We start from the raw sequence: 57,671 nt of genomic DNA, 5'->3' as shown, positions 1-57,671 counted from the left end.
CAGCAGAAAACTAGTCTTCCTTTTTTTCGTCATCTGCCACATTGTAGTCAGCATCAAAAACTTCACCATCGCCAGCATCAGAAGAACCTGCACCAGCTTCCGCATTTTTGGCGGCTTCTTCATACATTTTGGTGGTAAATTTGAAAATTACCTCGGTCAAAGACTCGGTTTTCTTTTTTATATCCTCGATATCGCCGCCCTCCAGAGCCGTTTTTAGCTCATCGCGAGCCTCTTCAATCTCTTTTTTAGATTCCTCATCTATTTTTTCGCTGTATTCTTTAACAGTCTTTTCCGCCTGGTATATCATACTATCCGCCGCATTGCGGGCTTCGATTTCCTCCAGGCGTTTCTCATCTTCCTCGGCAAACTTTTCGGCATCTTTTACCATGCGGTCGATTTCCTCATCGTTCAGGCCGCTGGAAGAGGTTATGGTGATTCTCTGTTCCTTGCCGGTGGCGGTATCTTTGGCAGTCACATTTACTATGCCATTAACATCTATATCAAATTTTACTTCAATCTGCGGTATTCCGCGAGGGGCTGAAGGTATCCCGCTTAACTGAAATCTCCCCAGGGTAACATTGTTGCCAGCCATCTTTCTTTCTCCTTGCAGTACATGAATATCCACTGAGGTCTGGTTATCCGCTGCAGTAGTAAATATCTGGCTCTTGGCCGTGGGAATAGTAGTATTGCGGTCAATTATTCGGGTAAATACCCCCCCCAGAGTCTCGATTCCCAGGGAGAGAGGGGTTACATCAAGCAATACCACATCGGTGACTTCGCCGGTTAAAACTCCGGCCTGAATAGCGGCCCCAACCGCCACAACTTCATCCGGGTTTATTCCTTTAAAGGGTTCCCGTCCGGTAATGTTCTTTATTGCTTCCTGTACTGCGGGTATTCTGGTGGAGCCCCCCACCAGTATCACTTTATCCAACTCGTTGGTCTTTAGGCCGGCATCTTTCATAGCCTGGCGAGCAGGCCCCATGGTTTTTTCCACCAGGTCGGCGGTCATTTCTTCGAACCGGGCCCGGGTCAAGGATATTTCCAGATGCAGCGGACCTTCCTGGGTGGCCGTTATATAAGGAATGTTGATATCGGTGCTCATCACCCCGGAAAGCTCGTGCTTGGCTTTTTCCGCCGCTTCCTTGAGGCGATGCATGGCCATCTTGTCATTTCTAAGGTCTACTCCCTGTTCTTTTTTAAATTCCTCTACCAGCCAGTTAATAATCCTCTCGTCAAAATCATCGCCCCCCAAGCGATTATTGCCGCTGGTAGCCTTGACCTCAAAAACCCCATCGCCGATTTCCAGTATGGACACGTCGAAAGTACCTCCACCCAGGTCAAATACCAGGATGGTCTGGTTCTCGTCCTTATCCAGCCCATAAGCCAGAGCTGCAGCGGTAGGTTCATTGATAATCCTCAGAACTTCCAGCCCGGCTATTTTCCCCGCATCTTTGGTTGCCTGCCGCTGGGAATCGGTAAAATAGGCGGGAACGGTAATTACCGCCTGGGTAATCTTTTCACCCAGATAAGCTTCCGCATCAGTTTTTAGCTTCTGCAAAACCATAGCGGATATTTCCTGGGGAGTATATTTTTTATTATCTATTTCAACTTTATAATCGGTACCCATTTTTCTTTTAATAGATAGTACCGTTCGGTCCGGATTGGTTATGGCCTGGCGTTTAGCTATCCTCCCCACCAGTCTTTCATTGCTTTTGGAAAATCCCACCACCGAGGGGGTAATTCTTTCCCCTTCGGCATTACTTATTACTTTGGCTTCATTTCCTTCCATTACGGCTATTACTGAGTTAGTTGTACCAAGGTCTATTCCTACAACCTTGCCCATTTGCCACACCTCCAATAATAATCTAAGCTAGTAACTCCCATAAAGGAGAGATTTGGATATCAAAGGCCTCTTTGCATATTTATGCCATCATTCCCCCTTTCTCCCGTTTTCTTCAGGGGGAACTAGCTGTTGCTAACTTTAACCAGGCTGGGGCGAATAACCCGGCCATGCATTATGTAGCCCTTCTGAAACTCCTCAATTACCATGTTCTCCTGCTCTTCACTGCTGCCTTCCACCATCAGCGGCTGGTGATACATGGGATCGAAGGGTTTACCCACGGCTTCAATCGCCTCTACGCCTTCGTTTTTGATTAATTCATGCAATTTCCGGGCTATCATTTCCACCCCTTTATTCAAGGCTTCCAAGTCCTGATTGGCATGGGAAACATCCAGAGCCCGATCCAGGTCATCTATAACCGGCAGTAATCTTTTAATCAAGGGCAGGGCAGCAAATTTTATATATTCCTCTCGTTCCCGGCCGGCCCGCTTTTTAATGTTCTCTTGCTCGGCCAAAGCCCGCAAATACAGATCATAGTTCTCTTGTTTTTCTTCCTGTAGCCTGGCTAATTCTTCCTTAAGAGCCTGGATTTCTCCGCCCTCCACAATTGTGGATGCTTCAACGCTTTCGATTATTTCTTGTTCTTGTTCCTTTTCCAGTTCAAGTTCTTCCTTAGTCATAATTTATCACCTCTAATCCCAGTTCTCTGTGCTTTCCGGCTGTTCCGGATCATTTTTCATTTTAATAATGGTATTTATCCTCAGGATAGCTACTGCCACCTCACCTGCTGCTTTGATAGCATGAATCTTTACCGGGGTGGGATCAACTATACCCTGGCGCATCATATCCATCAATTTGCCCTTTTCACAATCAATCCCGATGGAATCACTGCCGTTCTTTCTCTGGGCCACCACCACATCCCCCAGCTTTTCCAGCGGGTTGAAACCGGCATTGCTTATCAAACAGGAAAACGGCTTGAGCAAGGCTTCTTTTACACAGTTCACGCCAAAGGAGGCCATGCCTTCAAGCTCCCGGGACACTTCTTCCATATGCGCTGCCAGCCAAACCTCTGTGGCCCCTCCTCCGGGAACCACCCCTCCCTGCACTGCGGCCTGGACGGCGGCGGCGGCATCTTTGGCCATGCGTTCACGCTCTTCGACTACTTCTTCCGTAGCCGCACCGATGAGAACGGTGGTCCAACTTTCTCCCCCACCGTCATATACATATATATGCTGCAGCTTTTCATCTACTTTAACCATCCGAGCTTTGCCTAAATATCCCTTAAGGCTATCCAAATCCCGGTTGAGACCGTTTCTTTTTATTTTCCGGGCAGCGGTATGCTGGCAGAGCTTTTCGATTTCCCGGGAAGATACCCGCTGTACCGCCATTATTCCTGCATCAGTCAGGAACTCTTCCGCCATATCATCAATACCGCGGTCGGCCACTATCATTTTTACACCCAGTTCGGGAATTTTACGCAGGTTTTCTTCGTAGTTGGCCCGGGCCTGCAGATAATACTGGAAACCACTCTCGCTCTTCATAGCTTCCCGTTCGATTTCTTCGGGCCCCAGGGCATCGTCTATGACCAGTATCAGAGGATTTTCCAAAACTGCGGGCATATCCTTGTTCACGGGTTCCTTGTTAAGCAAAACTCCACGAAAAACTTGGCTGGGTGCCAATTCTCGGGCTACTACCGCATCGGCAAACTTGTAGTCCCGGTCCAAAAGCTTCTTTTTCCCTACCAGCTGCGCTCCCTTGATAACCAGGCGGGCGAGATCACGTTTGCCCCTTCCGGCTACCTCGGCAATATTAAACAATACTTTATCGTCCAGGGACTCCACTGCCCGGCTTTGCTTTTTCACCAGGTTCAGAGCAGCAGCTATCCCCTGTTCTATACCTTCAATCACCCGGGTAACCGGTACCCCTTTCAGTACCTGTTCCATACCCTCAGATACCAAAGCAGCGGCAATAATGGTAGCCGTGGTGGTCCCGTCCCCTACCTCTGACTGCTGGGCCCGGGCGGTGTTTATTATCATGCGGGCCGCAGGGTGATTGACTTCTATCAGCTTTAATATGGTTACCCCATCGTTGCTGATAACTACATCACCAAATCTATCCACCATCATAATATCCAGGCCCTTGGGACCAATGGTGCCTTCCACCGCCTGTGAGATGGCCCGGGAAGCATTAGCGTTGCTTAAAAGAGCCTGGAATCGGTCATCTGATTTCTCTTGTCTGGCCAGCTTGTTTTCCGACATATTTCCCTCCTTTGTTTGCAGGGGATAATAGATCCCCCTAGCCTAAGCCCTTTAGATAGTCTTCTATAATATCCCGCACCGTTTCCACCGTACCTACGGCTTTCCAATATTCCATGCGCACCGGGCCTATCACTCCTATCTTACCCAGCTCGCCAAAAGACTTATACCCTGCCACCACCAGACTCATTTCCTTGATTTCTTCCAACGGGTTCTCCCGGCCAATCTTTATGTCTACCGCTTCTCCCAGTTCCCCCGGAATAATCTGCCGTAGTGAATCGTCTTCTTCTAAAACATTCAGTATCCTTTTCAGTTTTTCCATATCTTTAAACTCAGGTTCATTAAGTATATTGAGGGCTCCGCTGACCATTACTTTTTCATCGCGGGAGTTTTGCAACAGGTTATCTATAGCTTCCAGGGCATTATCAATTATCTTACGGCGCTGGCTGAGGCTCTCTCTTATGAGTTGCAAATCGCTTCTTTTTACTTCCTCCAGCCGCTTGCCTCTGAAGGCCTGGTTAAACATGCCGGTAATAGCCTGCAAATCCTGGGATGATATTAATTCAGGGATACTAATAATACGATGCATTATTACCCCCATATCGCATACCAGCAAGAGCAAGGCTTTGCCTTTATCCAGAGGAAACAACTGCAAGCTGCGAAATTCAGTGAATTTTATTGCTGGAACAATAACAAAGGAAGCATAGCGGGTCATCTGGGATAGAAAATGAGCAATCCCTAAAATCACCTGCTCCCAATCTTCTATATTCTGTTCAAATAATTGCTGCAATAAAGCGTATTCCCTCTCTCCGGGGGGCTCTTTTTCCATCATGCAATCCACATAATAACGAAAGCCGCTTTCGGAAGGAATGCGACCTGCGGAGGTGTGCGGCTGCTCCAGGTAGCCCATGTCTTCAAGATCCGCCATTTCATTTCTTACTGTCGCTGCGCTTATTTTTAAATCATGCTTTTTTACCATAGCCCGGGAACCTACCGGTTCCGCCGTTTCCACATAGTCACGGATAATGGATTCCAGTATTCTCTTTTTTCTTTCATCCAGGGTCATAAATACCACCGCCTGTTAGCACTCTCCTCTATTGAGTGCTAATCGCTATTTAATATGAAAATATCACCTGCAAAATCCTTTGTCAAGTCTGGGGAGCATCATATAAAACGGCAAAAAACCTGATTGGAGAGGAAATACCCCCTTCTGGTTAAACAAAGCCGATTATTCCCCAGTTTTAACAGGCCTTTTTGCTCAGCGTCTTCAATTTCAACTGCAAATCGTCTTCTCAAATCCAGCTGATATCTAGCGGCAAACTGCGCTAAATCTATTCCATCGCAGAGTCTTAAAGCCAGTATTATTTCCTCCCGCATTTTCTCCTCAACGCTCATTTGCTCCAGTATTTCTACCGGTGCCACCCGCCCTGCCTCCATGCTTATCAGGTACTTTTCTAAAAACGGTCGATTCCGATATCTTTGCCGGCCGATGCAGGATACCGCTCCCGCTCCTATACCAATGTAATCCCCGCCGCACCAATAGTTCAGGTTATGGCGGCACTCAAAACCAGCCTGGCAGAAGTTAGAAAGTTCGTAATGCTTGTATCCCTTTTCGGGCAGATAATCCAAAGCCAGGTGGTACATGGCGTTTTCACTTTCTTCACCCGGCAGTTCCATCTCACCGCTTTCTATAGCACGGGCCATTGCGGTGCTCTCGTCCAACTGCAGAAGATAGGCGGAAATGTGTTGCGCTCCACAGGAAACCGCCAGTTCCAGGTTCCTTTGCCAGGATTCCAGGCTTTGTCCCGGTATACCATAAATCAAATCCAGGTTAAAATTTTGGCATCCTTCTTTATGCAAAGCCTCTATGCTTTGCATTATCTCGCAGTAACCGTGAACACGGCCCAATGCCCGCAACTCCTCCGGGGAAAAACTCTGTACTCCCAGGGAAATCCGGTTTACTCCGGCTGCCAGAATTCCTCTTAGAAAGCCTTCGCTCCTTGTGGCTGGATTCATTTCCAGGCTTATTTCGGCATTACTGCTAACATTAAAATTATGAACAACCGCCTCCACTATGCTCTGCAGTTGCTCCAGGCCAAGCAGGCTGGGGGTGCCTCCTCCCAGGTAAATGCTTAAGATGATGCTATCCGGGAACAAGATCGCACGCTTTTCTATTTCCAGCCGTATAGCAGCGGTGTAGCGCTGAAGCTGGGCCGGGGATTGGAGCGGCAGGGAATAAAAATCGCAATAGCCGCATTTTTTCAGGCAGAAGGGTATATGAATGTATAGCCCGGCAGGCTTTTTCTTCATAATATAGCTCTCACTATTCACCTTATCTTTTCGTTTTCATTACTCATTTTCAATGTCCAGCACCGTCATAAAGGCATCTTTGGGTACTTCGACCCGGCCAATCTGCTTCATCCGTTTTTTCCCCTCTTTTTGTTTCTCTAATAGCTTCTTTTTACGGGTTATATCGCCACCGTAACATTTAGCCAGAACATCCTTGCGCATGGCCTTGATGTTTTCCCGGGCTAGAATCCGGTTGCCGATTGCTGCTTGAATGGCTACTTCATACATTTGGCGAGGTATTATCTTTCTTAATTTGTTTACTATAGCCCGCGCCCGGTAATAGGCCTTGTCCTCATGAACAATAAAACTCAAGGCATCTACTACTTCCCCATTAAGCATGATATCCAGTTTGATCAGATCTGAAGTGTCAAAACCATGAAATTCGTAGTCCAATGAAGCATAACCGCGGGTTCGCGATTTCAAGGCATCAAAAAAATCATAGAGAATCTCAGCCAGGGGCAATCTATAATTAATAACTACCCGGCTGGAGGTCAAGTATTCCATAGTAATAAAACTGCCTCTCTTTTCCTGGCAGAGTTCCATTATCGTCCCTACATAATCGTTGGGAACCATTATAGAAGCTTTGACATAGGGTTCCATCACCCGGTCAATTTTCTGCGGGGGAGGCCAGTGGGTGGGGTTTTGCACCATAACTTCACTGCCATCAGTCAGCAGTACCCGGTATATTACACTGGGAGCCGTAGCCAGCAGGCTTAAGTCATATTCTCTTTCCAGTCTCTCCTTGACGATCTCCAGGTGCAAAAGGCCCAAAAAGCCGCAGCGGAAGCCAAAGCCTAAAGCATCAGAGTTATCTGGTTCATAAAAAAGGGAAGCGTCGTTTAGTTTTAAGCGGTCCAGCGCATCGCGCAGACGCTCAAATTCGCTATTCTCCAGGGGATAAAGCCCGCAATAAACCATAGGCTTTGCCTCTTGATATCCTGATAATGCCTCCGGGGCTGCCCGCCTGGCCCCAGTGATGGTATCGCCAACCCGGGTATCATTTACATTTTTCATTCCCGCCGCCACATAGCCTACTTCACCTGAGCTCAAAACTTCAACCTCGGTCATATAAGGAGATAAGACTCCTATTTCGTCTACCTCATATTCCTTGCCGCTGGACATCATACGAATCATGTCACCCTGGCGCAGTTCACCCTCTACTACCCTGATGTAGGATATGGCCCCCTTGTATGGGTCAAAATACGAGTCGAATATCAAGGCCTTTAAAGCTGCTTCCTTATCGCCGGAAGGAGGGGGAATCCTCTCCACTATCGCTTCCAGGACATCTTCCACTCCGGTACCCAGTTTGGCCGAAATAGGCAAAACCTCATCCTGGTCCAGCCCCAGTACATTTTCCATCTCCTGTTTCACAACTTCCGGTTCCGCTCCGGGCAGGTCGATTTTATTGACTACCCCTATTATTTCCAAATCCAGGTCCATAGCCATATAGACATTGGCCAGGGTCTGCGCTTCAATCCCCTGAGAGGCGTCAACCACCAGCAAGGCCCCTTCACAGGCGGCCAGGCTGCGCGAAACCTCGTAAGAAAAATCAACATGACCCGGGGTATCAATCAGATTAAGAATGTATTCCTGCCCATCCCGGGCCCGATAATTGAGTCTTACCGGTTTAAGCTTGATGGTAATGCCCTTTTCCCTTTCCAGTTCCATCTTGTCTAAAAACTGTTCTTTCATTTCCCTATCACTGAGAGCCCCGGTCAAATGAAGCAAGCGGTCCGCCAGGGTGGACTTACCGTGATCTATATGAGCTATAATACTGAAATTCCTAATATTCTTCTGCAAATTTTAACCTCCAGGTGTTTTATGAAATTAAAATACGATTTTACTACAAAAAGTTATTAATACTCATTGGCTTGTATAAATATACCGCTCAACCTTAAAAGCTACCGAAGGGAGCATCAGTTGTGCCCGACAGGGCGCTACGCATGGGCAACACCTGCGGCTTGTCTGGCGACCTTTCCGTCTTCCGTCTTCCTATTTCAGAGCTTATCAAATTATAACTGATTAAGCACGGCGGTTCAATTGATGGGGTTTCAGGAGTTTTTCGACAGGCGCTGCCGGAGCATATTAAGCAGTAATTGGGACTCTTCCAGTTTAAAGAAATAAATAATAAGACCATAAACAATAGCACCGAAAAAAACTCCTCCGCCTACCAGCATCAGAAGCTGCAGCTTGCCCATCAACGGCCAAAACACCAGCATTCTCCCGGTAAACAAGCGCAGCAGAAACCACATCACCAGGGAGGCCCCCAGGGAAATGAGGAAACTGCCGACAATCCTGCCTCCTCCCAGTTGGCCCAGTTTTTTTCGTAAAGCCAGCATTAAAAAGATGAAACCGGCCAAACCTGAAAGCGAATAGGCCAGGGCCAGACCTTTATGCCCCATAGTAACCACCAGGTTTAAAGAAAGCAGGATATTGGCGGCGATAGTGATAAAGGCAGCGGCAACCGGGGTAAAAGAATCATGCAAAGCATAAAAACTGCGGTTTAGAACCTGCAAGGAAGAGTAGGCAAAAAGACCAAAACAATAAAAGGAAAGAGCCTCATTGGTTATGGCCACCGCGGTGGCAGAAAATCGCCCCTGCTCAAAAAGCAGTCTAATTATTGGCTCGCCCAGGGCCATTAAACCAAGAGAAGCCGGGATGGTAAGCAAAAAAACAGCTCTCAGAGCGAGGGAACTGCTACGTTTAAACTGGGCTATTTCTCCTCGGGCCGCCAGGTGGGTCAACGTAGGGAAAATCGCTACTGCCAAAGATACCGCAAAAATTCCCAGAGGAAGATTTACTATCCGCTGCGCCAGGCTGAGTGCGCTTACTGTTCCTGCAGCCAGGCTCGAAGCCAGGTTCTGGGTCACGAAAAGGCTTACTTGTACTGCTCCCAGCCCGGCCAAAACCGGCACCATGAGCCGGATAATATCCTGAAAGCCCTGGTCTTTATAATCAAATGAAAAATAGTATTTCATCCCCAGGCGGCGCAGGGTGGGAATCTGCACCACAAAGTTGGCAACAGCACCCAGAACCACTCCCAGGGAAAAAGCAGCAATGCCCAATTGTTCCACCAGACCAACACCCACCACAATAATCATCAGATTGTAGAGCAGGCTTCCCCAGGCTGGAGCCCAGAAATGATGAAATGAATTTAATATCCCCATGGCCATCCCGTTAAGGGCCATAAAAAAGGTTTGAATGAACATGATGCGGGTAAGATATACCGCCAGGTCGCTGTACTGGGCAGGCAAGCCGGGAACCAGTATCTTCATTAATAGCGGGGTATACAGATAGGCCAGGGCCATAATAAAGAGCATCAGCAAAAGCACATAGTTTAATACAATGCTGGCGGAACGCCAAGCATCCTCTTCCTGATCGCGAGCCACAAAAGTAGAGATAACCGGGATAAAAGCCGAGCTCAAAGCCCCGCCCACCAGCAGCATGTAAATAAAATCCGGTATGGAGAAGGCGGCCCGGTAGGCATCAGTAATATAATCCTGTCCAAATAGAGTATAAAGAGCTACTTCCCGGCCATAGCCCAAGATCCTTGACAGTATTACCGTGATCATGAGCAGAACCGCGGCCCGAGCTACATTTCTTCCCCTTTCGCTCAAATACTATCAACTCCAATTAACACAAGGGGACAGTTCTTTTGTGTTGTCCCCCTGTGCCTCACCTTCCCATAACACAAGAGAACTCCCTTGTGTCGTGTTTTCCCACATAAAAGAACCATCCCCTTGTGTCCCCTACTCTTGCTAACCAAGCAGGAGCGATTTATAGAAATACCGCCTTAAATATTAGCCATGATTTATTCAAATATTGTACTGCCTGCTGACCATGATTTTTTGCGCTTTGCCGTAAAAGCTGCCACTCGCAATTCAGCAACTCCGGAGAAACTTTATAATCCCGGGATAATAACTGCAAATTTAAGCTGCCCTGCTCGTAATTACAGGCAAATACAGGGCCGCGATTGTCCAGAGTAAGGTGGTTTATTCCCTGATTGCTAATATTAAGCCCACTAATAAATAGTACTAGCAAAATAAAGATCAAAAAGAACCGCTTTAACTTTAGCATCCGAATTATAAATCCTCCTTTAACACTTCGATTAAGATATCAGAAAAAAGCATTCCTGCATAGTGGGCCTCAGCCAAAGAGTTTAAATCACCACCGAACTCCAGCAGCAAGGCCCGGGGAAAAAATTCCTGGTTATAAGTCCCAGCCTTGGTTCTGATCCCTTTTATCAGACCAGGATATTTCTTTTCCCCCTGACGATAGATTTCCTGGGCAAATTCCAAGTTCTTCCGCCATTCCGGATGGCTTTTGCGCTCATCGGTTCCGACAATTATTAGAATACGAGCGCTTTTCTTTCCGTCTATTTCTACGGTCTCGGCTTTTTCCAGACCGGGTATGCTGTCGCGATGAATATCAAACAAGGCCAGCAATTTATTATTGGACTGGAGTATTTTTTGTACCGTTTCCCGGGAGTTGGTATAACTCTTATTGTAATCGGGAAAATCATGAACCCGGTCTTCGAATTCAGCCGGCAATCCCCGTTTGCTTAATGATTCACTAATACTCCTGGCCACCTCATTGACCAACCCCCTTTGCCCGTCGCAACGGGCCCTTCCGCTATCAGGAATGTATGATTCGGCACTATGGGTACAATAAAACACTACCTTGCAGCCTTTAAAAAAGCTGCTATAATCAATATCCCGGCTCTCCTCCAGCGGCTCCGGCTCAACTTCGGGCAATTGAACTTCGAATTCCCCCTCGTTCTCCCGGAGATCTTCTTCGCTGCGGCCATAGGCCAGGGCCTGGATACTGGATATCATCAAATCTTCCGGCATCTTCTCCTTAAAATAATACCTTGTCATAGGAAAAGAAGTCTTTTCCCCGGCAAAAACCACATTTACTTCCCGGAAGAGACTGGCTGCCTGCTTTTTATTCAGCTCGATTCCTTTAAAAGGCAGCAAGATATTCTGTATATTGAAAGCCGGCATCTTCTCCAGATAGGGGCTGCTAATTTCAGCACTAACCCCGGTTATCAAAACCAATAAAAATAATTGCATAAGGAAGATGCTTTTTATAAAAGTCCCAAAATAGTTCTTGTGCACCCTGTCCACCCCACTAGCAAATATCTTATTAAATTTATGGTGGACAAGAGATAATTAGAACCCGGTTCTTTTTAATATAGTCTTTCCTTTATTAAGGGCTCTAATATAATGAGACGAAATATGTCCCTCGCTTCATTAAGCAGCCAGGTTCCTATTAATATGTTAGGCGACAGGTTCTAACACCCCGCCTCGTTGCAGCGCTGTGTTAAAACTGCTACGCAGTTTCTTCCGATGCTTAAACGAGGTAAAATATAACTTAACAACTTAAGTGCCTGGCACCATAGTTTTTTTTCTTGCAATTTAATTGGGGGAGTGCTATAGTATTCCTGTTAGTCTTCAACTTACAAGGAGGTGAAAGTGTGGCCAAAAGTAAAACCCCCGCTAAAAGAGCTCGTAGGGCAGAAGCCAACCGGCTCAGAAATAAAGCTTATAAAAGTAAGCTGAAAACAACCATTAAACAATATGAAAATGCAATAATTGCGGAGGATTTGGATACAGCCAGCAACAAACTGTTGCAGGTAACCTCCCTTTTAGATAGGAGCATCACCAAAGGAATACTTCATAAGAATAATGTAGCCAGAAAAAAATCAGCTTTGAGTAAAAAGCTGAATAGTATTAGCCAGTAAGCAAGAACCTGTCTCCGGGCAGGTTCTTATTTTTTTACCTCTTGCTGCAGATTTCCACTATCAGGGCTTCCATAAGCATTTTATCATCCAGGCTGCTGCTCTTAAATTTAACATCCGTTTGCAGAAATATTTGAAATAACTGCCGCAGCTCATCCCAGCTAAAATTGCGAGCATTATCCAACATTTTCTTTACCATGAATTCATGCAAACCTGTTTGTGCCACTATTTCCCTGCTGCCATATGATTCTTCACTATAGTATTTGACTCTGGCCAGGGCCATGAACTGGCGCACAATAATATAAAGAAATAAAATCGGGTGTTCTCCCTGTACCAGTAATTGATTATAGGCCTGGAAAGAAGCCTTCAGGTTGCGCTTCAATAAAGCATCACTCAACTTGAATACCTTGATTTCAGCTTTTGTCTCCAGTTCTCCTTCAATATCGGCAATTTTTACCGGCCGCCCCTTTACCAGCAAGGCGGTTTTATCAATGAGATTTTGCAGGTAATACATATCCTGTCCACTTTTCGCCATCAGGTTGGCGGCGGACTTTTCTACCTTCAAACCATAGGAAGCGAACTCCTTATTTATCCATTCCGACAGTTGCTGGGGGCCGGGGGATTTGCAAGCGATTACGGTGGCCTCACGATCCAATATCTTTACCAGGGGATTAGTAGCACTATGTTCATTGGCGGTCAGCACCAGTACCTGCCCCTCCATGTCATGCTGCAGGTAATCCAAGAATATTTTCTCTATTTCGGCGGTTTTACCCCCCCGTCTTTTGGCTTTTCCCAACCACCAGGGCCGCTTTATTATCACCAGCCTCTGCGAAGAGAATAAGGGACTGAATTCCAGGGCTTCCAGCAATTCATAGGCATTCAGCTCATCTGCATCCAGAAAAGCAGTTTCTACTTCTTCGCCACTTTCCCGGCTCATAAGCGCCGCAATCCTTTCCAGCTCCCGGTCAATCAAATAACCCTCTTCACCCCAAAGAAAATAAATCCGATTCTTGCTCATAAGATACTCGTTCCTTTCGCTGTACTATTGCTTTTCATCCCGCAATTCGATTATCGCTACGGTACAGCGGGAAATACAGAGCATATCCCCGGCCTCATCATAAATCCGGACATCCCAAACAATGGTGCTGCGCCCTACATGAATCGGAATCCCTACAGCTTTTATCATTCCATCGCGCTTGCTGCGAATATGATTAGCGTTTATTTCCAGGCCCACAGCCCGTTGTTTTTCCACGTCAATAAAAAGATAACTACCGGCTGAGGCTACCGTCTCAGCCACTACCAGCGATACCCCACCATGCAGAAAACCAAACGGTTGATGGGTCCTGGGGGTTACGGGCATAGCAGCCACTACCCGTTCCTGGGAAAATTCGCTTATTTCAATCCCCAGAACCTCCATAACTGTATTCTTAAAAAAACCATTATCAAATATTTTTGATTCTTCTGACATAATCTTTCTTATCTCCTTTCCCTTTAGTAGTGCAGTGAGGAAGTTTACTTAAATGACTCCACTGCAAAAACTCTTTTGTTGCATAAATATACAAAGCAAGCATTGGCGAGCGGTATATTTATAAAAACCAATGAATACTGCTGTCTTTTTGCTATCTTTTGACACGATTATACCCCAGGTGCTTAAGCAGGGCAATTCTAGACCGGATAGCAGTCGGCGTAATACTACCTCCCCGGAGTTTAATGCAGTATTTTTTGGACCTTATCTGTTTCCTTTTTAGCCAAGAATTTATAAACTGCTTGGAAACTGTGGTAATCTTAATACTATAGTTAAAGAACAATTGACATAGCACGGGGGTAACAATGCTATTCTTTTTTGCGGTTTTGCTTCTTATTGCTACCTTTTCCAGTAAAATGTCTGCTCGCTTTGGAGTTCCCGGCCTGGTAATCTTTTTAGCTCTGGGCATGATTTTTGGAAGCGATGGTTTTAAGCTCATACAATTTGATGACCCGGTATTGGCACAACAAATTGCCATTGCCTGCATGATTATTATTCTCTTTGAAGGCGGGTTCAGCACTAAAAAGGAATTGTTGCGTTTAGCGTTCCGGCCCGCATTTTCTCTGGCCACCCTGGGGATAATGGTAACGGCTGTTACCCTGGGTCTGTTGTCCCACCTGCTGATTGGCTTGCCCCGGGAATCAGCCATCTTAATCGGGGCAATTGTATCATCAACAGACGCTGCCGCAGTATTTGCTATATTCCGCAATAAGCGCATAGAGCCCAAAACTGCTGCCACAATCGAAGTAGAATCGGCTTCCAACGATCCCATGGCTATTATACTAACCATTACTATTATCAGTTTTATGCAGGGAGAAATCACCAGTTGGCAGCTCTTTTTAGGCCAACTGCTCTGGCAGATACTGGCCGGTTTAAGCATAGGTTATTTGCTGGGGAAAACCGCGCCACACTTGATAAACCGGATTAAACTTGATTCAGGCGGCTTTTATTATGTTCTTATTTTAAGTCTCTGCTTCTTAAGCTATGGTCTGGCGGATGAATTAAATACCAATGGCTTTTTAGCCGTGTTTATCGCTGGTTGCTACATAGGAAATGCGGAGTTCGTTTATAAACAAAGCATCACCAGATTTATCGAAGGTCTGTCCACCTTCAGTCAGGTGGTTTTATTCTTGATGCTGGGGCTGTTGGTATTTCCATCAAATCTGCTACAAAACTGGCAGCATGGTATCATTATTGCTGTAATCTTAACTTTTATAGCACGGCCGGTAGCGGTTTTCCTTTGCACAATTTTTTGGAAATACAGTTTAAAAGAAAAACTCTTTATTTGCTGGGGAGGAATCAAGGGCGCAGTCCCGATTGTACTGGCAACATATCCTTATGTTGAAGGATTAGAAGGAGGCAGTTACTATTTTAATGTGGTCTTTTTCGTAGTATTATTGTCGGCCTTGATTCAGGGCTCCAGTATTGACCTGGTGGCCAAAAAGCTGGGTTTGCTGGCAGGCAGCAAGACTCGCAATCCTTTTTCTTTTGAGCTGATTGCCTTGCAGGAGACGCAGAGCGAACTATTGGAATATAGCGTTGATAAAGGCTCCTGGCTGGTTAACCATAGCCTGCAGGATATACCCTGGCCCCAGGACAGCCTGGTAACTGCCATTGTGCGGCAGGAGGAAATAATAACCCCCCGGGGAGATACCGTTATAAAAGCCCAAGACCTGTTATTTATTCTGCTTAAAAACGACTATCAAGAGGAATTGCTGGACTTGTTGGATGGAACTGATGGTCAGAATGAAAGGGAGGGATATTCGTGTCAACCATAATCCGTAACGGAACCCTGGTTACCATGAACTCCAGGCGAGATATACTGCGAGCGGACATCCTGATAGAAGGCGACCGGATAAAGGAAATAGGGGAGCTGAAGGAATATGAGGCCCGGCAGGAAATAGACGCTGCGGGCATGCTGGTAATCCCTGGCCTCATACAATCCCATGTTCATCTTTGCCAGACCCTTTTCCGGGGATTAGCGGATGATATGGAGCTGATGGATTGGCTGAAACAACGCATCTGGCCCCTGGAAGCAGCTCATGACGAAGAATCCCTTTATGACTCCGCCCTCCTGGCATCAGCCGAACTCATTTCCGGAGCTACCACTTCCATTATAGATATGGGTACGGTTAGGCATAGCAATTCATTGTTTGAAGCGGTAAAACAATCAGGGTTACGCTATCTGGGAGGTAAATGCATGATGGATTGCGGGGATGAGGTTCCGGAAGAGCTGATAGACTCACGGGAGAAATCCTTGCAGGAAAGCATGGATCTTTTCGAGCGCTGGAACGGCCAGGAAGAGGGACGCATACATTATGCCTTTTGTCCTCGTTTCGCGGTATCCTGCAGTGAGGAACTGCTCCGGGAAGTCAGCCAGCTCTCAGATAAATTCAATATCCCCGTACACAGCCATGCTTCGGAGAACCGGGGTGAAATCAGAATAGTAAAAAAACAACAAGGTTTACGAAATATTCTCTACTTTGAACAACTGGGTTTGTGCCACGAAAAAGCAATACTGGCTCATTGCATTCATATAAACGAGGAAGAAATGAAAATCCTGGCCGAAAAGCAGGTCAATGTGGTCCACTGTCCGGCCTCCAATCTTAAACTGGCTTCCGGGCTGGCTCCGGTTCCGCCCTTGTTGGATATGGGAGCCCGGGTCTCTCTGGGTGCCGATGGCGCCCCCTGCAATAATAATCTCAGCCAATTCATGGAAATGCGCCTGGCCGCTTTGATTCATAAACCTTTCTACGGTCCTACCAGCATGCCGGCGGAAAAGGTGTTCGAGATGGCTACCCTGGGTGGCGCACAGGCCATGGGACAAGAAGAAGAGATCGGCAGCCTGGAACCTGGAAAAAAGGCCGATTTAGCTATTGTCAATCTGGGGCACTGGCATAACCAACCGGCTACACATAGCAGTGTTTACAGCCAACTGGTTTATCAGGCTCTGTCCAGTGATGTCCGGGCTACTATGGTTGACGGGAGATTCTTGATGCAGAATGCTGCCCTGCTTACTATTGATGCTGAAGCAGTAAAAATAAATAGCGAAAAGGCCCTGAACCGGATACTGCAAAGGATCGGGGTGAAATAGCTATTTAAATCGATTGCCCTTTCGCCCCGGTTTTTATTTTAACCCAGCGGCCATTGCTCTGAAAAACTATGGCACCGTCCTCATCCGTGCGCAAAACCTCTATCCCTTGTTCTTGAAGTTCTTTTAACACGCTGGCATGAGGGTGGCCAAAGCTGTTGTTGGCTCCGGCGGAAATAATGGCCCAGCGGGGATTAAGCTCTCGGTAAAATTCCGGCAAAAGGGAGCCTTTGCTGCCGTGGTGTGGCACCTTTAGCACAGTACTTGTCCCCAAATTTCCCTGCTGCAGCAATTCCTGCATTCCTTCTTTCTCCACATCACCAGTCAATAAAAAGGAGAAAGCTCCGTACTGGCAGTACAAGACCAGCGATTTATTATTATAGTGGTTTCCATGATAAAGCTCTTCTTCTGGATAAAGAACGGTCAGTTCGCATCCTTTTTCCAGGCTGAGCCGCTGGCCGCTTTTCAGGAAGATTAGCGGAATGTTTTTCCTGGCCGCAATCCCCTTGAGTTCCTCATATTCTTCGGCCTCCTTAAAACAATAAGGTAAAGCAATATGAGCTACGCTGAGCCCTTTACTGGCTTTCTCTAATCCCTGGAGATGGTCTATATCCGGGTGAGTATTAATAATCACATCAATTTTCCTTATACCGCGATGATGCAAGTATGGAAGCAATTTCTTGCTGCCCGGATCAGAATAATGACTGCCCCCACCGTCTACCAGGACAAATTTCCCTCCGGGACTCTTTAAAAGAATACTATCCCCCTGCCCCACATCGATTAACACAAGCTCCATTACCCCCTGCTGGTACAGGCTGGCGGGTAATGATATTAGCAGAATAAAGAGCAGTATCAGGCAAAGCCCAGTATATCCGAATCCCCTTTTTCTGTAGTTCTTACTCCAGGATAGAGCCAGAAGGAGCAGGCCAAGATAATAGACGATTATCAGGATAAAGCATGGAGTTGCAACCCACCAGAAAGCCAGAGGCAGCTTCAAGACGGCGCTATTCAAGCCCATAATCAATTCAATAAAAAACCCGGCCGGGTAGAGGAATATGCCGGCCAGCCAGGGCCAGACAGCGGCCAGCATTAAAGCCAGCAAACCCAGGATTACGCAGGCTCCGGATAGATAAGAGGTAAGTACATTGCTCAATAAAGATACCGGGCTGAACAGGTTAAAGTGGTAGGCTGTGAGAGGGAGTACGGCCAGTTGCGCCGATAAAGGAATAAGGAGTAAATCCCAGAGGCGATTCGTATATTGAAGTCTTTTTTTCAAGAGGGGGAAAAGGTAAAGCAGACCCCAGGTGGCCATAAAAGATAGCTGAAAGGAAATTTTGAATAGAGCAAAAGGATCACTCACGATTATTATGGTTCCGGCCAATCCAAGACCGTTAAGAAGAGCATTTTCTCTCCCCGAATAATAGGCCAGCAGTCCTACAATGGCCATTATCACCGCACGAATTACCGATACCGGCCAAGCTACCACCGAGGCATAAAGCAAAAGAAAAATGCCGGTAACCACCAGCTTCATTCCTGGAGACATTCGGCAGAGGGAAGTAAGACAGGCCATCAGCAAAAGAAAAAAGCCCACATGAAGCCCGGAGACCGAAAAAATATGTACTATCCCGCTTTTCTGAAAGTCCCGGTATTGTTCGGGAGCCATATCATCGGTTTTGCCCAGCAGCATTCCCAGAAGGATGGCCGCTTCCGGCGCGGGAAGGCGATCCTTAATAATTTTTTCTCCCGAGTTTCGAATAGCGGCAAAAAAGCATTCCGACCGTCCCGGAGCGGAAATTACCGCAATAGCATTTTTTTCTTTAACCGACATCAAATAATAAATCCCGCTATAGGATAGATAGCGCGGGTAATCGAATTCTCCGGGGTTTCCGGGAGGACGGGGAAGCTTTAAATCCCCCCGCAATGATATTTCTTCGCCCTTCTGCACTGCTGCCTCGAAGTTGCAGAATACTTGAATTTTCTTCATAGCCCTTTCGGGCTCTTTGCTTTTAAGTACAAAACTGCTCCTATTTCCATCAAATTCGGGAACTGTCTCCACCCGGCCAGTTAAAACCACTCCGTCTTGTATTCTTAAATCAAGCGGTACCGGCATCTGCATCCAGTTAAAAAACAACACCGCCATTAAAAAGAGGGCTAGAGCGCTATAAGACCTCAGAGAGTACTTCCCACCCCAGATTCCTCCTGCCAGGAGAAAGAGAAAAGGGAGGATAAATAAAGGCCAGAAAGCATAATAGCTGAAACAGGCGGAAGCCGCCAGAACTATAAAAACCTCAAACCATGACAAGGGCATTATTCATTAACCCCCCCTGCCTAATTACCTAACTGTTATATGATCTTTTATGGCTTCAAACTTCTTCTCTCCTATACCACTAACGTTTTTAATGTCTTCAATTTTTTGAAAGGCTCCATTAGACTCCCGGTAGTCAACAATCCGCTGGGAGAGGGCGGGTCCTATTCCGTTTAATTTATCAGCCAGTTCACTGGCAGGCGCTTTATTAATATTAACTTTGGCGGAGCCGACCGGAGAAGTTGGAGAAGAAACTCGCAACTGCGAAGCTCCTTGCTCCCCGGCCATTTCCCCTGCCAGTTCCCCTTCTCCTGGAACCACAATCGTTTCTCCATCCACCAGAGGGCGGGCCATGTCTATAAGACGTAAATCAGCTTTATCTTCAGGTCCAGCCATTTCCACCGCCTGGTATACGCGTTCATTCTCTTTCAATTGGTATACTCCGGGTTTTTTAACCTCTCCACAGACATATACCTGAATCAAGCTATCTTCCAAATGCTCCGGTTTTTCCGCCGGATTAACCTCAATAAGTTCAAGCTTTTCGGCAGAATCACGATACCTAAATTCGGCATATTTGAAACCGGCCATAAATACCAACACCAGCAAAATTAAGGAACCGGCCGTCAGGTAGCGCTTGTCTATATTATCCATTAACCTCACCTCCTTGCTTAAATTCGCCAATAAATGTTAAAGCCCTCCATTTTGTGATATTATTAACATCGTTTATTATACCTAAATTTCGAATATTTTCTGAAAGATGGGTTTAACAGGAGGATTATTTAAGCTGCTAGCGAATCTTAAGAACATAATCATGTTGGTTTTTCTTACAAGTCTTTTTACATCAAAACACTAATTTTAAGCATCGGAAGAAACTGCGGAGCAGTTTCAACACACCGCAAGGGACATATTTACCTCGTTATAACCCGTAGTTTAAAGGAGGGACTTTAATGCTGGATATAGCCGCATTGGCTAAACTTGGGGGAGTTAAAAAATATAATGCTGATGAGATTTTTTTTAATGCCGGAGAAACTGGCCACGAAATGTTTATTATACTCAAAGGCCGAGTGGGCGTTTACATAACATCCATTGACGGTTTTCCTATTATGATAACGGAACTGGTCTCCGGAGACTTCTTTGGTGAAATGTCCTTATTGGAAGGCCAACCCCGAAGCGCTACTATCGGGGCTATAGAAGATACTATTGTACTGGTTATTAATGAAAGCAACTTTGAACAGGTAATTGCCCAGCAACCCAGCCTGGCTTATCGAATAATGAAAGGTATGAGCAACCGGGTGCGCCAGCTTAACGAAGATCTGGGCCAGCTGAAGCGAGGGAAAACTGAGGAAAGAAAAGCACATAAGCTTGCTCCCCCCACAGCAAAAAAACCATCCACAGAGGTTTTGGACAACTCCCTTTTTCCACCGGGACATAAGCCTTACCCTCTGGAAGCTCCGCTCAGTGACGATAACCTGCTTTTTGACCGGGAAGTTCTTTGCCCGGTCTGTGAGGAAAAATTCAAAACCAAAAATGTTCGCTCCTCCAAGCTCCGGCTGGATAAGGTAGATAATGACCTGCGCCAGCGTTTCGTGGACTTTGAGCCGCTCTGGTACCTGGTCTGGACCTGTCCCAACTGCTATTACTCCAATTTTAACTTCGAGTTCAAACAGGTGGCTGAAGCCTTTAAGAAAAAACTACTGGAGCAAGGCAAGCAATTAAAAGCTAAAGTTCGTTTGCAGTTTAGTGAGCCCCGCAAACTGGATGAGGTTTTTGTGACCTACTACCTCATGCTGCAATCCTTACAGGCAGCGGGCAAACCAAATCCTACCGAAGCAGCCAAGGTTTGGCTGCGCCTATCCTGGTTGTATAATGACGCTGGAGATGAGGAGATGTTTTTATATGCTTCCCAACAGGCTCTGGATATGTTTAAGGACACCTATTACAATACCAGACGGGATACCTCGGTGGAACAGGATCAGCGCCTATCCTTGCTCTTAGGGGAGCTTAGCATGCGAATTGGAGAAAATAGGGAAGCCTTGAAATTTTTCCGGGGAGCCATTGTGCGTAAAGGCGGTAATAATACTATTAATCGGCAAGCTGAGGATCGAATTAGGGACTTGAAGGACATGATATTAGTGCAAGAAAAGAAGGAAGAAAAAGTGTAATTATACAGAAGGGTGGACCTAAGCCACCCTTCTGGTTTTTTTACAAGCTAAATATGATTCCGCTGCAAAAAGTAATAATTATGCATTTGCTTGCATAAATATTCCGCTCGCAGTCTACGCATGGGCAACACCTACGGCTTGTCTCGCGGCTCAAGGGGTACCGCGCCAATCTCCCGTCCATGGGAGGTGGCGCTCCCGCGACATCCTGTCGCTCGCCCCCTTTCGCCTGCTCGTCTTCGCCGGGTGTTGCATCCATGCTTCGCCAACGCTCGCTTTGCATATTTATGCAACCCTTATGCAACAAAAAGGGGTTTTTGCAGTAGAACCAAATATAATTAACTCTGTTCATAGCTGGCACATAAGGTCTCATCTTCTGGAGAACCGCTGCTTATGTCGCTACAGGGGGCTACCTGGATAGCGTCCAAGCTGCACATATTGTTTTCAAAAAACCGGCAACTACTTACGTCACACATTATGGTCTGGCTTCCGCGCAATTTCATCCCTCCTTAACAAAATTGATGTCGCTGTTTTAGTTATAAATCACCGTGCTATTAATTTGCTTCGGGAAGAAGATTATTATTCTATCAGTTGACTTTGTTCAAGGATTATCATATAATTGCTAATGTCAAATTCATATATAGAAGCAAGGAACCGGAGTAGTAGACTGGCATCAGGCAGAGAGTCGCGGGAAGCTGCGAAGCGACAAAGCTGGTTGAACTCGCCGGGGAGCTTTGCAGGTGACATTAGCCTGCAACGGAGATTCCGTTATGATTTGTCAAGTGGACAGTATGTGGGGCTATGGCGCAGTTGGGAGCGCGCTTGAATGGCATTCAAGAGGTCGTGGGTTCGAATCCCACTAGCTCCACCATTATTATCTGTCAATAAGGGTGGTACCGCGGGTAATCATCGCTCTCGTCCCTGTTCGGATGAGAGCTTTTATTTTTTCTGATAAAATTTTAGGAGGAAGCTATGCTGGATAGAAAGTATGATTTCAAGTCCATTGAAGCTAAATGGCAGGCTTACTGGGAGAAAAACCAGGTCTTTAAAGTAGAAGAAGACCCCGAAAAGCCCAAGTATTATAATCTGGAGATGTTTCCCTATCCTTCCGGACACCTGCATATGGGCCATGTGCGCAATTATGCCATCGGTGATGTGGTGGCGCGTTTCAAAAGCATGAACGGATTTAATGTCCTTCATCCCATGGGCTGGGATGCTTTTGGCCTTCCCGCTGAAAATGCGGCCATTAAAAATGCTATTCACCCTGCTACCTGGACCTACTCTAATATCGAAAACATGAGAAGTCAGCTCAAGACCATGGGGATCAGCTATGATTGGGATCGGGAGTTAGCAACCTGCAAGCCGAATTATTACAAATTTACCCAGTGGATGTTTTTAAAGCTCTACGAAAACAAGCTGGCCTATAAAAAGAAATCCGCCGTAAACTGGTGCCCTTCCTGCCAGACGGTTCTGGCCAATGAACAGGTGGTTGATGGGGCTTGCGAACGCTGTGAAGCTGTTATTGAAAAAAAGCAACTGGAACAGTGGTTTTTCAAAATAACTGATTATGCCCAAAGGCTTTTGGATGATTTGGTCCTGCTGCCGGGCTGGCCGGAAAAAGTTAAAACCATGCAAAAAAACTGGATCGGCCGCAGCGAAGGCTGTGAGTTTTCCCTGCACATTGAAGACAGTGATGAAGTCCTCACTGTTTTCACCACGCGCCCGGATACGGTTTTTGGTGTCACCTACATGGTTCTGGCCCCGGAACACCCCCTGGTGGAAAAAATCTGCCGCCCGGAGCAGGAAACAGAAGTCAAGGCTTTTGTCAATAAAATGAAATACCTTAATGAAATGGCCCGCACTTCTACTGAGGCGGAAAAGGAAGGCGTTTTCACCGGAGCCTATGCCATCAACCCGATGGATGGGTCACGAATTCCCATCTGGTTAGCCAATTATGTTTTGATGGACTATGGCACCGGGGCTATCATGGCCGTTCCTGCCCATGACCAGAGGGATTTTGAGTTTGCCCGCAAATATGATATTCCGATTAAAGTGGTAATAAAAGGCGAGGATATACCTCTGGACGGAAATCTCCTGCAAGAATCCTACCCCGGTGACGGCCATATGGTAAATTCCGGAGAATTTGACGGTTTAATTGTGGAGGAAGGCCAAAAAGCAGTAATCAAATTCATGGAAGAGAAGGGAATCGGCCGTGGAACGATCAATTACCGCTTGCGCGACTGGTTGATTTCACGGCAACGCTACTGGGGAGCCCCCATTCCTATTGTTTATTGCCCTGAATGCGGCCCGGTTGCAGTTCCCGAAGAAGAGCTGCCTGTATACCTGCCCGAGGATATAGAATTCAAGCCCTACGGGGAGTCACCATTGAATTTTGTTGAGAGTTTTTATAAGGCCACTTGCCCTTCCTGCGGAAAAGAAGCCCGGCGGGAAACTGATACCATGGATACCTTTGTCTGTTCCTCCTGGTACTTTGACCGTTTTTGCAGTCCTCATGAGAGCAAGCAGCCTTTTAGCCGGGAAGCCGTGGATTACTGGATGCCGGTTGACCAGTATATAGGAGGTGTGGAACATGCTATTTTACATCTCATGTACGCCCGTTTTTTCACTAAATTCCTTTTTGATATTAATGTTCTATCCTGCCAGGAACCCTTTACCCGCCTTCTCACCCAGGGTATGGTTTTAAAGGATAATGCCAAGATGTCCAAGTCCAAAGGAAATGTGGTTAGTCCGGAAGAGATAATCGACAGCTATGGAGCTGACACTGCACGGCTCTTCATTCTTTTCGCTTCTCCTCCCGAGAGAGACCTGGAATGGAGCGAGCAAGGTGTGGAAGGTGCTTTTCGCTTCCTGAACCGGGTCTGGCGCCTGGTATCGGAATTAGCGGAGGGAATAAAAGATTTGCCCGCAGCCGGGCATTTTCCAGAGCTGGACAATGATGCCAAGAATTTGCGCTTCAAAACTCACGCAACTATAAAGAAGGTTACTGATGATATTGGAGAACGCTTCAATTTCAATACTGCTATCAGTGCTATTATGGAGTTGTCGAACACCCTGGGAGCCTACAAGGGAGTCAAAAAACCTGACTGGCCGGTAGTAAAAGAAGCGGTGGATAATCTGCTGACTCTTTTAAGCCCGTTTTCCCCCCATATCTGTGAAGAGCTGTGGCAGTTAACCGGCCACGCAGAGAGTATTTACCTGCAGAAATGGCCGAAATATGATCCTGAAGCACTGCTTCAGGAAGAAATTGAAATCGTCCTGCAGATTAGCGGTAAAGTACGAGACCGGATAATGGTGCCGGTCGATGTCGGCCGGGAGGAATTGGAGAAAATAGCCCTGGATAATCCTAAGATTAGGGAATTGACCAGGGATAAAGAGATAGTAAAGCTTATCGTGGTTCCTGGAAAGCTGGTCAATGTTGTGGCAAAATAATAGCAGGCATTAGGCAAGAAATGGGGTGGGTATAATGAAATGGCTGGTTTTTGATACCTCCTGGGGATGGGCGGCTGTTTTAAGCGACAATAGGCTGATAAAGCGAACTATACTGCCATTTGCTGTTGGTTTAAACGAATTCAAGACCGGTTTGGAAAGCAGCGGAATTGAAAGCCGCCTGTTTGGAGAAAACGATGTTACCCTGCCGCTGATAAATAATATCCGCCGCTATTTTCAAGGGCAGTTGATAGACAACTGGGAGGCACAATGGGACATCAACTCCTTGCCCGCTTTTACCCAAAAGGTACTGCAACATATTTCGCAAATTCCCTACGGAGTAACCAAAACTTATGGGGAAGTGGCGCGAGAATTGGGAAAGCCCCGTGCCGCCCGGGCAGTAGGCCGGGCTTTGAGCCTGAATCCCCTCCCGCTGCTTATACCCTGCCACCGGGTGCTGGCCCAAAACGGCGGCCTGGGCGGATTTACGGCTCCGGGTGGAGTGGAAACAAAAAAAGCCCTCCTGGCTCTGGAAAATGAAGTTATAAGCTGCCACAATAGCGACCGCAGGGTGCATCAGTAGTACCCGCGACCTTATTAGTGACACCCGCAGGGCGGAACACCAGAAGTACCCGCAGGGTGCAACCTTAACTGCTTTATAAGTCTTATTTTATCTGAAAAACCTCCTCCAGTTTGACTTCCAGGCCGGGGAAGAGGGGGCTGGTTAGAACCTGGTTGGCAGCATACTCGCCGGTTTTTTGATATTTGCCCTCATCATCCAGGCTATAAACCACTATTACATTTAGACCGGGAAAAACCACCCAATATTCGGGAATAGCACTCTTTTCATAAAGGTTGAATTTCTCGTTAAGTTCCTTCTTGGCGGTGGAAGGGGAAATGATCTCGATAACCACGGTGGGGGTACCTTTGCAGCCCCTTTCATCCAATTTATCCAAGTCGCGGATTATGCTGAGGTCAGGTTGTACGACATTTGTTATATCTTCGTCCTTCTCATCCCCTTGCGGCAGGCGCACATCAAAGGGAGCAGCAAAGACCCGGCAGCTTCTATCCTGGAAAAATGAGCGAAGCTGAAAGAACAACTCGCCGGAGATTTCCTGGTGTTTCCCGGAAGGCACTGGACTCATATCATAGGGTACGCCGCCAATAATTTCCCACCTTTCCTCATCCGGCCATTGCAGGTAGTCGCCGTAAGTATATTCTCGGTCTGGTTTTGGGGCGGACATGGACATGAATGATTCCTCCTTCCGGGCAACGACCGAATCCATTCCAATCTTTGCAATCTTTGTAATTATTATTGACTCTACTGCAAAAACCCCTTTTGTAGCATGAGGGTTGCATAAATATACAAAGCGAGCGTTGGCGAAGCATGGATGCAACACCCGGCGAAGGCGAGCAGGCGAAAGGGGGCGAGCGACAGGACGTCGCGAGAGCGCTACTGACCAGGATGGGAGATTAGCGCGGCACCCCTTGAGCCACGAGACAAGCCGCAGGTGTTGCCCATGCGAAGACTGCGAGCGGTATATTTATGCAAGCTAATGCATATTTATAACTTTTTGCAGTGACATCATTATTATACATGATTAAATTGAACCGAGGCAAGTCGGGGACGGTGATACGATATGATACTAACCCCCCATGGCCGCAAACTAAAGGGGACAGCATTTTGGAAGGCTCTAGAGGCTTCCTCCAAAGTACTGTCCCCTTAAATTTTCCGCGTACCAGCATTTAAGCATAACTCTCGTTTACATCGACCTCTTTGGCATCCCCCCAGAGATTCTCCAGATCATAATACTCCCTCTCCTCCGGTTGAAAAACATGCAGAATAGTCGAACTGTAGTCCATCACCGCCCAGTTGCCTTGCTCCACACCTTCTACGCGGGAGGGCAATATATTAAATTCCTTCAGTCTTTCTTGTACCATTTCTACAATATTTTGTACCTGCACCCGGCTCCGGGCTGTGGCAATTACAAAATAATCGGTAATTATGGTAAGCTCATTCACATCCAAAATGACCACATCAACTGCCTTTTCATCCAAACAAGCCGCGGCAACTGCTTGGGCTAATTCCTCTTCGTTCAGCAAAAACAACCCTCCTAATTTAAGTAAAATACAATTCAGGCCAATAAAACACTAACAGCATATATCTGATACTCCATACTCCATACCCTGGTGAACCCAGACATCGATGAGGTTAATAAGGAATAGAGCATAAGGTGTATAATTAACTCCGTATTCTTAAAAAATGATTCCTGGCCTCAATAGTACGGGGGTGTAAAATCCGCCCCCGATCCAGGCAATATTTTATTGTTGATTCTAGCCCAAATAACATAGCTTCGTCAAGGTCACGGAAGCTAAGGCATTTTAGCCTCTCCAGGCCAGGAAAGTCCCGCCCTGGTTCAATCATATCAGCCAGATAGATAATCTTGTCCAACTCACTCATCTTTGTAGAACCTAGAGTATGCCGGCTGATGGCCGTTAGGACCTCCTCATCTTCAATACCCAAATCCCTTTTTATCATAAAAGCCCCTACCGGTGCATGCAGAAGATCCGGAACTTCGCGGTCAACTTCATCCTCAATCAAATTATTCTCCTCCGCCAGCCGCAAGAGTTCCTGCCCCGATAAGCCCTTGGCATAGTCATGCAATAAGGCCGTCAGATATACCTGTTCCAATTCCAGTTCATACTGTCCAGCCATCTGTACGGCAGTTTCCGCTACCTGCAGCGAATGCTGCAAGCGATTGGGTGATAGCCTGCGCTTTATAATATCCATAAGCTGCTGCCTATCCCTCAGCATATTTATCCCCCCGGTATAATCCCTGCTCAAAAATGTATTCCTCCACCTCAGGCGGCAACAGATATTTTATAGGTTTCCCGGCAGCTGCCCGTTGCCGAATATCACTGGAGGAAATATCGAGCCCGGGAATCTCCATCTGCAGCATCCTATCCCAAATTATATCCGGGAGCCTGCCCAGAGCCGCTTCACTTCGCTCAATCTTATATCCGGGACGGGTGACCACTATGAAACGACAGAGCTCCGCCAACCGCTCCGGTTCTTTCCAGCTATGCATAATAAACAGCGAGTCAGCCCCTACAATAAAGAAGAATTCCACCTCGGGGAATTTTGCCTGAAAATAAGCCAGGGTATCAACCGTATAGGAAAGCCCTTCTCTCTCCATCTCTACCGGGGATACTTCCAAATGGGGATTAGACTTTACCGCCAATTCCGCCATCCGATAACGATGCATAGCAGGCAGAACCTGTCCCAGTTCCTTGTGTGGGGGACTGGCCGCCGGTATTAGCAGAACTTTGTCCAATTTAAAATTGTGACAGGCATATTCAGCAGCAATAAGGTGCCCATAATGAATAGGATCAAAAGTACCTCCCAGTATTCCCCAGGGTTTAATTTTCTCCACTTTTACCACCTGCCCAATCTTGTCCCAATTCATAATAACCGTGCCCTTTAGAAAATGCAAATCCTTGCAATAATATTACAATAATAACTTAAGTGCCTGACATGGTAATATATCTTTCCCTGGAGCGGCAAAAACTTTATAATAGAAATGATTGTGTTTGCAAACGGATAGATGGAGAGGGAAAGCATGCTTAAAAAATTGGAACTAACTTTTCACAACCAGGGCCTGCGCAGTTATATAGAACTGGATCTCTGTACCGAGTGCCCGCGCCAGGATGACAAAGGCTGTTGCGGCTACTATTCTCCAGTATTTTATCCCTGTGATTTCGCTTATCTTCTCCAATATAAACCCGAGGTTTTGGATTATATATTCAGTCTGGATAATCTCACCATACTTGACGCTTCGGTAACCGTTAATAGCCGCCCGGAAGGACAGAGCTATCGCTGCAGCTTTCACTCCAATACTGGTGGTTGCTTACTACCCCAGGCTTTGCGGGAATCGGTCTGCCGTCATTTCGTTTGCCCGGGCGTAGCCTGGGAAAAGGAGGATAAGCTGGCTCATTGGAAAGACTTCTTTACTGCACTGGCCGATTATGAGATAGAATTGAACAACCGAATAGCCGGCATTCTAAAAGAAAAAGGGCTGAGCTTGAGGGAGGAAAAAAGGAGAGAGGAGTTTCTGGCCGAGCTATTGATTCTTTTTGAACAGGAAACCGCAATTACAGCTCCTTTCCTGGCTGAATGTCCTCCATTGGAGAAGTTTTCCCTGTTTCGGGAACTCCAGTATGGAACTGACTGGCCACTCTAAGCTATAATAATCACAGGAAATAATATTAATTCTACAGAATAATTATCAGGAAAAATAAACAGGGGAGGAAGTTTAATGGAATGGGATGCAAACAATAAGATATTTGACAATGTATTGGAAGTTATCGGCAGAACACCCATGATAAGATTAAATAAAATAGGGAAGGGCTTAAAACCTGATATCTGTGCCAAGCTGGAATATGTGAATCCCAGCGGCAGCCTTAAGGACAGAGTGGTGCATAAGATTGTGGAAGAAGCAGAAAAGCGGGGAGATTTGAAGCCCGGTATGATTCTCCTGGAAGGCACCACCGGCAATACAGGAATTGCCGCTGCCATGGTAGGGGCCGCCAAAGGCTACCGGGTAATAATAGTAATGCCCGAAGGAATGAGCGAAGAAAGGAAGAAGACTATTGCTGCCTACGGTGCTGAACTGCTACTGACCCCGGGGGCCGAAACCGATGTTGACCTGGTACTGGAAGAAGTAAAACGCATAAAGCAGGAATATGGCGAGCAGATTTTTGAAGTAGGACAATTCTACCGCGAGGATAATCTTTTGGCCCACATAGACAATACCGCACCGGAAATTTGGGAGCAGACAGCCGGAGAAATGGATGTTTTTATCATGTGCCAGGGAACCGGTGGTACTGTAACCGGGACCGCCAAATACCTGAAAGAGAAGAACCCCGCCATCAAAGTGTATGTATCCGAGCCGGAAGACTCTCCTATTCTGGCCTGCGGGCGTATCGGGCAGCATAAGATTCAGGGCATAGCTGACGGCTTGATCCCTGAAATTCTCGACCTGCAGTATATAGATGGCATCATACTGGTCAGCTCCGATGAGGCTCTGGAAACCGCCCGGCAGATGGCCCGAAAAGAAGGGATTTTCTGTGGTTCTTCTTCCGGTATTAATGTGGCTGCTGCCATAAAAGCAGCCCAAAAATATCCGGAAAAGAAATGCATAGTTACTATAATCAATGACAACGGCCTGCGTTACCTCTCAACCGAGCTATGCGGCACCATGCCTGAGCGACAGCTTTTAGACCGGGAATACCGGCTGAGCCAGGAGGACCTGGATAAGCTCGCCCGCTATAACTTTGAGATTATTTAAACCTGACTCTACTGCAAAACTCCCTTTTGATGCAAAAGGGTTGCATAAAATACAAACATAACTATTAATTTTTTGCAGTGACATCAAACTTCATCTACGGCCGGGGGCATCCGATAAAAGGACCTTCCCCGGCTAGATGTCCTAATTTTCCCGCAAAGAGTGGCGGTAGAGGAAGATTATCCAGACTACCACCGACCACAATCCGGCTATGGCCAGGGTTACCACCACTTCTGAGGGTCTAAAGCCAGCCGATACCCGGCTGACCCCCAGCAATAACAAAACGAGGAGCCCACTCAAAAATTTCACCAACTTTTCCTTCCGCCACAGGGTTTTTCTGCTAGCCGACAGCCAAATAATATAGCAAGCCCAGAGGGTGTTTATCAGGACCCGGGTGGGGTGGGTAAAAAGATGGGAACTGAAGGGATTAAGACTGTAGTTTTCCATTATTATGCGATAAAATCCCCAGAGTACCGTACTGGAACCCATCAGAGACAAGAATAGGAAAGCCACACTTTCCCACTTTTCCCGCCGCAAAAAGAGATAGCTGCTAATAAGTATCAGAAGAAACAATACCCAGCCATTGAAAAGCCAATCCACCGTTTTCCAGGCCGGTCCGATTACCGGTGCAAATAATTGATTAAGAACCTGGTCGGTATTGAACAAACGATTGTTCAAAATATCTTTAATGGAACCCGCCAGAAAAAAGCTTAGAAAAGCCCCGCTCCCCAATGCCACCAGCCATTCCCCCAGTAATTGCAACCTGGGCCCCAGTATCCTCCCTTTGCTTATACGGGTCAGCCCGGCTTTATCCCTTAAACCCAGCAGGAAGTTGCTTACACTTTGCCGTTTAAAGAAAAGCATGAGCAGAATAATTATCCCAGATATAACTATAGTGCTAAGCCAGCCTGAATTCTGGGATATGAAAACTAATGCCTGCTCACCCACGCTCATTATAAGAATCGCTTCTGCAAAGAAGCGCAGCCCGCGGCCTAGCAGTGTTGCGGTTAAGAAGCCGGGCAAAGACAAGCGAAATATCCCTGATGATATGGTGAAAAGCTTGTAAGGAAGAGGAGCCAATCCCGCGATACATACCGCCCAGGCCCCGTACTTTTGATAGGTCTTTTCGATCAGGGCTATTTTCTCTCCCGAGGCCAGGCGGCGCAAGAGGGGTTGCCCCACAACATTACCCAGCACATAGCCAAAATAGGCGCCCGTAGCTGAACCCACAGTAGCCAGAAGGGCATAGAAAGCAGCCTGCTCCGGATTCGCCAGGCAAAGCGGTATTAAAATAAAATCAGGGAAAACCGGGAAAAAAGATGATTCGGCAAAAGCCAGAATCAGCAAGCCCCAGACACCATAGGCCTGTAAAACAGGCAATAAATGTTCTAGCATTTTGCTCTCGTACAATCCTTATAAATTAGCGAATTTGTCCGTCCCCATAAATAATGAACTTGGTGGTAGTCAATTCCTGCAAACCCATAGGTCCCCGGGCATGCAGCTTCTGGGTGCTTATCCCCATCTCGGCTCCAAAACCGAAAACATTACCATCAGTAAAGCGAGTGGAAGCATTGGCATAGACAGCTGCCGCATCAACGGCAGACATGAAGCGCCGGACACTGCTGTATTCCTCACTTATTATAGCCTCACTGTGACCGGTTCCATGACAGTTAATATGCTCTATCGCTTCTTCCACGCTATCCAGCACCTTTACCGCCAGGATTAAATCCAGGTATTCCTCATCCCAGTCTTCTTCCCGGGCGGGGAGGATATCCGGCACTATCTCCCGGGTTCTTTCACAACCCCTAATTTCTACCCCGGCACCCTTCAGCTCGGCAATCATGGCCGGGAGGAATTCTCCGGCAATTTTCTCATTGACCAGCAAGGTTTCAGCGGCATTGCATACCGAGGGTCTTTGCACTTTGGCATTAAAGACAATTTTTTGCGCCTTGCTCAAATCCGCCAGAGCATCCACATAAACATGGCAATTACCCATTCCGGTCATAATTACCGGAACACTGGCATGCTCCAGCACCGCTTGTTTCAAGCCCTTCCCTCCTCGAGGAATCAGAACATCCAGGTATTCATTCATTTTCATCATATAGACAGCCGCCTGCCGGTCCTCGCTGTCGACCAGCTGCACGGCACCCTCGGGAATCCCGCAATCTTTAGCTGACTGTGCAATAATCCGGGCAATTATCCGGTTGGAATTTAAGGCTTCTTCACCTCCGCGCAGGAGTATAGCATTGCCTGCTTTGAGGCAGAGTCCTGCGGCATCGGCTGTTACATTGGGCCGGGATTCATAAATGATGCCTATAACTCCAATAGGGGTTCTAATCCTTCCCACTTCCAGACCATTGGGCCTTCTCCACATCCCCAGAACCTCCCCCACCGGGTCCGGAAGAGCGGCAATTTCACGCAGTCCCTGGGCCATATCCTTTATCCGGCTCTCATTTAAGGCCAGGCGCTCCAGCAGAGCGGAAGTCAAACCTTGTTTTTCCCCTAACTCCAGATCAATGGCATTGGCGGCGACTATTCCCGCCCCCTGTGCTTCCAGAGCGTCCGCCGTTTTCAGCAGGGCTTCGTTCTTTAGGGTGGTAGAGGCTGTAGCCAGGAAGCGTGAAGCCGCTTTGGCTTTCTTACCCTGCTCCATTAGTTTTTCTTCCAAGCTTTTATCCATTTCTCATCTCTCCTTTACCTCGGGAATACAGTGGTTTAATCCTCTTGCTTTCCCTATAGCGACTTCTATTAAAAAAACTCTTGATGTTCATTAAGGATTGCATAAATATACAAAGTGAGCGTTGGCGAGCGGTATTTTATACAAGCAAAATATTTATCCCCTTACCCAGAGATTGTTGCGATGAATTACCTCATCATAATCCTTCTCTCCCAGTATAGCTTCTATCTCACCGCTTCTTTTACCTGCTATCAAGGCGATTTCCCGGGCGGCGTAATTAACCAAGCCCCGGGCAATTTCCCGTCCATCAGGCTCTATCACAGCCACCACCGTTCCCCGGTCAAAGTCCCCCTCAACCCCGGTTACCCCGGAAGGCAGCAGGCTTTTTCCCCGGTTGAGCAGGGCCTGACGGGCTCCGGCATCAACCAAAAGCTTGCCCTGGCAAACGGTACCGAAGGCTATCCACTTTTCCCGGGCATGCATTTTTTCCTCACGGGGAATAAAAAGGGTACCCAGTTCTTCTCCGCCCACCACGCGGCGGATTACATTGTCTTCATCGCTATTGGCAATTACCATGGGTACACCGGCAGCCATACAAACCTGGGCCGCCTTCAACTTGGTAATCATTCCCCCGCTGGAAAAACTACTACCGCGACTGGCGGATTTCTCTTCCATATCCCGGGTAATCTCACTTACCTGGTGTTGCAAGACCGCCTCCTTATTCGTTCTGGGGTCGCAGTCATAAAGACCATCGACATCAGAGAGAATAAGCAAGAGATCAGCATTCACTATCCCGGCTACCAGGGCCGAAAGGGTGTCATTATCACCGAACTTGATCTCATCGACTACCACGGTATCGTTCTCATTTATGATGGGAATAACATCCATGGCCAGGATGGCCAACAAAGCATTGGTGGCATTTAGGTAGCGCATGCGGTCATCCAGATCATCCCGGGTTAACAAAACCTGGGCCACCGTTTTGCCATATTCGCCAAAAAACTTTTCATAGAGATGCAGCAGGGCTCCCTGGCCTACCGCTGCCAAAGCTTGTTTCTCCGGCATAGTCTTGGGAACTTTTTTATAGCCCATCCGGTTGGCGCCTACACCAATGGCTCCCGAAGTGACCAGCAATACTTCCATATCCCGGTTATGTAAATCAGCCATTTCCCTTACCAGATGTTCTATACGCAGCAGGTTAAGCTGTCCATTGTTATAGGTTAAGGTGCTGGTTCCCACCTTGATTACTACCCGGCGACATTTATTAAATTTATCACGCCAGCCCATGTCCTATCACCCTGTTTCAAATTATTCCGTTATTGGTAAGAAAGTGAGGAGTAAGGGGTGAGGGGTTAATTTATTTCCTACTACATCTTGCTATTCAAGCACCTACTAACTCACTTTTCATCGGTGGTTCTGGTCTCCGGCCATGGAGGGTTCTACTGTTGGTTTGGGGGGTGTCAAGGGGACGGTCCTTTTGACACCTATTCCGTAAATTCGAACTCAAAATCCTTTATTCTAACGCTATCCCCTTCTTTGATTCCTTGCTCTTTTAAAGCTTCTTCCAGGCCCATCTTGATTACAGTTCTTTGAAAGCGCTGCAGGCCTTCGTCACTATTGAAGTTAGTCATGACTACCAGTTTCTCGATGCGCGGGCCACTAACCTCAAAAACTCCCTCCACTTTATCAATTTGAAAGGGCAGCTCTTCTTCAAAACGCCTTACTACCGGCTCTTCACCACGGGGAATATCCTGGGGAGCAGCTTGTAAAAGCGCATAGGTTTTTTCCATTAATTCCTCTACCCCCTGCCCAGTCACGGCGGATATACAGTAGACCGTCTTCCCCAGCTCACTCTCCAGTCTCCGGGCATTACCCCGGGCATCCGGAATATCCATTTTATTTGCGACAATGAGCTGTGGTCGTTTTAGCAAATCCGGATTATGCAGCTCGAGTTCCCGGTAGAGAATCCGGTAATCCTCCACTACATCCCTTCCCTCCGTCTGGGCTGCATCCAGAATAAACAGGATTACCCGCGTACGCTCAATATGCCGGAGAAATTCATGTCCCAATCCCAACCCCTGATGAGCGCCCTCAATTAAACCAGGAATATCAGCCAGAACGAAAGTATCCCGCTCCCTGGTCATGACCACCCCCAGGTTGGGCACCAGAGTGGTAAAAGGATAATCGGCAATTTTGGGCCGGGCCGCCGAAACTCGCGATATCAAAGTAGATTTTCCCGCATTGGGGAAACCAACCAATCCTACATCAGCCAGCAATTTCAATTCCAGGCGAATCCATTTCTCTTCTCCCGGTTCACCATTTTCCGAGAAGGACGGCGCTTTATTTATGGCCGAACTAAAACGAGCATTGCCTCGTCCTCCTCTCCCCCCGCGAGCCACTACCGCCTCTTGCCCATGAAGCAGCAGATCAGCCAAAACCTCTCCGCTTTCATCATCTTTTATTACCGTTCCTACCGGGACTTTTACCCGTAAGTCATGGCCCCAGGCACCATGCATATTCTTGCCCTGTCCGTGTACTCCGCGCTCCGCTTTAAAATGCCGGCGATATTTAAAATCCATCAGGGTTTTTAGTCCTTCATCAGCCATCAATATTACATTGGCTCCCCGCCCCCCGTCACCACCAGACGGACCACCCATGGGAACATACTTTTCGCGGCGGAAAGCCACAATCCCGTTTCCCCCATCTCCACCCTTAACAAATATCCGAGCCTGATCAACAAACATGGTTTCACTCCTTGATACTTATCCTCACCAGGCTTTGCGCTAGCATAGTACAGGAGAAAAGCATCGTTATTTCTTCTTCGTTATTATGTACGGAAAGATAGACCACTGGTTCCTCTTCCCTTCCCTTTAGCTGGTCGGATAATTCATTCAATACCTCATCCAATTTATGGTTAAGTTTGGCTAGGTCCAGTGAATTGACTTCCAAGTCCTTGTACCTTAATATTATCCCCAGCTCACGAGCTGTTAATGTTTTTTCAAAAAAATACAGCGCCTCTTTAGCTGAGAGGCCCGCCTCAAATATCTTTTTCTCTTCAGCCATATCCTTAACTATTTCAGCAATATATTCTTTTACCTGCTGGCATCTCCCCAGCTCCAGGTATCCGCTTACAACCTGCAGGTGGTTGGCAAAATCATGCCTGACCCTTCTTAATATCTCCATACTATGTTTGGCTTCCAAAATAACTCTCCTTTTTACTGTAACTCAATACAACATTGACTCCACTGTAAAGACAGCTTTTGTGGCATGAAGTTGATTCTACTGCAAAAAGTTATTAATATTCATTGGCTTGTATAAATATACCGCTCCAGCGTCCTTAATAGCGACCGCAGGGAGCATCAGTTGTACCCGACAGGGCGCTTCGCATGGGCAACACCTGCGGCTTGTCTCGCGGCTCAAGGGGTACCGCGCTAATCTCCCGTCCATGGGAGGCAACCTTAATAGTGACATCCGCAGGATGGAACATCAGGAGTACCCGCAGGGTGCTGCATCCATGCTTCGCCAACGCTCGCTTTGTATATTTATGCAACCCTTATGCAACAAAAGGGGTTTTTGCAGTAGCGTCAAAGTTGCATATATACAAACAAAAATATTTCCCTCCCAACTACCTAATAATAACAAAAACCCCTGAAAAACTCCAGGGGTCCTGTTATCAGTTCAGATGGGGAATTACATGATCATGGTTTCCAGCGGATATACACTAACTTGTTTTTTGTCCCGACCTTTTCTCTCAAATTTTACTCTACCGTCAATTACCGCAAAAAGGGTATCATCTCCACCAATCATTACATTCTGACCAGGATGAATCTTGGTGCCTCTCTGTCGAACCAGAATGTTACCGGCAGTAACTATCTGACCGTCATACCTTTTAACTCCCAGCCTCTTGGACTGGCTATCTCTACCGTTTTTGGAACTACCAACACCTTTTTTGTGAGCAAATAACTGCAAATCAAAAGTGAACATTCTTAACACCTCCTGATATTAACTCTAATTCTGCCGGGATATGCTTCTTGCATGGAAAGCAATCCTGCTTCCATGGTAGATAGAATTATCTGGGCCTTTTCCAGCTCTTCTTCATTCAAAGAGGGCGGAAGTTCACATTCCAGGAAGCCTTTTTCCATCTTATACTTGGGCTCAACCGTCAGCTGTTTGATTAGACCAAGCAAGGCGGTCTGGGCTACCGCTGATACGCCGGCACAGTATATATCCTCACCTTCAGGGGCAAATCCCGCATGTCCCTCTATTTTGAATGATATTATTTTATTATTCTTGTAATTAATGGTTAGCGCAAGCATTAAGCCTCTATTTTTTCCACTTTAATTTTGGTATACGGTTGACGATGCCCCTGTTTCTTGCGATAGTTCTTTCTGCGTTTATACTTGAAAACCGTAATTTTCTTGTGTTTTCCCTGTTCCATTACTTCGGCAATCACCCGTACGCCAGCTACCAGCGGATTCCCAATCTTTACATTGCCATTACCATCATTTAAAAAAAGAACTTGATCCAGAGTAAGTTTTTCACCGGCCGCAATATCCAGTTTTTCAACTTTTATTACGCTTCCTTCCGCTACTTTATACTGTTTCCCACCACTTTCAATAATTGCATACAATTCAATACACCTCCATATTCCTCAGACTCGCCAATTGCAGGTAGGCGATAGGGCCTTTTAAAAACCCGAACTGTGCGGTTACAAAAACATGAAACCCAGATAAAAACTTAACATAAATAGCGAAGCTAGTCAAGATATTGCTGCTATTCGCTGCCGGCGAATATTTTGTATTCTCCCGGGGCCAAATCCGGGTCGGATAATAGCAATACGCTCTTGCCACTCCGACTTTCGATGTATCCTATATCTTTTTCGTCATCTTTTAATATCTTTAATAGACGCGGCTCTGCTTTACATATTATCTGGCTATTCTCCAGGTATCCCATATGGGCCATTTTCCTCTTGGCTTCACTGGCCAGGGCCTGCAGGTTAATAATATGTCCCCGGCCACTGCAATTGCTACACTCATCAGTGAAAAACTCCACTACCCCATAACGAGATTTCTTGCGGGTCATTTCCAGGAAACCCAAACCAGTTATGCCGATAATACGAGTATTAGCCTTGTCCTTTTCCAATTCCGTCTTTAAAACTCTTACTAACTCATCCTGGTTAGATTTTTCTTTCATATCAATAAAGTCAATGAGAATTATGCCCCCCAGGCTGCGCAACCTGAGCTGCCGCGGTATTTCTATGGCTGCTTCCATATTTATCTTGAAAACCGTTTCTTCAAAATTATCTTTGCCGGTAAATTTGCCACTGTTTACATCTATTACGATCATGGCTTCGGTACGATCAAAAATCAGGTAGCCTCCGTTTTTTAACCATATTTTCCGGCGCAGCGATCTTTTAATGTCCTTCTCCAGGTTGTTCTTTTCGAAAAGAGCTCCCTCTTCATAATCAACCGTCAAACGATTAAAAATCTTCTTACCGCTGATATATTCCAGAATCTTGTCCTTAAGTCTCTGGTTATTTATCACTATCCGGCTCAAATTACCATCCAGATAATCCCGCATGGTTCTTTCCAAAACATCCATATCTTCATAAATGAGACTGGGAGCTTTCCGGTTTTGATATCGTTGCTTTATTTCTTCCCAGGTCTTGAGCAGCCTGTTTAATTCCTGGATTATCTCCTGATCTTCAGCTTCCAGGCACGCAGTTCTCACAATGATGCCGCCATTTTCCGGCTTGCTTTCCTCCAGCAGGGAACGCAGGTGCTTCCTCCGCTCATCACCGGTGATTTTGCGTGAAATAGATACTTCATTCTGAAAAGGTAGAAGAACCAGCAAGCGCCCGGGAATACTGAGATCCCCTGTTACCCGAGCTCCTTTTTCGGAAAAAGCTTCCTTTTTCACTTGTACCATAATGTCCTGACCGCTCTTTAAGAGTTCATATACATTAAGCCCTTTCTTTTTCCCTACCCTGACAACATCTCCAGCGTATAAGAAAGCGTTCCTCGCCAATCCGATGTCAATAAAAACACAGGACAGGCCAGGCAATATATCTTTAATCTTACCTTTGTATATCTTGCCTACATTCTCACCTTGGTCAGCCCAAAACACTTCAGCCAGGCGACCATCCTCAACTATCGCCACCCGTGATTCCCAGGGGTATACTTCGGCAATTATTTCTTTTATCAATTCAACTCACCTTTTTTATTTATTGACCCTCATGCCCCCAACCTTAATAGTGACAACGCAAGGTGGAACACCAGGAGTGCCCGCAGGGTGAAGTGTGCTTGTCTAACAGCACTTCCAGTGGGGAGAGATAGGAAGAACCCTCCCGAATATAATTCCCACTGCGGAAAACCTCGGCTATACTTTTTTGCGTAAAGCCAGTTTGCAGCAACAACTCACCGAGTTCGTCATAGCGCACATTTACTGGTTCACCTACAGCAACCCATATCTCTACCCGGCCAAAGTTCAAAGATTGCTCAACCTCTATTCTATAAATACCAGTACGCAGTTCTTTGTCAAGACCTTTTTTTTTGCCCCGGCTTCTGACCGTTAAAGATGGCCGGGCCAGCAGTTCCTCTTTCCATTTATCCAAAGAGGGAAATGGAGGTTCGAGCAAAAATACATAGGAAGCGGCATTTATGATTTTCATCAGGGAGGGAGCGCCGTCAGCTATCTCCTGGCATTCCTCTAATTGCAGGCAGGAGGGCAGAGCCGCCGAGAGTTTTTGCCTGAAATCTATAGTATCCATCCTCTGGCTTAGTTCCAGGTCAAAATATTCGTTCTCCCCCCACAAGCCCACCGGCAGTACCGTACCCATGGACAACTTGATGTGGGGATTAAAGCCCTCGCTAAGAGCGTAAGGAATAACGGCTCGGCGCAGGCTTCTTTCCATCAAGTGCATCATATCCAGATTACCCAGAAATTTTAATTCCGGCCCTACCCTATATCTGCTTCTCAATCGCATCAACATTTCCACCCTTAATATTCAAACTTACTTCCATCGCCGGACAAATTCCACAATCACTACAGCCTTCCTGCCGGCAATCGGCTGTAGTCAAGCCTTCCTCGGCCTTCTGGTCTTCTTCCTGCAAAAAGTCTTTGCTTACCCCAATATCAATGAAATCCCAGGGAAAATCCTCTTCATAGGGGCGCTGCCGCCCGGTATAGAACTCCGGATCCACAGCACATTCCCGGAAAGCATCCTGCCAGCAGTCAAAATTAAAATATTCGGACCAGGCGTCAAACTTGCAGCCCTTTTGCCAGGCCAGATAAATCACTGGCGCTAATCTCCTATCCCCCCGGGCTATGGCCCCTTCCAAATAACTGGTCCGGCTGTCATGAAAACTCAGCTTAATTCGCTTCCTTCTTCTCCGTGACAAAAACTGCTGTTTACTATCCAGCTCCGCCATAGTGTTCTGCGGCCGCCATTGAAACGGAGTATGGGCCTTGGGCACAAAAGAAGCCAGGCTGGCCCGGATCTCCACCGGGCGGCGGGAATACTTGTCCCCAATGTATTTAACCTTTTGCAGTATTTCTATAATTCCCTCCAGGTCCTCTTCCCTTTCCCCGGGAAGTCCTATCATAAAATACAATTTAAGCGAAAGCCAGCCGGATTTGAAAGCGGCTTCCACTGCCTCCAGCAACTGTTCTTCGCTGACATTCTTATTAATTATATCCCTTAAGCGTTGGGTTCCAGCTTCCGGAGCCAGGGTCAAGGTGGTTTTCCTGACCTTCTGCACTTCATTGGCCAGGTCAATGGAAAAGGCATCTACCCGCAGAGATGGTAAAGATACCCCAATACCCTTTTCCCCATAGTTTCCCACCAAAGCCTTTAACAAGGGGTCTATTCCCGAATAATCCAGGCTGCTCAAAGAAGCCAGGGATATCTCCTCATAGCCGGTATTTTGCAACTGACGCCGGGCCTGATTCTCCAGTATTTCCAGGCTCCTTTCCCGTACCGGCCGGTAGACTATTCCCGCGTGACAGAAGCGGCATCCCCGCTGGCAGCCCCTCATTACCTCCAAAACGGCACGGTCATGGGTTATCTCCATATAAGGTACCAATGGCTTATCAGGATAATAAGCCTGATCCAGATCTTTAACCACCCTTTTGCGAACCCGGGCCGGCACTCCCGGAAACATGGGTGCAAAGGACTTTAATGTCCCGTCTTCCCGGTATTCTACGCTATATAGGGCCGGAGCATAGACACCTTCGATAGCTGCCAGCCTTTTAAGTTTTTCTAATCTCTCCAATCCCCGGCTGGCTTCCACTTGGTCCAGGAACTCCAGTAAAACCTCTTCCCCATCACCGATAATAAAGATATCGAAAAATTCGGCAAAGGGTTCCGGATTAAAAACCACTGGCCCCCCGGCAATAACCAGGGGATGCGCTTCATCTCTTTCTCTGGACCATAATGGTATTCCGGCCAAATCCAGCATGTTTAAAACATTGGTAATGGATAATTCATATTGTAAAGAAAAACCTAAGACCTCAAAATCCAGCACGGGACGAAAAGACTCCAACGAAAATAGTGGTATCTGTTCCTCCCGCATTATCGCTTCCATATCCGGCCAGGGGGCGAAAACCCTTTCCAAAAGATGCCGGCTTTTCTCATTAACCAGCCCATAAAGTATCTTCCCCCCGACATGGGACATCCCCACTTCATAGACATCGGGAAAAGCAAAAACCATCTTTACTCCCGCCTGCTCCCAGTCTTTCTTTATCATATTTAGTTCACTGCCCGTGTAACGCGCTGGTTTCGCTACTCGGGGTAGAATATCGCGAAAAAGCCGGTCTTTCAAAAATACTATTCCTCCATTGATATTACTTTGCATATTATATATATTACCATAAAACAAAATCTTTACGCACCCAAAGACCGCTGAAAACCTTGCTATTACGAGGTGAAATATGTCCCCCGCATCCATAATAGTGAGCGAAGCGAACATCAGTGGTGCCCGCAGGGTGCCAAGTGGTCGCCTATTAACAAAACTAGCGACGGGTTCTAATCCCCCGCCTCGTTGCAGAACTGTGTTGAAACCGCTCCGCCGTTTCTTACGATGCTTAAACGGAAAGTGGGTGTAGGTGTAGGATTTAAAAAATGTGATTACGATGCCAGGAGTTTGCCATGTCGGAGGGGAAGAAAATAGCTACTGACAATCCTCCAAAGAGACCCGCGGGCCTTTTTCCAAGTAACATTCAATTAGCTCCACTTCACTTATCATTCCTCGGGGATGGTGCTTTTCATCCAGCACTACCACTACCAAATAATAACTGGGACCGGCAGCATTCAATATCTCTTTGACCGGGGTATAAGTGTAAGCCACCAACTGGTTGCAGGACAAAAAACCTTTCCGGGCCAGTTCAGCTTTCTTGTTTATCAAATAGCGCATAAAACTATAAAGCAGCAATTTGCCTTCCCGCCGGGCAGCCCAGAAAAGCAAAACCCCAATCGCTATATAATTGGCCCCGGTAAAGCGAGTATAGCTTAGATAAAAACCATAGGCAAACAGGAGGAGGGCTATGAGCTGGCCCAAAAAGGCCGCAATTTTGGTCGACCTTTTAAAACCCAGCAGCGGTGATATTAGAGCACGAAAAACCCTCCCTCCATCCAGGGGGAGAGCTGGCAAAAGATTAAATAAACCCAAGAGCAGATTTATATTTACGAAAAATCGCAAATCCACATTCAGATAAGGCTGTAAAAAATAGAATAAGCCCGCCAGGAGCAGACTTACCGCCGGTCCAGCCAGGGCCAGGCAGATTTCTTTGCTCGGATCCAGACCAGTAAAATCCTCAATCTGAGCCTGACCCCCAAAGGGCAGGATTTCAATCTCTGCCACCTTTATTCCCAGCATCAAAGCAACCAGGGTATGAGCTATTTCATGCAAAAACACTGCCGCCAAAATAATGATTATTTCCCGCCCCAGTCCCAAGCAGCTGTAAAGAATAGCCAGCAACAAAAACAAGGGATTGACCCGGATAGGAATACCCAAAAGGCAAGCAAACTTCACTTCTATTCAAAAAGCGGCGTGGGATCCTGCGGTCCATCCTGGTTTCTGATTTCAAAATAGAGGGTTTTGCCGGTTTTGCCGATAAGACTGTCTGCAGCAACTTCCTTCCCTTCTTCTACGAAAACTTCGTCCAATCCACCATATAAGGAATAAAAATTCTCATTATGTTCCAGCAATACCTGGCGTCCTTCCTTATTACTTGATATTTCTATTACCCGTCCATCCAATATGGGGTTCACTGCAGTATTGCGGTTTACTTCCAGGTAGATGCCCGGTGAGAACTCCTGTTTATGCGTCTTGCTATTCCAATGCCAACCATAGTTCTTTTTAACCGCTATATACTCACAGGGCAAAGTCAGGGTAGAATTGCTGCGGGCTGGAACTAGATCAAGACGACCCTGATCCCTGAGGTTGTCAATAAAGCTGGCAATTTTCTGCTCCACCCCGTAATCTTTGAGCATAAAACGAATGACCGGCTCCGCTATTCTACGGCTGCTTTCACCTGACTGCATGGCCAAACCGGCGGCAGCAACCAGGAATATTACCAGGAGCATTCGCAGTTTGAAGCTTCTGACCATCATATTTCACCCCGGCTTTACTAGCTTTAACCTTGCTCGTCTCCCAGCAAGGCATTTAAGCATTGGAAGAAACTGCGGAGCAGTTTCAACGCAACGCTGCAACAAGGCGGAGGAGGCGACTGCTTAGCGGGGGACATTGTTCACCTCGTTATATGAAATATATATTTTAAATGGCCCTGTTTTATTCCCGCTTTGAAAACCTGGGACAAGGGAGCAGCAAATTGTGGGACAAGGGGACAGGTCCCTTGTCCCAGTTTGCATTTACACATAGTATTCATATGTCCTCTCCCTTAGTGCTGGTAAAAAAAATCATGGGGACGATTCCTTCCAACTGTTAAGGAATCATCCCCTTTTCCCAAATAAATCTTATTAAATGCTCAATAATTTGAGCGGTATTTTAAACTCGGGAATACCAGAGACCCCGGGAGCTATTTCATACTGGCCGAAATATATCACCAGGTTTTCATCCTCCAGATAGTAGCCCTGTTCCTGATTGAGACCTTTAAAACCCTGGTCCCCTTTGAAATAAACATCCGAGTTCAGAGCAATCTGCCGCTTGATTTCCTGCTCTATTACTGCCTTGTAATCATAGCCCGATTTGAACATCGCCGCCAGGGGCAGCAATTCACCGCTCTTCAAGTCAATATTATAAGCCCGGCGCTCGGTTATACCGTGGGCACCGCCGGTATACTGGTAATAATCCACATAAAGGCTCAATACCTTATCATTAAGGCGACACTGCTGGTAGCGAGTAAACAACTGATAAGACCGGATGGGGTAACCCTCTGCTTTACACTCAGCAAGATAAGCCTTGAGCCCGGTCTCCAGGGATTGCTTTAATTCCATAGCGTCCCCTTCAAAACGCTGGTTGATGGCGGATTGCAGCACCGCTTCCAGTCCGCTTATCACCGGTATCTCCAGGTCAACATCCATAGTATCGGATTTCTCCTTCAGCATCCGGCTGCTTACCTTTACTTTTCCCGTTTCGGCCTGGCCTGGAGCAATTACAATTTTCAGGGTAAAGGTTTTTATGGGTTCAACACTCTCCCAGGAACGGGAATAAACCATCTTAATCTCGGTAGTTCCAGCTTGCAGGGCTTTAAATCTCCAGGTATCCTTGCCCCCCTGCCCCATTATGTTTCCTTCTCCCGCCTGCTGGTAGTGCCTGGCATCCAGGGCTAAAACCTTTTCATCATAGGAAGCCGTCCAGGAATAGCCGGTAGTGGGATTGCTGTCCAGCATCAGGGTAAAGCTGTGGCCGGGGGCCAGGCGGTATTCCTGACCATCATAGCTCTCATCTACTGCCAGCAGTCGCAGCAAGCTATTTAACACTGTGGCCAGCTCCGCCCGGGTAATCTGCTCCTGAGGCCGCCAGTTCTGGCCGTCTCCTTTCATCAAAGAGGTGTTGCTGGCGAAAACCAGAGCATTGCTGTCCTCCTGCGACAGCCCCTCCATATCCTGGTAATAAGGCATCAGCATAATCATGGGAATATTCAAGCCTTTGGCCTTGATACTGCGATGTATCGCCCGGGCCACTTCTATCCGGGTTACCGCCTGTTCAGGATAGAATTTTTCCGCAGAATCAAATACCTGGTTTATGGCGCAGAATTTCACTGCCTCCGCATACCAGGCTCCATTGTCCACATCCAAGTAATAATCGCCGGCCTGCGGCTGTTTTATAAAACTCTTTTCTCCATAGTCCAGTTCAAATGTGCGCTGCAGCACCAACGCCAATTGCGCCCGGTTTACCAGACCATCAGGAGAAAAAACCTGGCTTCCCTGCTCATTTTCTCCCATTCCACTCATCAACCCCAGATTACAAACTGCACTAACGTTTCTCTGCGCCCAGTGCTCCAGCAGATCGGCAAAATCTCCCGGCGCCGGTTTGGCCAGAGCCGGCGCGGCACTCAAGGCTATTAAGCTCAAAACCATAGCATAACAAATAATCCTTTTCAACAAAAATATCACGCCTCCCTCTCCCTTAAATCTTTTAATTTTATTACTTTATTACGATAGAACATAAACTTTGCTTTCACCTGGAAATTTATAACGAGGTGAAATATGTCCTCCGCTAAGCGGTCGATCCCCATAAAATGTTCGGGTAAATTCGGCCGCCTGGCCAATAGTTAATCAGGGATATAAATGATATATTTCCGGCAAATAGGCTATTTGGGCTTTGCTCATACTCGGCAGTTAATTATATGGCTAATAACTTTTTTTGGCAATAGGCCTGATTATTAATTCGTCATTATTGTTCTTGTCAGCCAAACCCCCAAAATAATACAAGTTAATTATAGATATGGATATTTTAGGCATCATTGGCTATAATAATAGTAAATATTAAATTAGACGGAGGTTATTATGACCTATATTAGCCGGCATGCAGAAACTACGGCAGATAAAGCTGCAAAAATGTTTCCGGTAGTTTTAATTACAGGAGCCCGGCAGGTAGGCAAGACTACATTACTAAAACATATGACCAGCGATATTCCCTACTTAACCCTTGATGATCCGATTTTATTGCAAAATGCCATTGAGGAAGCGGGAAGCTTTTTCAAAATGACACCGCTACCGGTAATGCTTGATGAGATACAGTATGCACCCAGCCTGTTTAGCTATATTAAAATGAGCGTGGACGAAAGCGGCAAGAAAGGACAGTTTTTTTTTGACCGGTTCGCAGCAATTTAATATGATGAAAAATGTTAGCGAAAGTCTCGCCGGCCGGATTGGCATTATTAATCTGTCAGGCTTATCTCTGCGCGAAATTAAAAAACGATGCTTTTAATGAGCCTTTTGTACCGGGTGAGGGTTTTTTTAGGAAAAGGAAAACTTCCGTCCAGCAAAGTAATTACAAGGAACTATGGGAGATTATCCACCAGGGTACAATGCCAGCCATGCATGCAGATAAGCTTGATTGGCAGATGTTTTATGCTGCCTATGCCAAAACCTATATCGAGCATGATGTAAGAGCACTGGCCCAGGTTGGCGATCAAATTAAATTCATTAAATTCATGACCGCTATGGCCGCCAGAACCGGGCAAATGCTTAACTTATCAGCTGTGAGCAGAGAAACCGGTATAAGCGTGCCGACCGCCGACAGATGGCTGTCCATTTTGATTTCATCAAACATAGTATACTTGCTACCGCCATACTATAGTAACATCACCAAAAGAATGGTGAAAACACCCAAGCTTTATTTTCTGGACACCGGACTGGCAGCATATCTCACCAAATGGAACACGCCTCAGGTACTGGAGGCAGGTGCTATGGCGGGCGCCTTTTTTAAAACCTTTGTAGTTTCCGAAATACTAAAAAGTTATTACAATACCGGGATTTTAGAGCCGGCTCTCTATTATTACCGGGACAAGGACGCTAAAGAGATTGATATTCTAATTAAACAAAATGGCATGATTTATCCAGTTGAGATTAAAAAAACCGCCAATCCGGGCAAGGAGCACATCGAACATTTTTCCGTACTGAATAAGCTTAAAGGTGTAAAGATAGGCAACGGTGGTGTTATCTGCTCTGCACTAGAACACGAACGGTTCCCTCAGTCCACCATGGGCGCATAAACCAATCCCCAATCAGGGTTGATTGAAGGCATTAACAACAACTCGCCCATATCATAGAAGGGATCTTTTACGGTTTTATATTTTTCCTTGGCAATTTTCGGACGGGAACCGTCACGCAAACCAGCATTGGCAAATCCGTCATAGGCTGGATTTAAGATATCTGTACCATGGCCAGGGCAGTGGGGAAAAACGGAATACCAACGGAACCCGCCATAATACGTCCCACCGCATGACCGTGACTGTAATCATCAACAAGAATTTCTTTCGCAACTTGCTTTCTGGACATATTAACCCCCGTTTTGCCAAGAATCTCCTGCCCTATCCAGCTTCCTTCCCACAATTTAACCGCTCCCCCGCCTATGAGTACTTCACTGTGAAATCCTCCTTGAACTTCAAATAAATGCAAGTCTTTCTTACTCTGGCGCAGTAGTTCATAACACATGGCTACCGGGCGTCGCCAGATGGTAAAACCGCTAAATGCTAGGCAATTGCCATTCTTGATTAAAGCGGCGGCTTCCTGTAAAGTAATAATCTTGGGTGCTTTCATTACTCTTCCTCCTCTTAACTATGGAGCGGTTTCCGTTTTTCCAAGCAATTTTTCGGTAAAAAGCTATGCCCCATTTTTTAATACGCTCCCTTACATTTTGTTCAGACGCAAAGAACATTCCATAAATCATAAATGACAAGAAAACCCAGATTTCGGATTTTGGTTCTATATGATTTGGTTATATTGTTAGAACAATACGGTTATATATCTAATAAGCAAAAAATTATCCGGATTGATAAAGGCTATCAGCCATAAACAAATTGCGTAAATTATGGACGATCTGATGCAACTCAAGAATGGCTTAGGAGCTTCATGACCCCTATGAGTCATATGTTAATAAAATAACCCCTTCAATTGTTCAATAATTGTTCAACACACGAAGGGGTTATAGAGCAGTTTATTCATACCGGCATGTCTAGAGCTTTTTATTTAATTATTTGGAATAATCGAAAAACCCTTTGCCGCTTTTTACACCATAATGTCCAGCCCTGACTTTTTGTTTGAATGCTAAAGCGGGTCGGAATTTAGGATCACCAAATTCCTTAAAGAAATAATCTACAACCATTAATAACACGTCAATACCAATTAGATCGCACAAAGCCAGTGGTCCTATAGGCATATTGGCTCCGAGCTTCATAGCTTCATCTATCTCCGCAGCCGAAGCAACGCCTTCCCCGTAAGCCACGGCTGCATCATTCAAATAAGGGACAAGAATACGGTTTACGATAAATCCGGGGGATTCCTTAGCTGGTATCGCTTTCTTGTTAATTGTCTTACATGCTTCCATAGCCAGATCAATTGTTTCTTGGCTGGTTTCCGCTCCCGGGATCACCTCTACAAGTTTCATTACCGGCACCGGGTTAAAAAAGTGCATTCCAACAACTTTGTCGGGTCTGCCGCTTGCCGCCGCAATTTCTGTTATACTGAACCCCGATGTATTGGAAGCAATAACGGTACGCGGCGCACATATGTCGTTTAGCTCCCTGAAAACCTTTTTCTTAACGTCAATATTTTCAACAATCACTTCAATTACCAGATCACAATCCTTAAAATCATTGTTATTAGTACTTACTTTTAAATTTTTTAGGAAGTTGGTTTTATCCTGATCGGTAATTTTGCCTTTGCTTAAATCCTTATCCCAGTTTTTGATCATGCCTTTTATTGCTTTGTCAACAAACGCCTGCTCCAAGTCAACCAGTATAACCTGCAAACCAGATTGGGCGCCAACCTGGGCTATTCCGGCACCCATGGTACCAGCGCCCAAGACTCCGAGTTTTTTAATTGCCATATAAATTCCTCCTATCATCTGGATGTTAAAACAGTCGAAAACATTTGCCGTTTTATTGCATATACGACAACTTCTCTATAGCATAGTAATTAATATAATGCTAAATATTTCTGGTCCATAACGAACACATGGCAGGGCCGCCGCCTACGCAAAGCGAAGCGCCACCTATTGTAAGCCCAAGCCTTTCCATTTCATAATACATGCTCACGATGATACGTAATCCTGTGGCTCCAACCGGATGGCCAAGGGCTATTCCAGAACCGTTGTGGTTGACTTTGTCCAAAGAAAGATTCATACCATAATCTTCCTTGAGCATTCTTCCCACCCCCAACCACTGAGCGGCAAAAGCCTCATTAATCTCCCAGTATTCTACGTCCTCAAATTTCATATTAGCTTGTTTTAAACATTTAGGTATTGCAACGGCAGGACCCAATCCCATAAGCGTAGGTTCCATTCCCGCTCCGCAAATATTGATAAGTTTCATAAGCGGTTTAATACCCAACTTCTCCGCTTTTTCCTTAGACATAATAACAGCACCGGCGGCACCGTCATTAATGCCAGATGCATTAGCGGCCGTAACAACTCCGCCCTTTTTAAAAGCGGGCGGCAGTTTGCTCATGGCTTCCAGGTTGGCGTCGGGTATCATGTGTTCGTCGTTTTCATAATAAGTAACCTTACCTTTTTTCCCTTTAATTTCTACCGGTACTACTTCTCTTTTAAACGTACCGTTTTGAACGGCCGCTGTAGCGCGCTGGTGGCTAATTAGACCCAATTCATCGCATTCTTCACGGGTAATCCCATACTTTTCCGCAACATTCTCAGCAGTTATGGCCATATGTCCGCCGGTAAATCCGCAGAATAATGCATCCTGAATTAGGGCATCTTCAAGAATGCCGGCATTCAGTCTGTAACCCATCCTGGCTTTGGCCAACATATAAGGCACATTGGTCATACTTTCCGTACCTACTACCAGCGCAATTTCAGTTTTTCCCAGGATAATATTATGGGCGGCGATCTCCAAAGCTCGCATAGCTGACGTGCAGTTTTGGTTAATATTAACCGCACTACTTTCCACGGTAAGGCCACAGGCTAAACCAACCTGCCGGGCAGGAAGTGAACCCTGCATATGGGGATATACTTCTCCCATGGTTATTTCATCAATCATAGAGGGATCTACATTAGCTCTCCTTATAGCTTCTTTTCCCACTGTAATGGCCAATTCCTTGGCCTGTACGTCTTTTAAACTTCCCAAAAATCTAGCAATAGGAGTCCTGCAGGCACTTACCATTACAACTTCCTTATTTGTCATCCGAACTACCTCCTTGATTAAAATAGTTTTGTGGGAGCTCTTTTTTCAAATACCTTGTACTTATTGAGAAAACATGATAATAGAATCAGCCTATTCAGTCGAACTTTAATCTTCAACAGTATCCGCTCTGCATATTTACTAAGTTTAGCTCTAAAGTCAGGGGAGACAATCAGGAATCATTCACCTTACCTCATCTTGTAAATATTCAAAGGATCGATCTCTTCACGAAGCAAGCGGATTTCATCCACTAAAATATGATCCGCTTCATCAGCACGGGAAACATCAATGTCAAAGCCGGTGTTTTCCTTTATTTGTTCGAGGGTGATGCCTGGAAAATATTTATCCAGATACATAACCTTGTCGTCATCGTTGAACTTGCAAATGCCCATAGATGATATAAAACAGCTCGGTCCCCCCTGCAATCCCAACTCTTCGCGCCTGACCAGAGTACCTTCAGGCCATTTTTTAACCATCCAACCGGGAGTGGTCAGATAATCTACAAACTCACACACACGGCGCTTCTGGTGAGCCATTAGAATTACCGTTGTTTTGGCAAAAACACCTATATCGACAGCTCCAGCTGTTCCCGCCAATCTTTTTGCAGGCTTATTATAATCCCCACCAATAAAGGTTGAGTTTACATTTCCATACTTGTCGATTTGCGCCCCTCCAATAAATCCAAAATCAATTTCATTACGGCTTAATGGATATAAGCCTTCCGGATCCCCCATTTGCCATGAAGAGCCGTAAGTCAAACGGCTGTCCATTATTGAAATTGCCAATTCCTGGGGATTAGCGTCCGCCTGCCCGGTCTCTATGAAAATAATCATATTGGGACTGTACAGTTTCTTGGCCAATTGTGAAGCAACAAGGGGCAAGCCGGTACCAATAAGACCTTTTTTCCCGTCGAAATTGGCTAAGAACCTGGCGGAATGACAGACCATGGCCTCAACAGCTGAATATTCTCCGATTTTCGCATATTCCTTAGTCATTATTTCACCCCTCCTTTATTCCTGGGAACATAGCCATATGGAGGCAAAGCTCGCAGTTTTTCGAGGCGGCTGACTCCCAGCTTATCCAGATAGTCCCAGTGCCCATTTTGATTAAAGATCCACTGGGCGGCCCATTTATCAAAACCTTCCTGCGTTGCACACATCTTGGCGTATTCCTGGAGAAATGGAATATCCATATCATAGCAATTATAGACCTGCCCGGGATGGGCTCCCCAGGGTACTTCAACTACCATATCCACTGATGTGCAGGGGATGCAGTTGCGATTGGGGTCTTGCCTTATATAGGATTCCGGGACAATCTGTTCTGCGGTTATAATTACTTTTTTGGCACAAAGTGCTCCGAGATGATCAAAAGTCAGGCTACCGTCGATTCTTACAGTTCCTTCCTCACCCGCCATCTGCACATGACAAATGCAAACGTCCAGTTTTATAGCGGGAAGCAGTTGAATCGTTCCCATTCCAAAAAAAGGATCTTCCATTAAGACATATTTTTTGTTGGGCAGCATGGTTTTATCTCTAGCTACTTCAGCCGTTTTGGATAAGTTGTCATAAGCGGGATTTAATACATCAGTACCAATGTCGGTCTTGGAGGCAACAAAGGGAAGTCCGGCCTGCCCGGCCATTAATCCTAAACAATAATCGATATGTCCTATTTCATCAGTAATAATGGTCCCTTCTTCGGTTCTTCTTTTCATGTTGGGGGATATGCCAAATGCGCCATTGGAAGTGTAGCACCCGCGATAGGCCTCAACACAACCACCTCCTACAAGGATATCGTCAGATAAGGAACAGGTTCCGATCAAAACCAGGTTCTTTTTTTTCTGACGAACCATCTCCATGGATGCCGCCACTGGTCTTCTATTTTCAACTATACCTCCTGTAAGTATGACATCTCCATCCCTTACTTCTTGAATGGCTTCCTTGAGGCTAACCACTTTACTTGTTTTCATGTCCATCCTCCTTCATCAACCTGGAATCTCCCAATTATTTCAGGATCTGCTTCGATATCCCTGCGGATCGGCAGCGCGCAATCCCTCCAATCTAGAAGCACCGAGCTTATCCAAATACTGGTCACGGGATTTCACATCCAAAATCCATTCTCCCACCCAACGTTCAAATCCCTCATCCGTACGGGCCGATAATACATAATCTCTTATAAAAGGAATGTCAGTATCGTAATAACCCATCACCTGACTGGGATGTCCGCCCCAGGGAATTTCTACTACCATGTCCACTGCGGTACAGGGAATTTGGTTGCGGTTGGGATCACGGCGCAAATATTCTTCCGGGACTATCTGTTCAGTAGTAACGATCACGGTTCGCGCTGCGTGAACAAAATAATGATCAAAAGCTAGACTTCCGCTTATTCTAGCTGTTCCTTTTTCCCCAGCCATCTGAGTGTGAATTATAGCTGCATCGGCAGGCATAGCCGGCAGGAGTTTTACCAACCCCTGGTTATAAAAAGGATCTTCAATCAATTCGAACTTCTTTTTCGGAATCATAGCTTTGTTGCCCGCCTTATCAATAAGAATCCGGTTTCTGTCCAATTGATCGTTAAGTACATCGCTTCCCAGCGTGGCCCGGGTAGCAACGAAGGGACTACCCACCATAGCCGCCAGAGCACCATAAATAATATCAAGATGTCCGATTTCATCTGGGAAAAACTTACCAGCTTCGGTCTTTCGTAGGGTTGCCGGAGACAAACCGAAAGTAGCTATTCCTGTATAACAGCCGCGCCAAGCAATTGCACATCCAGCTCCCACCATGATGTCTTCAGCAAGTGAGCATTGGGCCAGCAAGATTAAATTATGCTTTTGTTGTCTCACTATTTCGTAAGCTGCGGCCATTGGGCGGCGAGTATCCACAAAAGACCCCATCATTAAAACGTCACCATTTCTAATTTCATCGATCGCTTCGGAGAGAGAAACTACTTTGTTGCTTCTAGCTAATCTGGGCCTTTTATCAAACAAGTTGTTCATTTTGCTGCCCGCCTTTACCCAGGTTCTCTTTTCAGAAAACACTTATCAAATGGATCACTTATGCCAGCACGCTTTTGCCGATAATAACGCGCTGTATTTGAGCTGTTCCCTCGAAAATCTGCAAGATCTTGGCATCCCGCATCATTTTTTCCACCGGATATTCTCTACAGAACCCATATCCGCCCAATATCTGTACAGCATTGGTTACCACCCTGTTCGCTGCGTCAGCCGCAAAGCATTTACTCATAGCAGACAGATCAGCAGCCATCAGTTTTTCATCAAGCAACCAGGCGGCTTTTTGCCATAGAAGCTTGGAGGCTTCTATATCCATCGCCATATCCGCCAGCATAAACTGTATAGCCTGAAAATCAGCGATACTTTTTCCAAAGGCTTTTCTTTCTTTGGCATAATCACGCGCGAACTCGAAAGCTGCAGAAGCTACTCCCGTTGAAGCGGAGGCAATGAACGGGCGGGAAGAATTGAAAGCCTTCATAGCTAGCTTAAACCCATCTCCTTCTTCGCCCAGCCTGTATTTTTTATGCACCTTAACGTTGTCCAATATGACTTCAGAGGTTTCCGAGCAACGCATGCCCATTTTATGCTCGCTTTTCCCGAAGGAAACACCTTCCGTCTTAGTGTCTACCATGAAGAAGGACTGCGCCCGATTGCCTTTGCTTTTATCATGCGTGGCCAAAACAGTCAGCTTATCGGCATGTTTGCCGTTGGTTATAAAGATTTTCGTGCCGTTTAAGATATAATAGTCTCCGTCCTTTTTACAAGTCGTTGATAGTCCTGCAACATCTGATCCTGCGCCTGGTTCTGTGACTGCATAGGCAGCCAGTTTGCCTTCCTCGCATATACTGGGATACCAATAATCCCATTGTTCTTCGGTTCCACCGTATAGCACAGGTTCAGACGCCAGCATATTCGCAATGGGTGAAATAGCAATGCCTAGACAGCCCCGACATAATTCTTCAACTACCATACATAACCCAACATTGCCAAAAACCATGCCATTGAACTTTTCCGGAGCATTCATGCAGTTGAGTCCCAGTTCAAACATTTTCTTAACTTCCGGCCAGGGAAACTCTTCCGATTCGTCATATGAAGCCCTTACCGGGACAATTTCATTCTCGACAAACTTTCTCACTGTTTTTTGTAAAGCAATTTGGTCTTCATTATAGGTAAATCCAAAAGCCATTCCTTTTCTACCTCCTCGTTAAGATTGCCTAAGTTTAGCAAGGTTAAGATATGAATGCACACCCCCTTTTTTTACTGGATTCAATATATCTGTAATTGCAAAATATGTGCCAGAAAAGAAAAAAAGAGGTTAACCCCGAAATATTGGATTTGAGCATTTTCGTTTAAATAAATATATCGGCATAAATCCTAACAATTGCTTGATCGTTCATTGATTGGCAATTGTAATACTAGATATATTGGATTTTACGGATAATAGAAAAAAAACGACATTCTTTGGATAAATACCTAACACAGGCTATCACCATTAATAATTTTCGCAGCTGTATAATCCGGTATTTATAAAAGCTGAAAATATCAGCAATTTAAATTTTTAATGTCAACGGGTTCTAGCTAGGGAAGATAATAATTATATCTTTTTAAGTTAAGGTAATCCATAAATTGCAAATATTCCAATCCACATGTATTTAATAATGGTGAGTTATGGCTCGGAACCACAAAATTTACCTGGGATATGTGAATTTTACAACCAATTTTTTTATAGCCTGGAATATTCTCATTGACTTCAACTAATACATACTCCGAAGCAACAATTTCGTTCTGTAATTGTTGCTTCGAAACTTTCTTGGTGTACCAAAAGTACCCTTCTGTATCCATAGGACTTACTGAAACCATAAAAGTCAAATCAGTTGTTACAGCCAACTTAAACCGTCCAAAAGCTGACGGTATTGCCTGACCGAGAATTGCTAGATATAATGACCATATCTTAGGGAAAGGAAAAGACGCCTCTGTTAAATGTGCTAATGCAGCAACAAAAGCACCAGAAGCGTCCCCCAAAGGTATGGTAATTGTATCAAATTATGAATTAGATTTAAACCCCGATAAGGGAGTTTTTTGTTAGGAGCTTGGAGCAACTTCCCTGCCCGTGTTGTAGTGGACAATTAAAAGTAATAGGTAGCCGCCAGAGAAAATGTATCAATGCCTCAGGGGAAAAGATAATTTTAATCATTCGTAGGTTAAGATGCATTGAATGTAACCGTATCCACCACGAACTACCGGATATGCTTGTGCCATACAAACTTCATGTTAGTGAAAGTATTGAGGCAGTGGTTAGCAATGATTCAGAGCTTAGTGTTATCTCCGATGAATCTACTCTGAATCGGTGGAGAAAATGGTTCAATGAGAAGGCCGATTACTTCCAAGGTTGCATGGAATCAATTACAATCCGTTATGGCAGTGAATCTGTAGAAGATAAATCCGATCTTCCTGAGTCCAAGCTCCAAAGGATTTGGCATTATGTAGGGGATGCTCCGGGATGGTTAGCCAGAGTTGTCCGCCCCATAGCCAACTTAAATTTATGGATACATACCCGTTTAGCCTTTTGTCCATAAGAGTATAGCTTTACACTCATGCTGAAACCTGAAAAAGGAGGTAATCAGCATGAGAGACCAAAAGAAAGCGGACGAAATTGCCGAGCAGCGAGTGCAAATCCTGTCCCCACTCCTGGCCGAAGGGCTGGATAGTGCTCAGGCCAGGCAGATTAAAGCCAGGATATGTGAACAGACCGGCATATCCGAACGTACCCTGCGCAGATATCTGGCCCAGTACCGGAAGGATGGTTTTAGCGGACTCAAACCCAAAGGTAAGGGAGAGCGACGAAGTGACGAAGCAATACCGGTTAACATCCTGGAACAGGCAATCCTTTTGCGCAGGCAGGTACCGAGCCGTAGCATTGCACAGATTATTCAAATCCTGGAATGGGAAGGGTTGGTAGAGCCAGGACAAATCAAGCGCAGTACCCTGCAGGAGAAACTGGCCGAACGAGGTTACAGCGCCCGGCACATGCGCATGTATGCCGATACCGGTACAGCTGCTCGGCGCTACCAGAAGAAATACCGTAACCAGCTCTGGCATTCGGACATAAAATATGGTCCATACCTACCCATAGGCAAAGACGGGAAAAAGAAGCAGGTTTACCTGGTAACCTTTGTAGATGATGCGACCAGATATATTTTGCATGGTCAGTTCTATCCCACTTTGGATCAGGTAATCGTCGAAGATGCTTTCCGCCAGGCCATTTTAAAATACGGGGTACCAGAAAAAGTATATTTCGATAACGGTAGCCAGTATCGAACCAAATGGATGAAAAGAGCTTGCGCTAAAATGGGGATTCGCTTACTCTTTGCCAAGCCCTATTCCCCTGAAGCTACCGGGAAATCAGAACGATTTAACCGGGTAGTAGATTCCTTCCTGGCTGAAGCGGTTCTGGAGAAACCTCAAACCCTGGATAAATTAAACCAGCTATTTGAGGTCTGGTTGGAGGAGTGTTATCAGAACAAGCCCCATTCCGGGTTAGAAGGAAACATTAGTCCTCAGACTGCCTACCGCAGTGACAGGAAATCATTAAAATTTCTAGACCCCGAAACAATAGCCAGTGCTTTTCTCCATTGCGAAGAAAGAAAAGTAGATAAGGCAGGCTGCATCAGTTTTGCGGGGAAAAAATACGAAGTAGGACTAACCTTTATTGGCTGTAAGGTAGATGTCATCTATGATCCAGCCGATATCAGCGAACTGACTATTGAATACGAAGGCCATAAACCTTTTAAAGCTAAAGAACTGGTTATTGGAGAACGGAGTGCTCCCAGGCCTAAACTACCCGAGCATTTACAGAAGGCTCCAGCAGATTCTTCAAGGCTACTAAATGCAGCTGCCAGGAAGAACCAGGAACGTAAAGAAACCCAAATCCCTGCTGTCTCCTACCGGAAGGTAAGGAAGGAGGGGGAAAGTCATGTTTGAGAGTTTTTACGGTCTGGAAAGAACACCGTTTTCCAGGGATATCCCCACGGATCAGTTGTATCAATCGCACATGTTGGAAGAAACCCTGGGACGTTTAGAATATACCGCTCAGCGCCAGATGTTTGCAGTGTTAACCGGGGACTGTGGAACCGGGAAGACTACTACCATACGTAAACTTAAAGAAGCATTAGATACATCCCGGTTTATGGTGATGTACCTAGCCGATTCCAAATTGACGCCCCGGCATTTTTACAAAGGTCTCCTTGAACAATTAGGTTGTGAGGCCAAGTTCTATCGGGGTGATGCCAAACGTCAATTACATAAAGAGATTGAACTTATGCAAGGCATCCATCATCTACAACCCGTGGTTATCGTAGATGAAGCCCATCTTTTAGACAAAGAGATGCTGGAAGAAGTTCGTTTCTTACTAAATTTCAAAATGGATGCACAGAGTCCGATGGCTTTAATACTGGTAGGACAATTATCTCAGAAGTCAGATAATTGTCCATATCCCAGCAATTATTTTATCCTCAATATAATAGTCAAAGCATAGAAAAACCAATAGTTTCTATGAAAATTTCTCGGATAATTTCTGATATAAAATCTATAATACTCCTGGACATCAACC

Annotated in this window: 53 protein-coding genes, 1 tRNA gene and 1 other annotated feature; of the genes, 15 read left to right on the top strand and 39 right to left on the bottom strand. The window is 46.1% G+C overall.

Annotated features, from left to right (window positions below):
* Positions 1–10: 10 nt before the first annotated feature.
* From dnaK to spoIIP, 9 genes are all read right to left on the bottom strand, one after another.
* A complete protein-coding gene (gene dnaK, locus AWB54_RS09720) occupies positions 11–1,843 on the bottom strand; it encodes a molecular chaperone DnaK (RefSeq protein WP_061214412.1) in 1,833 nt (610 codons plus the stop codon).
* Between the two features lie 122 nt (positions 1,844–1,965).
* Entirely contained in the window at positions 1,966–2,520 is a 555-nt protein-coding gene (gene grpE, locus AWB54_RS09715; protein WP_061214411.1) for a nucleotide exchange factor GrpE, read from the bottom strand.
* A gap of 12 nt (positions 2,521–2,532) precedes the next feature.
* A complete protein-coding gene (locus AWB54_RS09710; protein ID WP_061214410.1) occupies positions 2,533–4,098 on the bottom strand; it encodes a TCP-1/cpn60 chaperonin family protein in 1,566 nt (521 codons plus the stop codon).
* A gap of 37 nt (positions 4,099–4,135) precedes the next feature.
* Positions 4,136–5,161 carry a heat-inducible transcriptional repressor HrcA gene (gene hrcA, locus AWB54_RS09705; RefSeq protein ID WP_061214409.1) on the bottom strand — a complete coding sequence of 342 codons (1,026 nt, stop codon included), beginning with the start codon at positions 5,159–5,161 and terminating at the stop codon, positions 4,136–4,138.
* A 98-nt stretch (positions 5,162–5,259) separates the two neighbouring features.
* Positions 5,260–6,405, bottom strand: a complete 1,146-nt coding sequence (gene hemW, locus AWB54_RS09700; RefSeq protein ID WP_061214408.1) for a radical SAM family heme chaperone HemW — start codon at positions 6,403–6,405, stop codon at positions 5,260–5,262.
* A 39-nt stretch (positions 6,406–6,444) separates the two neighbouring features.
* Positions 6,445–8,244, bottom strand: a complete 1,800-nt coding sequence (lepA, locus tag AWB54_RS09695; RefSeq protein ID WP_061214407.1) for a translation elongation factor 4 — start codon at positions 8,242–8,244, stop codon at positions 6,445–6,447.
* Positions 8,245–8,495: 251 nt separating this feature from the next.
* Positions 8,496–10,061 (bottom strand): murein biosynthesis integral membrane protein MurJ, encoded by a 1,566-nt coding sequence (gene murJ / locus AWB54_RS09690; protein ID WP_061214406.1) that lies wholly within the window; start codon positions 10,059–10,061, stop codon positions 8,496–8,498.
* A 160-nt stretch (positions 10,062–10,221) separates the two neighbouring features.
* Positions 10,222–10,521 (bottom strand): hypothetical protein, encoded by a 300-nt coding sequence (locus AWB54_RS09685; RefSeq protein WP_061214405.1) that lies wholly within the window; start codon positions 10,519–10,521, stop codon positions 10,222–10,224.
* 5 nt (positions 10,522–10,526) lie between these two features.
* Positions 10,527–11,561: a stage II sporulation protein P gene (spoIIP, locus tag AWB54_RS09680; protein WP_061214404.1), complete on the bottom strand. Its 1,035-nt coding sequence runs from the start codon at positions 11,559–11,561 to the stop codon at positions 10,527–10,529.
* A gap of 359 nt (positions 11,562–11,920) precedes the next feature.
* Between spoIIP and rpsT the strand changes: the two genes are divergently transcribed.
* A complete protein-coding gene (gene rpsT, locus AWB54_RS09675) occupies positions 11,921–12,187 on the top strand; it encodes a 30S ribosomal protein S20 (RefSeq protein ID WP_061214403.1) in 267 nt (88 codons plus the stop codon).
* A gap of 34 nt (positions 12,188–12,221) precedes the next feature.
* Here rpsT and holA read toward each other — a convergent pair whose 3' ends face one another.
* Together holA and AWB54_RS09665 are read right to left on the bottom strand one after the other, a co-directional pair.
* Positions 12,222–13,202: a DNA polymerase III subunit delta gene (gene holA, locus AWB54_RS09670; protein WP_061214402.1), complete on the bottom strand. Its 981-nt coding sequence runs from the start codon at positions 13,200–13,202 to the stop codon at positions 12,222–12,224.
* Positions 13,203–13,226: 24 nt separating this feature from the next.
* Complete coding sequence (locus AWB54_RS09665) at positions 13,227–13,652, bottom strand: hotdog fold thioesterase (protein WP_061214401.1); 426 nt, start codon at positions 13,650–13,652, stop codon at positions 13,227–13,229.
* Between the two features lie 362 nt (positions 13,653–14,014).
* Between AWB54_RS09665 and AWB54_RS09660 the strand changes: the two genes are divergently transcribed.
* Positions 14,015–15,487 (top strand): potassium/proton antiporter, encoded by a 1,473-nt coding sequence (locus AWB54_RS09660; protein ID WP_061214400.1) that lies wholly within the window; start codon positions 14,015–14,017, stop codon positions 15,485–15,487.
* Complete coding sequence (locus AWB54_RS09655; protein ID WP_082736141.1) at positions 15,475–16,803, top strand: 5'-deoxyadenosine deaminase; 1,329 nt, start codon at positions 15,475–15,477, stop codon at positions 16,801–16,803. The genes AWB54_RS09660 and AWB54_RS09655 overlap by 13 nt, the downstream gene beginning before the upstream one ends.
* 4 nt (positions 16,804–16,807) lie before the next feature.
* Here the strand turns inward: AWB54_RS09655 and AWB54_RS09650 are convergent, their stop codons facing one another.
* Both AWB54_RS09650 and AWB54_RS09645 read right to left on the bottom strand, forming a co-directional pair.
* Complete coding sequence (locus tag AWB54_RS09650; protein ID WP_061214399.1) at positions 16,808–19,108, bottom strand: DNA internalization-related competence protein ComEC/Rec2; 2,301 nt, start codon at positions 19,106–19,108, stop codon at positions 16,808–16,810.
* A 24-nt stretch (positions 19,109–19,132) separates the two neighbouring features.
* The gene (locus tag AWB54_RS09645; protein WP_061214398.1) at positions 19,133–19,756 is read right to left on the bottom strand and encodes a helix-hairpin-helix domain-containing protein; all 624 of its coding nucleotides are present in this window, start codon (positions 19,754–19,756) and stop codon (positions 19,133–19,135) included.
* A gap of 296 nt (positions 19,757–20,052) precedes the next feature.
* Between AWB54_RS09645 and AWB54_RS09640 the strand changes: the two genes are divergently transcribed.
* Complete coding sequence (locus AWB54_RS09640) at positions 20,053–21,267, top strand: DUF2225 domain-containing protein (RefSeq protein ID WP_061214397.1); 1,215 nt, start codon at positions 20,053–20,055, stop codon at positions 21,265–21,267.
* 335 nt (positions 21,268–21,602) lie between these two features.
* On the opposite strand, the gene AWB54_RS15370 is transcribed toward AWB54_RS09640, so the two are convergent.
* Entirely contained in the window at positions 21,603–21,761 is a 159-nt protein-coding gene (locus tag AWB54_RS15370) for a DUF1540 domain-containing protein (RefSeq protein ID WP_160328941.1), read from the bottom strand.
* A gap of 298 nt (positions 21,762–22,059) precedes the next feature.
* Between AWB54_RS15370 and AWB54_RS09635 the strand changes: the two genes are divergently transcribed.
* From AWB54_RS09635 to AWB54_RS09625, 3 genes are all read left to right on the top strand, one after another.
* Positions 22,060–22,135: transfer RNA gene (locus AWB54_RS09635), tRNA-Ala, on the top strand.
* Between the two features lie 101 nt (positions 22,136–22,236).
* Positions 22,237–24,714: a leucine--tRNA ligase gene (leuS, locus tag AWB54_RS09630; protein ID WP_061214396.1), complete on the top strand. Its 2,478-nt coding sequence runs from the start codon at positions 22,237–22,239 to the stop codon at positions 24,712–24,714.
* A gap of 34 nt (positions 24,715–24,748) precedes the next feature.
* Positions 24,749–25,294 (top strand): methylated-DNA--[protein]-cysteine S-methyltransferase, encoded by a 546-nt coding sequence (locus AWB54_RS09625; RefSeq protein ID WP_061214395.1) that lies wholly within the window; start codon positions 24,749–24,751, stop codon positions 25,292–25,294.
* Between the two features lie 82 nt (positions 25,295–25,376).
* Here AWB54_RS09625 and AWB54_RS09620 read toward each other — a convergent pair whose 3' ends face one another.
* From AWB54_RS09620 to nadD, 4 genes are all read right to left on the bottom strand, one after another.
* A complete protein-coding gene (locus AWB54_RS09620; RefSeq protein WP_061214394.1) occupies positions 25,377–25,961 on the bottom strand; it encodes a Uma2 family endonuclease in 585 nt (194 codons plus the stop codon).
* Between the two features lie 496 nt (positions 25,962–26,457).
* Positions 26,458–26,814, bottom strand: coding sequence for a ribosome silencing factor (rsfS, locus tag AWB54_RS09615; protein ID WP_061214393.1), 357 nt, complete (start codon positions 26,812–26,814; stop codon positions 26,458–26,460).
* A gap of 139 nt (positions 26,815–26,953) precedes the next feature.
* Complete coding sequence (yqeK, locus tag AWB54_RS09610) at positions 26,954–27,526, bottom strand: bis(5'-nucleosyl)-tetraphosphatase (symmetrical) YqeK (RefSeq protein WP_061214392.1); 573 nt, start codon at positions 27,524–27,526, stop codon at positions 26,954–26,956.
* Positions 27,513–28,178, bottom strand: coding sequence for a nicotinate-nucleotide adenylyltransferase (nadD, locus tag AWB54_RS09605; RefSeq protein ID WP_061214391.1), 666 nt, complete (start codon positions 28,176–28,178; stop codon positions 27,513–27,515). The genes yqeK and nadD overlap by 14 nt, the downstream gene beginning before the upstream one ends.
* Before the next feature lie 153 nt (positions 28,179–28,331).
* Between nadD and AWB54_RS09600 the strand changes: the two genes are divergently transcribed.
* Both AWB54_RS09600 and cysK read left to right on the top strand, forming a co-directional pair.
* Positions 28,332–28,952, top strand: a complete 621-nt coding sequence (locus AWB54_RS09600) for a hypothetical protein (protein ID WP_061214390.1) — start codon at positions 28,332–28,334, stop codon at positions 28,950–28,952.
* A 75-nt stretch (positions 28,953–29,027) separates the two neighbouring features.
* Entirely contained in the window at positions 29,028–30,059 is a 1,032-nt protein-coding gene (gene cysK, locus AWB54_RS09595) for a cysteine synthase A (protein ID WP_061214389.1), read from the top strand.
* A 141-nt stretch (positions 30,060–30,200) separates the two neighbouring features.
* On the opposite strand, the gene AWB54_RS09590 is transcribed toward cysK, so the two are convergent.
* The 14 genes from AWB54_RS09590 to AWB54_RS09525 all read right to left on the bottom strand — a co-directional run bounded on the left by AWB54_RS09590 (position 30,201) and on the right by AWB54_RS09525 (position 45,295).
* The gene (locus AWB54_RS09590; protein ID WP_061214388.1) at positions 30,201–31,451 is read right to left on the bottom strand and encodes a YqaA family protein; all 1,251 of its coding nucleotides are present in this window, start codon (positions 31,449–31,451) and stop codon (positions 30,201–30,203) included.
* 25 nt (positions 31,452–31,476) lie between these two features.
* Entirely contained in the window at positions 31,477–32,736 is a 1,260-nt protein-coding gene (locus AWB54_RS09585) for a glutamate-5-semialdehyde dehydrogenase (protein ID WP_061214387.1), read from the bottom strand.
* A gap of 153 nt (positions 32,737–32,889) precedes the next feature.
* Positions 32,890–34,017, bottom strand: coding sequence for a glutamate 5-kinase (gene proB, locus AWB54_RS09580; RefSeq protein WP_061214386.1), 1,128 nt, complete (start codon positions 34,015–34,017; stop codon positions 32,890–32,892).
* 197 nt (positions 34,018–34,214) lie between these two features.
* Positions 34,215–35,474, bottom strand: coding sequence for a GTPase ObgE (gene obgE, locus AWB54_RS09575; RefSeq protein WP_061214385.1), 1,260 nt, complete (start codon positions 35,472–35,474; stop codon positions 34,215–34,217).
* Between the two features lie 4 nt (positions 35,475–35,478).
* A complete protein-coding gene (locus AWB54_RS09570) occupies positions 35,479–35,931 on the bottom strand; it encodes a Spo0B domain-containing protein (RefSeq protein ID WP_061214384.1) in 453 nt (150 codons plus the stop codon).
* A gap of 489 nt (positions 35,932–36,420) precedes the next feature.
* A complete protein-coding gene (gene rpmA, locus AWB54_RS09565; protein WP_061214383.1) occupies positions 36,421–36,714 on the bottom strand; it encodes a 50S ribosomal protein L27 in 294 nt (97 codons plus the stop codon).
* Positions 36,715–36,716: 2 nt separating this feature from the next.
* Positions 36,717–37,046: a ribosomal-processing cysteine protease Prp gene (locus tag AWB54_RS09560; protein WP_061214382.1), complete on the bottom strand. Its 330-nt coding sequence runs from the start codon at positions 37,044–37,046 to the stop codon at positions 36,717–36,719.
* Entirely contained in the window at positions 37,046–37,360 is a 315-nt protein-coding gene (rplU, locus tag AWB54_RS09555) for a 50S ribosomal protein L21 (RefSeq protein ID WP_061214381.1), read from the bottom strand. The genes AWB54_RS09560 and rplU overlap by 1 nt, the downstream gene beginning before the upstream one ends.
* A gap of 13 nt (positions 37,361–37,373) precedes the next feature.
* Positions 37,374–37,450: a sequence feature (ribosomal protein L21 leader region), on the bottom strand.
* 53 nt (positions 37,451–37,503) lie between these two features.
* Complete coding sequence (locus tag AWB54_RS09550; protein ID WP_061214380.1) at positions 37,504–38,934, bottom strand: Rne/Rng family ribonuclease; 1,431 nt, start codon at positions 38,932–38,934, stop codon at positions 37,504–37,506.
* A 43-nt stretch (positions 38,935–38,977) separates the two neighbouring features.
* Entirely contained in the window at positions 38,978–39,715 is a 738-nt protein-coding gene (locus AWB54_RS09545) for a TIGR03936 family radical SAM-associated protein (protein WP_061214379.1), read from the bottom strand.
* Positions 39,693–41,585 carry a TIGR03960 family B12-binding radical SAM protein gene (locus AWB54_RS09540; RefSeq protein WP_061214443.1) on the bottom strand — a complete coding sequence of 631 codons (1,893 nt, stop codon included), beginning with the start codon at positions 41,583–41,585 and terminating at the stop codon, positions 39,693–39,695. Before AWB54_RS09540 ends, AWB54_RS09545 begins: the two co-directional genes overlap by 23 nt.
* A gap of 315 nt (positions 41,586–41,900) precedes the next feature.
* On the bottom strand, positions 41,901–42,743 hold the full coding sequence (locus AWB54_RS09535; RefSeq protein ID WP_160328940.1) for a M50 family metallopeptidase: 843 nt from the start codon (positions 42,741–42,743) through the stop codon (positions 41,901–41,903).
* Between the two features lie 20 nt (positions 42,744–42,763).
* Positions 42,764–43,342, bottom strand: a complete 579-nt coding sequence (locus tag AWB54_RS09530) for a murein hydrolase activator EnvC family protein (RefSeq protein ID WP_082736137.1) — start codon at positions 43,340–43,342, stop codon at positions 42,764–42,766.
* 366 nt (positions 43,343–43,708) lie between these two features.
* The gene (locus AWB54_RS09525; RefSeq protein WP_153014704.1) at positions 43,709–45,295 is read right to left on the bottom strand and encodes a protease inhibitor I42 family protein; all 1,587 of its coding nucleotides are present in this window, start codon (positions 45,293–45,295) and stop codon (positions 43,709–43,711) included.
* A gap of 405 nt (positions 45,296–45,700) precedes the next feature.
* On the opposite strand from AWB54_RS09525, the gene AWB54_RS16330 reads away from it, so the two are divergent.
* The 3 genes from AWB54_RS16330 to AWB54_RS16595 all read left to right on the top strand — a co-directional run bounded on the left by AWB54_RS16330 (position 45,701) and on the right by AWB54_RS16595 (position 46,911).
* Positions 45,701–46,027: an AAA family ATPase gene (locus tag AWB54_RS16330; protein WP_235811151.1), complete on the top strand. Its 327-nt coding sequence runs from the start codon at positions 45,701–45,703 to the stop codon at positions 46,025–46,027.
* A 1-nt stretch (position 46,028) separates the two neighbouring features.
* Positions 46,029–46,124, top strand: coding sequence for a hypothetical protein (locus AWB54_RS16600; RefSeq protein WP_368664471.1), 96 nt, complete (start codon positions 46,029–46,031; stop codon positions 46,122–46,124).
* Between the two features lie 100 nt (positions 46,125–46,224).
* A complete protein-coding gene (locus AWB54_RS16595) occupies positions 46,225–46,911 on the top strand; it encodes a DUF4143 domain-containing protein (protein ID WP_368664470.1) in 687 nt (228 codons plus the stop codon).
* A 151-nt stretch (positions 46,912–47,062) separates the two neighbouring features.
* Here the strand turns inward: AWB54_RS16595 and AWB54_RS09515 are convergent, their stop codons facing one another.
* From AWB54_RS09515 to AWB54_RS09485, 7 genes are all read right to left on the bottom strand, one after another.
* Positions 47,063–47,458: a CoA-transferase gene (locus tag AWB54_RS09515; RefSeq protein ID WP_061214375.1), complete on the bottom strand. Its 396-nt coding sequence runs from the start codon at positions 47,456–47,458 to the stop codon at positions 47,063–47,065.
* Between the two features lie 433 nt (positions 47,459–47,891).
* Positions 47,892–48,746 carry a 3-hydroxyacyl-CoA dehydrogenase family protein gene (locus AWB54_RS09510; protein ID WP_061214374.1) on the bottom strand — a complete coding sequence of 285 codons (855 nt, stop codon included), beginning with the start codon at positions 48,744–48,746 and terminating at the stop codon, positions 47,892–47,894.
* A gap of 100 nt (positions 48,747–48,846) precedes the next feature.
* Entirely contained in the window at positions 48,847–50,055 is a 1,209-nt protein-coding gene (locus AWB54_RS09505) for a thiolase family protein (protein WP_061214373.1), read from the bottom strand.
* A gap of 185 nt (positions 50,056–50,240) precedes the next feature.
* The gene (locus AWB54_RS09500; RefSeq protein ID WP_061214372.1) at positions 50,241–51,047 is read right to left on the bottom strand and encodes a CoA-transferase subunit beta; all 807 of its coding nucleotides are present in this window, start codon (positions 51,045–51,047) and stop codon (positions 50,241–50,243) included.
* Positions 51,047–52,018: a CoA transferase subunit A gene (locus AWB54_RS09495; protein WP_061214371.1), complete on the bottom strand. Its 972-nt coding sequence runs from the start codon at positions 52,016–52,018 to the stop codon at positions 51,047–51,049. Before AWB54_RS09495 ends, AWB54_RS09500 begins: the two co-directional genes overlap by 1 nt.
* A 39-nt stretch (positions 52,019–52,057) precedes the next feature.
* Entirely contained in the window at positions 52,058–53,047 is a 990-nt protein-coding gene (locus AWB54_RS09490) for a CoA transferase subunit A (RefSeq protein ID WP_061214370.1), read from the bottom strand.
* A gap of 58 nt (positions 53,048–53,105) precedes the next feature.
* Entirely contained in the window at positions 53,106–54,248 is a 1,143-nt protein-coding gene (locus tag AWB54_RS09485; RefSeq protein WP_061214369.1) for an acyl-CoA dehydrogenase family protein, read from the bottom strand.
* Between the two features lie 904 nt (positions 54,249–55,152).
* Here AWB54_RS09485 and AWB54_RS16325 point away from each other — a divergent pair.
* Genes AWB54_RS16325 through AWB54_RS09470 form a run of 3 tightly spaced genes read left to right on the top strand, consistent with a single transcriptional unit; the run spans position 55,153 to position 57,596 of the window.
* The gene (locus AWB54_RS16325; RefSeq protein ID WP_235811149.1) at positions 55,153–55,638 is read left to right on the top strand and encodes a DUF6431 domain-containing protein; all 486 of its coding nucleotides are present in this window, start codon (positions 55,153–55,155) and stop codon (positions 55,636–55,638) included.
* Positions 55,639–55,687: 49 nt separating this feature from the next.
* Positions 55,688–57,043 (top strand): DDE-type integrase/transposase/recombinase, encoded by a 1,356-nt coding sequence (locus tag AWB54_RS09475; protein ID WP_061214367.1) that lies wholly within the window; start codon positions 55,688–55,690, stop codon positions 57,041–57,043.
* On the top strand, positions 57,036–57,596 hold the full coding sequence (locus AWB54_RS09470; protein ID WP_082736135.1) for an ExeA family protein: 561 nt from the start codon (positions 57,036–57,038) through the stop codon (positions 57,594–57,596). The genes AWB54_RS09475 and AWB54_RS09470 overlap by 8 nt, the downstream gene beginning before the upstream one ends.
* Positions 57,597–57,671: the final 75 nt, after the last annotated feature.

The sequence above is a fragment of the Syntrophomonas wolfei subsp. methylbutyratica genome (assembly GCF_001570625.1).
Classification (GTDB): Bacteria; Bacillota; Syntrophomonadia; order Syntrophomonadales; family Syntrophomonadaceae; genus Syntrophomonas; species Syntrophomonas methylbutyratica.
Note: the sequence above shows the minus strand (reverse complement) of the source record. Positions and strands in the feature narration are given on the sequence as shown.

Coding starts and splice junctions, on each gene's coding strand:
- dnaK (WP_061214412.1), bottom strand. CDS start 1,843: ATGGGCAAGGTTGTAGGAATAGACCTTGGTACAACTAACTCAGTAATA.
- grpE (WP_061214411.1), bottom strand. CDS start 2,520: ATGACTAAGGAAGAACTTGAACTGGAAAAGGAACAAGAACAAGAAATA.
- AWB54_RS09710 (WP_061214410.1), bottom strand. CDS start 4,098: ATGTCGGAAAACAAGCTGGCCAGACAAGAGAAATCAGATGACCGATTC.
- hrcA (WP_061214409.1), bottom strand. CDS start 5,161: ATGACCCTGGATGAAAGAAAAAAGAGAATACTGGAATCCATTATCCGT.
- hemW (WP_061214408.1), bottom strand. CDS start 6,405: ATGAAGAAAAAGCCTGCCGGGCTATACATTCATATACCCTTCTGCCTG.
- AWB54_RS09685 (WP_061214405.1), bottom strand. CDS start 10,521: ATGCTAAAGTTAAAGCGGTTCTTTTTGATCTTTATTTTGCTAGTACTA.
- holA (WP_061214402.1), bottom strand. CDS start 13,202: ATGAGCAAGAATCGGATTTATTTTCTTTGGGGTGAAGAGGGTTATTTG.
- AWB54_RS09665 (WP_061214401.1), bottom strand. CDS start 13,652: ATGTCAGAAGAATCAAAAATATTTGATAATGGTTTTTTTAAGAATACA.
- AWB54_RS09660 (WP_061214400.1), top strand. CDS start 14,015: ATGCTATTCTTTTTTGCGGTTTTGCTTCTTATTGCTACCTTTTCCAGT.
- AWB54_RS09650 (WP_061214399.1), bottom strand. CDS start 19,108: ATGCCCTTGTCATGGTTTGAGGTTTTTATAGTTCTGGCGGCTTCCGCC.
- AWB54_RS09645 (WP_061214398.1), bottom strand. CDS start 19,756: ATGGATAATATAGACAAGCGCTACCTGACGGCCGGTTCCTTAATTTTG.
- AWB54_RS09640 (WP_061214397.1), top strand. CDS start 20,053: ATGCTGGATATAGCCGCATTGGCTAAACTTGGGGGAGTTAAAAAATAT.
- leuS (WP_061214396.1), top strand. CDS start 22,237: ATGCTGGATAGAAAGTATGATTTCAAGTCCATTGAAGCTAAATGGCAG.
- AWB54_RS09625 (WP_061214395.1), top strand. CDS start 24,749: ATGAAATGGCTGGTTTTTGATACCTCCTGGGGATGGGCGGCTGTTTTA.
- AWB54_RS09620 (WP_061214394.1), bottom strand. CDS start 25,961: ATGTCCATGTCCGCCCCAAAACCAGACCGAGAATATACTTACGGCGAC.
- yqeK (WP_061214392.1), bottom strand. CDS start 27,526: ATGCTGAGGGATAGGCAGCAGCTTATGGATATTATAAAGCGCAGGCTA.
- nadD (WP_061214391.1), bottom strand. CDS start 28,178: ATGAATTGGGACAAGATTGGGCAGGTGGTAAAAGTGGAGAAAATTAAA.
- AWB54_RS09600 (WP_061214390.1), top strand. CDS start 28,332: ATGCTTAAAAAATTGGAACTAACTTTTCACAACCAGGGCCTGCGCAGT.
- cysK (WP_061214389.1), top strand. CDS start 29,028: ATGGAATGGGATGCAAACAATAAGATATTTGACAATGTATTGGAAGTT.
- AWB54_RS09590 (WP_061214388.1), bottom strand. CDS start 31,451: ATGCTAGAACATTTATTGCCTGTTTTACAGGCCTATGGTGTCTGGGGC.
- AWB54_RS09585 (WP_061214387.1), bottom strand. CDS start 32,736: ATGGATAAAAGCTTGGAAGAAAAACTAATGGAGCAGGGTAAGAAAGCC.
- proB (WP_061214386.1), bottom strand. CDS start 34,017: ATGGGCTGGCGTGATAAATTTAATAAATGTCGCCGGGTAGTAATCAAG.
- obgE (WP_061214385.1), bottom strand. CDS start 35,474: ATGTTTGTTGATCAGGCTCGGATATTTGTTAAGGGTGGAGATGGGGGA.
- rpmA (WP_061214383.1), bottom strand. CDS start 36,714: ATGTTCACTTTTGATTTGCAGTTATTTGCTCACAAAAAAGGTGTTGGT.
- AWB54_RS09560 (WP_061214382.1), bottom strand. CDS start 37,046: ATGCTTGCGCTAACCATTAATTACAAGAATAATAAAATAATATCATTC.
- AWB54_RS09545 (WP_061214379.1), bottom strand. CDS start 39,715: ATGCGATTGAGAAGCAGATATAGGGTAGGGCCGGAATTAAAATTTCTG.
- AWB54_RS09540 (WP_061214443.1), bottom strand. CDS start 41,585: ATGCAAAGTAATATCAATGGAGGAATAGTATTTTTGAAAGACCGGCTT.
- AWB54_RS09530 (WP_082736137.1), bottom strand. CDS start 43,342: ATGATGGTCAGAAGCTTCAAACTGCGAATGCTCCTGGTAATATTCCTG.
- AWB54_RS16330 (WP_235811151.1), top strand. CDS start 45,701: ATGACCTATATTAGCCGGCATGCAGAAACTACGGCAGATAAAGCTGCA.
- AWB54_RS16600 (WP_368664471.1), top strand. CDS start 46,029: ATGATGAAAAATGTTAGCGAAAGTCTCGCCGGCCGGATTGGCATTATT.
- AWB54_RS16595 (WP_368664470.1), top strand. CDS start 46,225: ATGCCAGCCATGCATGCAGATAAGCTTGATTGGCAGATGTTTTATGCT.
- AWB54_RS09515 (WP_061214375.1), bottom strand. CDS start 47,458: ATGAAAGCACCCAAGATTATTACTTTACAGGAAGCCGCCGCTTTAATC.
- AWB54_RS09510 (WP_061214374.1), bottom strand. CDS start 48,746: ATGGCAATTAAAAAACTCGGAGTCTTGGGCGCTGGTACCATGGGTGCC.
- AWB54_RS09505 (WP_061214373.1), bottom strand. CDS start 50,055: ATGACAAATAAGGAAGTTGTAATGGTAAGTGCCTGCAGGACTCCTATT.
- AWB54_RS09500 (WP_061214372.1), bottom strand. CDS start 51,047: ATGACTAAGGAATATGCGAAAATCGGAGAATATTCAGCTGTTGAGGCC.
- AWB54_RS09495 (WP_061214371.1), bottom strand. CDS start 52,018: ATGAAAACAAGTAAAGTGGTTAGCCTCAAGGAAGCCATTCAAGAAGTA.
- AWB54_RS09490 (WP_061214370.1), bottom strand. CDS start 53,047: ATGAACAACTTGTTTGATAAAAGGCCCAGATTAGCTAGAAGCAACAAA.
- AWB54_RS09485 (WP_061214369.1), bottom strand. CDS start 54,248: ATGGCTTTTGGATTTACCTATAATGAAGACCAAATTGCTTTACAAAAA.
- AWB54_RS09475 (WP_061214367.1), top strand. CDS start 55,688: ATGAGAGACCAAAAGAAAGCGGACGAAATTGCCGAGCAGCGAGTGCAA.
- AWB54_RS09470 (WP_082736135.1), top strand. CDS start 57,036: ATGTTTGAGAGTTTTTACGGTCTGGAAAGAACACCGTTTTCCAGGGAT.